Origin of the sequence: Rhodosalinus sp. K401 (genome assembly GCF_041365735.1) — a bacterium.
GTDB lineage: Bacteria > Pseudomonadota > Alphaproteobacteria > Rhodobacterales > Rhodobacteraceae > Rhodosalinus.
The window spans coordinates 167,040-220,833 of record NZ_JBGFSI010000003.1 but is presented as its reverse complement, the minus strand read 5'-3'; the positions used below and the strand labels follow the sequence as shown (position 1 = coordinate 220,833).

Below are 53,794 nucleotides of genomic sequence, written 5' to 3'. Positions count from 1 at the left end.
GCGGGGTCATGACCTCTTCTACTACACGCCCGGAACGCTCGCCTACGAGGAGGGTCGGATCACCGCGCGGGGCCAGACGCTAAAGGTGCGACGGGTCCGCGGCGATCATGCCGTGCTGGGCGAGATGGAGACCGTGACGCTCGATAAGTTCGACGTCGTCTGGCTGCGCCAGGATCCGCCCTTCGACATGCACTACATCACCACGACCCATTTGCTGCAGCGCCTCGCTCCCGGCACGCTGGTCGTGAACGACCCGTTCTGGGTGCGGAACTTTCCCGAGAAACTCCTCGTGCTGGATTTCCCGGACCTCACCCCGCCCACGGCCATCGCACGGGATCTCGCCACCATCCGCGCCTTCAAGGACCGCCATGGCGACGTGATCCTGAAGCCGCTTTACGGCAATGGCGGGGCGGGCGTCTTCCGCCTCGACAGGAACGACCGGAACCTCTCGGCGCTCTACGAGCTTTTCACCGGCTTCTCGCGCGAGCCGCTCATCGTGCAGAAGTTCCTGCCGGCCGTCTCGGAGGGCGACAAGCGGGTGATCCTGGTCGACGGCGAGGCCGCGGGCGCGATCAACCGCGTGCCCGCGGCGGGCGAGACGCGCTCCAACATGCATGTGGGCGGCCGGGCCGAGCCCGCGGAGCTCTCCGACCGCGATCGGGAGATCTGCGCGGCGATCGGCCCGCTCCTGCGCGAGCGCGGCCAGGTCTTCGTCGGCATCGACGTGATCGGCGGGCATCTGACCGAGATCAACGTGACCTCGCCCACCGGCCTGCAGGAGCTGGAGCGTTTCGACGGGGCGAACGTCGCGGCCCGTATCTGGGAGGCGATCGAGGCGCGCCGCGCCGCGGGCCGGTGACGAGCCGGCGGCTCGCCCTTCTTGCGGCGGGGCTTCGCGTGACGGCGAAGCCATGGCTCGCCCGCACCGCGACGCCGGAGCAGGCGGAGCGGGACTTCGAGCGCGCGGCAGCCCTTTTGCGCCAGCCGCCCAACCTGCGCCTGCTGCGCCGCGGCGCGCCGCGGCTCGCGTGGATTTCGGCCGGCCCCTGCGTGCCGCGCCGCGTCGTCCTGTGGTTTCACGGCGGCGCCTATATTGCCGGCAGCGCGCGCACGCACGGAGGAATGCTGGGCCGGCTGTCGGCGCTTTCCGGCGTCGAGATCTGCGCGCCTGAATACCGTCTCGCGCAGGAGGCGCCGTTTCCGGCCGCCTTCGAGGACGCCTGCGCGGCATGGGAAGCCCTGGCGGCGCTGGGCTACGCGCCGGATGACATCCTTCTGGGCGGGGACAGTGCGGGGGGCGGGCTTGCGCTGGCGCTCATGGCGCGGCTTTTGCGCGAAGGCGTGCGCCCGCGCGGCCTCCTCGCCTTTTCGCCCTGGACGGACCTGGCGCTCACGGGCCCGTCGCTGGCCGAGAACGCCCTGGCCGATCCGCTGCTGCCGGTCCAACGGATGGAGGAGGTCGTCGAGATCGTGCGCGCGCAGGCGAATCCGCGCGATCCGCGCCTGTCGCCGCTCTACGCGCGGTTCGAGCGTCCTCCGCCGGCGTTCTTCCAGGTGGGCGACACGGAGATCCTGCGCGACGATACCCTGCGCATGGCCGCGGCCCTGCGCGCGGCGGGCGGGGAGGTGGAGACCGGGATCTGGCCGGGCGTGCCCCATGTCTGGCAGATCTTCGACGGCTGGCTGCCCGAGGCGCGCGCCGCGCTGAAAAAAGCCGCGCGCTTCGTTCAGAGTTCCTTCGCCGCGACGATGCGATAGCTCACCGCTTCGGCGACATGCGGCCCGCGCACGTCTGCCGCGCCCTCCAGGTCCGCCAGCGTGCGCGCCACGCGAAGGACGCGGTGATAGCCGCGCGCCGACAGCCCGAAGCGTTCGGCCACGCGGACGAGAAGCGCGCGGCCCTCGCTGTCGGGCGTGGCGATCTCTTCGAGCGCCGCGCCCTCCGCGTCCGCGTTCTGCCGCAGCGGGGAGCCATCGAAACGCGCCGCCTGGCGCGCGCGCGCCTCGGCCACGCGGGCGGCGACGGGCGCGGTCGGCTCGCCGCGCGCGGGCAGGTCGAGGTCGGCGAAGGCGACCGGCGGGACCTCCACGCGCAGGTCGAACCTGTCCATCAGCGGGCCCGAGATCCGTCCGAGATAGTCCTCTCCGCAATTGGGTGCGCGCGCGCAGGCCCGGGCGGGATCGGTCATGTACCCGCATTTGCAGGGATTTGCCGCCGCGACGAGGAGGAACCGGCAAGGATAGCGCACATGGGCGTTCGCGCGCGACACGGTCACCTCGCCCGTCTCGATCGGCTGCCGGAGCGTCTCCAGCACGGCGCGCGGGAATTCCGGGAACTCGTCCATGAAGAGCACGCCGTTATGCGCGAGGCTGATCTCGCCGGGCTTCGCGCCTTTCCCGCCGCCGACGATGGCGGCCATGGATGCGGTGTGGTGCGGCTCGCGGAAGGGTCGCGTGCGCGAGATGCCGCCTTCCTCCAGAAGTCCCGCCAGCGAGTGGATCATCGAGGTCTCGAGCGCCTCCACCGCCGAGAGCGGCGGCAGCAGGCCGGGCATGCGCGCGGCCAGCATCGACTTCCCCGATCCGGGCGTACCGATCATGATGAGGTGATGCCGTCCCGCGGCGGCGATCTCGAGCGCGCGCTTGGCGCGTTCCTGCCCCTTCACGTCCGCAAGATCGCGGCCCGGCGGCGGGCGGGCGATCTCTCCGGGCTCGGCGGGGCTGATCGGCGCCTGTCCGGTGAAGTGGCGCACGACGTCGCCCAGGCTTGCCGCCCCGATGACCTGGGCGCCGCCGACCCAGGCTGCCTCCGCCCCCGAGGCGCGCGGACAGAGCAGCGCACGGTGATCCTCCGCGGCGGCGAGCGCGGCCGGCAGCGCCCCGGGCACCGCCATGAGCCGCCCGTCGAGCGCCAGTTCGCCGAGCGCGATCGTGCCCTCCGCCGCGTCGGCCGGCACGATCTCGAGCGCGGCGAGCAGCGCCAGGGCTATGGGAAGATCGAAATGCGAGCCCTCCTTGGGCAGGTCGGCGGGGGCGAGATTCACGGTGATGCGTTTGGACGGCAGCGCGATCGCCATCGCCGCGAGCGCGCCGCGCACCCGCTCGCGCGCCTCGCTCACCGCCTTGTCGGGCAGCCCCACCACCGAAAAGGCGGGCAGCCCGGGCGCCACGGCGCACTGCACCTCCACGCGCCGCGCCTCCACCCCTTCGAACGCGACCGTATGGGCCGTGGCCACCATTGCGCCTTCCACGCCGGAAATCCTCGTTAACGAATATGTGAAGACCGGTTTCAAAAGAGTTAACGCGGCCGGGCGCCGGTCGGAAAAGACCCTTGCAACACAAGGCCGCTGCGCCTCCGAGCGGCGGTCAGGGCGCGCGGAGGCGCTGTCCGCCGGCGCGGGGCCCAGACAATTGCATGCAACTCGTGCGTGATCCGGTTCGGAGTGGCGTGCGTAATGCTAAACAAAGACAAGTCAACCAAGGCGTCACTGAAAGGGGAGCGATCATGTCCCTTCACACCGAAACTGACACCAGCCTGTCGCGGAAGGCCATGAAGGCCGAACTGCTCGATGCCGAGACCGAGTTGCAGCTGGCCTATGCATGGCGCGACCACCGCGACGAGAAGGCGCTGCACCGCCTGATCACGGCCTACATGCGCCTCGCGATCTCCATGGCCTCCAAGTTCCGCCGCTACGGCGCCCCGATGAACGACCTGATCCAGGAAGCCGGGCTCGGGCTGATGAAGGCCGCCGACAAGTTCGATCCCGACCGGGGCGTGCGGTTCTCCACCTACGCCGTCTGGTGGATCAAGGCCTCGATCCAGGATTACGTGATGCGCAACTGGTCGATGGTGCGCACCGGCTCCACCTCCTCGCAGAAATCGCTGTTCTTCAACATGCGCCGTGTGCAGGCGCGGCTGGAGCGCGAGGCGGCGCAGAACGGGGTGGAACTCGACCGCCACCAGCTGCATCAGCTCATCTCCACCGAGATCGGCGTCCCGCTTGCCGACGTGGAAATGATGGAAGGGCGCCTGTCCGGAAGCGATTTCTCGCTGAACGCCACGCAGTCCGCCGACGACGAGGGGCGCGAGTGGATCGAGACGATCGAGGACGACAGCGCGCAGGCCTCCGACCTCGTCGAGGACAGCCACGACATCGCCCAGCTTCGCGGCTGGCTCGTGGAGGCCTTGCAGGGTCTGAACGAGCGGGAGCGCTTCATCGTGCGCGAGCGGAAACTGCGCGAGGAGCCGCGCACGCTGGAAAGCCTCGGCAACGAGCTCGGCCTGTCGAAGGAGCGTGTGCGCCAGCTCGAGGCGGCGGCGTTCCAGAAGATGCGCCGCGCGCTGGAGACGCAGTCGCGCGAGGTGCACTCATTCCTCGCCTGACGCTCGCCGCGCTCGCCCTTGCGGCCTGGACGGTCCCGGGCGCCGCCGATGAGGCGACGCCCGGGCAACTTGCCCAGCTCCCCCCGGCAGAGCTGCTCGTTCTGGGCGAGGTGCACGATAACCCGCGCCACCACGAAACGCAGGCCCGGATCGTGGCACAGGTGGCCCCCGCCGCGCTCGTCTTCGAAATGTTGACGCCCGCGCAGGCCGCGCGGGTGACGCCGGAGTTGATGGCCGACGAGACCGCCCTGCGAGACGTTCTGGGCTGGGACCAGTCGGGCTGGCCCGATTTCACGATGTATTATCCGATCTTCGCCGCCGCCCCCGAGGCGGCGTTCTACGGTGCCGCGGTGCCACGGGAGGACCTTCGCGGCATCGTGGCGGGCGACGACCCCCTTCCGGAAGATGCCGCGCGCTTCGGGCTCGACCGCCCGCTGCCCGACGATCAGCAGCGCGTGCGGGAGGCCATGCAAATGGCGGCCCACTGCGACGCGCTGCCCGAAGAACTCCTGCCCGGCATGGTGCGCGCGCAACGCGTGCGCGATGCGGCACTGGCCCGCGCAGCCCTCGCCGCGCTCGAGGACACGGGCGGACCGGTGGTGGTGATCACCGGCAACGGTCATGCCCGCACGGATTGGGGCGTGCCGTCGAAGATCGCGCGGGCGGCGCCGGGGGTCGCGGTGCTGTCGCTCGGCCAGCTCGAGGCCGCGCCGGCGGAGGGCGAGGCGCCCTACGATCTCTGGGTGGTGACTGAGCCCGTCGACCGGCCGGACCCGTGCGAGGCTTTCGCGGAGTAACGGCGCCGGCCTTGCCTCGGCGCGTCCCCCGTCCGGCCGCGCCGATACCGTCGAAGACCAAGCGGCACAGGGGGGCCGCCGCGAGGCCGAGCGGCTTTCGGCGGCTCCCTTGTCTCGGTCTTCCCGGCACCCTAGAACGAAGCTGGCAGCGCGGGGAACGACATGCTGGCGGGCAAGCGCATCCTTCTGATCATCGGCGGCGGCATCGCGGCCTACAAGGCGCTGGAGACGATCCGACGGCTGCGCGAGGCCGGCGCGTCGGTCACGCCCGTGATGACGCGGGCGGCGGGCGAATTCGTCACGCCGCTTTCCGTGGCCTCGCTGGCCGGCGCGAAGGTCTATACCGAGCTCTTCGACCTGACCGACGAAGCCGAGATGGGCCACATCCAGCTGTCGCGGGTGGCCGACCTCGTCCTGGTCGCACCCGCCACCGCGGACCTGATGGCGAAGATGGCGCAGGGCCATGCGGACGACCTGGCCTCGACCCTGCTGCTGGCCACCGACACGCCGGTGATGATCGCCCCGGCGATGAACGTGCGCATGTGGGAGCATCCCGCGACCCGGCGCAATGCAGAGATGCTTGCCGGGGACGGGGTGCGCCTCCTGGGACCCGAGGAGGGCGGCATGGCCTGCGGCGAATGGGGCCCGGGACGGATGGCCGAGCCTGCCGGGATCGTGGAGGCCGTCCGGGCCGCGCTCGCGGCGGGGCCGCTGGCCGGACGGCGGGTCGTCGTGACTTCGGGGCCCACCCACGAGCCCATCGACCCGGTACGCTACATCGCCAACCGCTCGTCCGGCGCGCAGGGCGCCGCGCTCGCCCGCGCGCTGGCCGCGCTGGGCGCGGAGGTGGTCTTCGTCACCGGGCCCGCGACCGCGCCGCGCCCCGCAGGCGTCGAGGTGGTGGAGGTCGAGACCGCACGGGAGATGCTGGCAGGGGTGGAGGCCGCGCTTCCCGCCGATGCCGCGATCTTCGCCGCCGCGGTGGCCGACTGGCGCGCGGCCGATGCCGCGCGACAGAAGATCAAGAAGGCGCCGGGGGGCGACGCGCCGACGCTCGCCTTCGTGGAGAACCCCGACATCCTCGCGGCGGTCGCCCGGCGCGCGGCCGGGCGCCCCCGTCTCGTGGTAGGGTTCGCGGCCGAGACGACGGATGTGGTGGCGAACGCCACGGCCAAGCGCGCGCGCAAGGGCTGCGACTGGATCGTGGCCAACGACGTGTCGCCGGACACGGGCATCATGGGCGGGGCCGAGAATGCGGTCACGCTGATCACGGACGCGGGCGCCGAGAGCTGGCCGCGCATGTCGAAGGACGAAGTCGCGCGGCGTCTCGCGGGACGCATCGCCGAGGCGCTGGGGTGACGGAACGCGCCTGCGGCGCGTGCCTCCGGCGGGAGTGTTTGAGCCAAGAAGAAGGATCGGGAAAGCGATGGTCGTTCTGCGCGTGATGCGCAGCGGGGAAGCCGACCCCGCTGTGCCGCTGCCCGCCTACGCCACGGAAGGCGCCGCGGGCGCGGATCTTCGGGCCAATTTTCCACCCGGAGCGCGCGAGGGCGTGACGCTCGCGCCCGGGGCGCGGGCGCTCGTGCCGACGGGCCTTCGTCTCGAGATCCCGGAGGGCCACGAGGTGCAGATCCGTCCGCGCTCGGGGCTCGCGCTCGGTCACGGCATCACCCTTCCCAACGCGCCGGGCACCATCGACAGCGATTATCGCGGCGATCTGGGCGTAGTTCTCATGAACGCGGGCGAGGCGCCGTTCCACGTCGCGCATGGGGCGCGGATCGCGCAGATGGTCGTGGCGCCGGTGACGCGCGCCCGGTTCGAGCTTGCGACGGCGCTCTCGGCGACAGCGCGCGGCGCGGGGGGCTTCGGCTCCACGGGAGAGCGCTGATGCTTCTGGTTCTCGCGCTCGGCGCCGCGATATGGTGGGCGGGCAAGGCGCTCGGCGTGCCGCGCCAGGCGCGGTTTCTCTTGCTCGGCCTGCTTTATGTCGCGGTGCTCATGGTGCAGGTCGCGCTGCCCCGGGGACATGGGCTGCGCGAGGCGACGGGCGGCTCTCCGGCGCTCTGGCTCATTCTCGGCGGTTTCGTGGCGCTGACGATCGCGTACCGGGCGGTGCTGGCGCGGCTTCGGGCGCGGGCTGGCGGCGGCGTCACGGATGCCGGGACGGCCGCCTCGCCGGCGCGCCCGGGCGAAGGCCCGATGGGCGAGGCCGAGCTGGAGCGCTATGCCCGCCACATCGTGCTTCGCGAGATCGGCGGGCCGGGACAGCAGGCGCTGCGCCAGGCGCGGGTGCTGGTGGTGGGCGCGGGCGGCCTGGGCGCGCCGGCGCTTCAGTATCTGGGCGCGGCCGGGGTGGGCACGCTGGGCGTGATCGACGACGATACGGTGGAAAACGCCAACCTCCAGCGGCAGGTCATCCATCGCGACGCCGATATCGGGATGCCGAAGGTGTTCTCGGCGCAGGCCGCGGTTCAGGCGCAAAACCCCTTCGTCACGGTGCGGCCCTACCGCCGCCGGCTGGACGGGGAGGTCGCGGAGGCGCTTTTCGCAGACTACGACGTGATCCTGGACGGGTCGGACAATTTCGCCACCCGCGAGCTTGTGAACCGCGCCGCCGTGGCGGCGGGAAAGCCGCTCGTCTGGGGCGCTCTCTCGCAGTGGGAGGGGCAGGTTTCGGTCTTCGATCCGGCGGAGGGCGCGCCCTGCTACGCCTGCGTCTTTCCGGAGCGCCCGGCGCCGGGCCTTGCGCCCTCCTGCGCGGAGGCGGGCGTGCTCGGGCCGCTTCCGGGCGTCATAGGCGCGATGATGGCGGTGGAGGGGGTGAAGCTCGTCACCGGCGCGGGGGCGCCGCTGCGCGGGCGGCTCGCGCTTTACGACGCGCTCTGGGGCGAGACGCGGCAGGTGGCGGTCAAGCCGCGCCCGGGCTGCGCCGTCTGCGGGGCTGGCGCCGGCCGCGGACCGGCATAGACCACACTGGACCTGAAGGGAGATTGCGATGACCAATCCGCTGCTCGCGCCGTTCGACACGCCTTACGGCCTGCCGCCCTTCGACCGGATCGAGGATGCGCATTTCGCGCCGGCCCTCGAGGCGGCGCTCGCAGAGGCGCGCGCCGAGATCGAGGCGATCGCGGCGGATCCCGCCCCACCGGATTTCGCCAACACCGTGCAGGCGCTCGAGGGCGCGGGCGGGGCGCTGGACCGGGTGCTCGGCGCCTTCTTCGCGGTGGCGGGCGCGGACGCCACGCCCGCGCGTCAGGCGCTTCAGCGCGACTTCTCGCCGAAGCTCGCCGAATTCGCCTCGGATCTTTACGGCAACCGCGCGCTCTGGGAGCGGGTGCGCGCGGTGTGGGAGGTGCGCGACACGCTCGACCTCGACGGGCAGGACGCGCGTCTGCTCGAACTCACCCATCGCGGTTTCGTCCGCGCCGGCGCGGCGCTCGAGGGCGCGGCGGCCCGGAGGATGCGCGAGATCAAGAGCCGGCTTGCGGTGCTGGGCACGCAGTTCACGCAGAACCTGCTGGCGGAAGAGGCCGGATGGCGGCTCGATCTTTCCGAGGCGGACCTCGAGGGGCTGCCGGCGTTCGTGGTCGCCGCGGCGCGGGCGGCGGGGGCCGAGGCGGGCGCGCCCGGGCCGGTGGTCACGCTGTCGCGCTCGCTGATCGTGCCCTTCCTGCAATTCTCGCCCCGGCGCGACCTGCGCGAGCGGGCGTGGCGGGCGTGGACCTCGCGGGGCGCCAATGGCGGGGAGACCGACAACCGCGCCATCGCCGCCGAGGTGCTGGCGCTGCGGCAGGAGCGCGCGCGGCTGCTGGGCCATGCGAGCTTCGCCCACTGGAAGCTCGAGACGGAGATGGCGGGCAGTCCCGACCGGGTCCGCGATCTGCTGATGGAGGTGTGGGAGCCTGCGCGGGCACAGGCCGAGGCGGACGCCGCGGCGCTGACCGCCATGATGCACGCGGAAGGGGTGAACGGGGATCTGGAGCCATGGGACTGGCGCCATTACGCCGAGAAACGCCGCCAGGCGGAGCATGAGATCGACGAGGCGGCGCTCAAGCCGTATCTGCGGCTGGAACGCATGATCGAGGCCGCCTTCGACACCGCCGGCCGGCTTTTCGGGCTCGAGTTCCGGGAGGTCGACGCGCCGCTCTATCATCCCGATGCCCGGGCCTGGGAGGTGACGCGCGACGGCCGGCACATGGCGCTATTCGTGGCCGATCATTTCGCGCGGGCGACGAAACGCTCCGGCGCCTGGTGCAGCACGATCCACGGCCAGCGCAACTGGCCCGAGGCGCGCCGCGCGGTGGTGGTCAATGTCTGCAACTTCGCGAAGCCGTCGCCCGGCGCGCCCGCGCTGCTGAGCTATGACGACGCGCGCACGCTGTTCCACGAGTTCGGCCACGCGCTGCACCACATCCTCTCGGACGTCCGTTACGGCTCGATGGCGGGCACGTCCGTGGCCCGTGACTTCGTCGAGCTGCCGAGCCAGCTCTTCGAGCACTTGCTCGAGGTGCCCGAGGTTCTGGAGCGTTTCGCCACCCATGCCGAGACCGGCGCGCCGATGCCGCGCGAGATGCTGGAGAAGATGCTCGAGGCGGCGAATTTCGACACGGGCTTCCAGACGGTGGAATACGTCGCCTCGGCGCTCGTCGACCTGGAGTTTCACGCGGGCGACGCGCCAGCAGATCCGATGGCGCGGCAGGCGGACGTGCTGGGCGGGATCGGGATGCCGCGGGCGATCGGGATGCGCCACGCCACGCCCCATTTCGCCCATGTCTTCGCCGGCGACGGCTATTCGGCGGGCTATTACAGCTACATGTGGTCCGAGGTGATGGACGCCGACGCGTTCGAGGCGTTCCGCGAGGCCGGCGGCCCCTTCGACGCGGAGGTCGCGCGGCGGCTCGAGCGCGAGATCCTCTCGGCCGGCGGGGCGGCGGAGGCGGAGGCGCTCTACACCCGGTTTCGCGGTCGGATGCCGGGCGTCGCCGCCCTGCTGCGGGGCCGGGGGCTTGCCGCGTGACGCGGGCCGGCGCCACGAAAGCGGCCCGGGCAAGGCGCCTCGAAGCGCCTTCGCCCGCTCAGAACGGAAGGCGGGCGATGGTGTAGCCCTCGCGCTGCAGAAGGGCCAGAACGCCGGCCTCGCCGAAGAGATGGGCCGCACCGAAGGCGAGGAGGAGCCTGTCGCCCTCGGCCGCCTCGATCACGTCGATCCACGCCCTGTTGCGCTCGTCTAGAAGTCGTGTCTCCATCTCGGCGAAAACGGCGTCGATCTCCTCGGCGGGAAGGTCGAGCGTGCGCCGCGCCACCACCCGCGCCATCTGCCAGCCCTCGGCGTGGGTCTCGTCGAAATAGGCTTCGATGGTGGTGGTGAAGGCGTCCTCGGTCGCCTCCACGGGCATCATGCCGAGCAGCAGCATCTTCACCTGCTCCTCGAGCGGAGCCTGGCCGAAAAGCGCGAAGAGCGTGTCGACCGGTTCGAGCGAGCGCACCGGCACGCCCCCGGCCCGTGCCGCCTCGATCACGCGGTGGTCGAGGCCGCGCGCGCCCGCGACGATTTCGGGCATGGCGCAAGGCGGGATCGCGAGCTGGAGCGAGAGGTACCAGGGCTGCATCCGCGCCGCCATCGCGGGCGGCAATCCGCGCGCCCGGATCGCGTCCGACAGGGTCTGCCAGGTCGCGTCGTCCATGAACCCCGGAAGCGTCTCGGTGCCCGGCAGCAGCAGGCGCCCCGAGTCGGCCGCGATCTCGGACTGGAGCGCGGCCTCGTCCTCGTCCGACAGCTCGACAAGCACGAGATCGGCCGCCGCCACGGCGGGGGCGAGCCGTTCCATCACCGGATCGAGCCGGGGGTCGGACAGGTGGATCGTGCCCACGATGTCGATCACCCGCGCGCCGCGGGTGGCGCGCCACCGGTTGCCTTCGGGGTAGGGGGTGGCCGCGACGGCGCTGGCGAGCGCGGCGCGGTCTTCCGGCGAAAGTGTGCCGCGCAAGTCCTCGCCTGCGCAGCGCGCCGAGGCGGCGCCGGCGCTGAAGAGCACGAGAAGAAGGCTTGCAAGAAGGCGTGTCATGATCGGGCCGGCCGCTGTTGTTGCATCCTGCTCATGTCCCGGATACCCGCCCCGCGGACCGGCGACAACGGCGCCCGGCATCGCGATGACAAATCCGCGAGGAACCCGTGAAGAATCCTGCCGGCCCAGGATTGACAGCGCCGAAGCTTGTGTCTATTTCCCAGCTGCTAGCACTCGGGATAGACGAGTGCTAACGCCCCAAGCGAGGGGTAACCGTAACTTTGAGCCAAGGAGACTCAAGGATGGCATTCAAACCGCTTCATGACCGCGTGCTCGTCCGCCGCGTGGAAAGCGACGAAAAGACGGCCGGTGGCCTGATCATTCCCGACAGCGCCAAGGAAAAGCCGCAGGAAGGCGTCGTTGTCGCCGCCGGTGCCGGCGCGCGGGACGACGATGGCGACCGGATCGCAATGGACGTCAAGGAAGGCGATCACATCCTGTTCGGCAAGTGGTCGGGCACCGAGGTGACGATCGATGGCGAGGAACTGCTCATCATGAAGGAGAGCGACATCCTCGGCATCATCGAGGGCAAGTCCGAAGCGAAGGCCGCCTGAGCCACCATCCCGCCCCTGTCTGACTGACAACCGAATACTGGGAGAAGCACACATGTCTGCAAAAGACGTGAAATTCGACACGAATGCCCGCGACAAGATGCTCAAGGGCGTGAACGTCCTCGCCGACGCCGTGAAGGTGACCCTCGGTCCGAAGGGCCGTAACGTGGTGATCGAAAAGTCCTTCGGCGCCCCGCGCATCACCAAGGACGGCGTCACCGTCGCCAAGGAGATCGAGCTCGAGGACAAGTTCGAGAACATGGGCGCGCAGATGGTCAAGGAAGTGGCCTCGCGCACCAATGACGAAGCCGGCGACGGCACCACCACGGCCACCGTTCTGGCCCAGGCCATCGTCAAGGAAGGCATGAAGGCGGTCGCCGCCGGCATGAACCCGATGGACCTCAAGCGCGGCATCGACCTCGCTGTCGAGAAGGTCGTGGCGCACATCAAGAGCGCCGCCCGCAAGGTCGAGAACTCCGATGAGGTCGCGCAGGTCGGCACCATTTCGGCCAACGGCGAGGCCGAGATCGGCCGCCAGATCGCCGACGCGATGCAGAAGGTCGGCAACGAGGGCGTCATCACCGTCGAGGAGAACAAGGGCCTTGAGACCGAGACGGACGTGGTCGAGGGCATGCAGTTCGATCGCGGCTATCTCTCGCCCTACTTCGTGACGAACTCCGAGAAGATGATCGCGGAGCTCGACGACTGCCTCATCCTGCTGCACGAGAAGAAGCTCTCGTCGCTCCAGCCGATGGTGCCGCTGCTCGAGCAGGTGATCCAGTCGCAGAAGCCGCTCCTCATCATCGCCGAGGACGTGGAAGGCGAGGCGCTGGCCACGCTCGTGGTCAACAAGCTGCGCGGCGGCCTGAAGATCGCGGCCGTCAAGGCGCCCGGCTTCGGCGATCGCCGCAAGGCCATGCTGCAGGACATCGCGATCCTGACCGGCGGCCAGGTGATCTCGGAAGATCTCGGCATGAAGCTCGAGAACGTCACGATGGACATGCTCGGCTCGGCCAAGACGGTCAACATCACCAAGGACGAGACCACCATCGTCGACGGCCACGGCGAGAAGTCCGAGATCGAGGCCCGCGTCACCCAGATCCGTCAGCAGATCGAGGAGACCACCTCGGACTACGACCGCGAGAAGCTGCAGGAGCGGGTGGCCAAGCTCGCCGGCGGCGTGGCGGTCATCCGCGTGGGCGGCATGACCGAGGTCGAGGTGAAGGAGCGCAAGGACCGCGTCGACGACGCGCTGAACGCGACCCGCGCCGCGGTGCAGGAAGGCATCGTCGTGGGCGGGGGCGTGTCCCTCGTTCAGGGCGCCAAGTCGCTCGAGGGCGTCACCGGGGCCAACGCCGACCAGAACGCCGGGGTCGCGATCGTGCGCCGCGCGCTCGAAGCGCCGCTGCGCCAGATCGCGGAGAACGCGGGCGTCGACGGCTCGGTCGTGGCGGGCAAGATCCGAGAGACCGACGACCTCAAGTTCGGCTACAACGCCCAGACCGACGAGTACGGCGACATGTTCAAGTTCGGCGTGATCGACCCCGCGAAGGTCGTCCGCACCGCGCTTCAGGATGCCGGATCCGTGGCAGGTCTGCTGATCACCACCGAGGCGATGGTGGCCGACAAGCCGCAGAAGGAAGGTGCCGGCGCCGGTGGCGGCGGTGGCATGCCCGACATGGGCGGCATGATGTAATCCTTCTTTGTATCATCAGCTACTTGAGGGCCGCGGAAACGCGGCCCTCTTGATTTCTGGTCGAGGCTCACCACTTTCATGCAGCTTTACTCTGCGGAAAGGAAAAGTGATGGGCACCAGTGCGTATGCATCTGCTTTGGCGTTATTTTTTACGTTTTCAGCTTCAACCGTCAGCGCTGGAGCCTGTGATTATAAGCCTTCCAAGCTGCTCGGTAATGCGACGACAGCAGCGGTTGCGGGAGTCGGCGGTGCGACTGCCGCTGCCGGTGCTGGGATGAAGGCGGCAGGTTTCTATACTCTGGTGCACGCGGGCTCTGGGCTTACGATGCTGGGGTCTGCGGCTGCAGGTTCATCCGCAGCAGGAACTGTTGGTATAATTGCCGGCACCGGCGGAGCGTTGGGCACTGCCGCAAGCGTCATAATGGCGCCTGCGACAATTTTCGTCGGAGGCATCGCGATGGCTGGCGCAGGTGCATATGAGGGGGTCTGCTACTTCCAGGTGGAGCGCATCACCGACGCCCAAGATGTCAGGATGATTGTAGAAAGCATCGCTGAAAATCATCCTGCCGTGACCATCCTGGAGACCGCGGACGGCGATGCAATGGTCCTGACTGTGAATAGGGAAAAAAGCGAGTATCTTCTTCGCAAGCTATACGTCGCAGATGGTAACCTCATGCATCGTGATTGGTTCTTCAATACAAGCCTTGGTCCGGTCGTTTTCGAGCAGAATGCGACCGAGAAATGAGAAATTTATTCGAATTATCCCGAATGAGAGGGGCCGCCGTCGCGCGGCCCCTTTTCCGTTGGGCGGGATCGTTGATGCGACGCATTTCCGCCGGCCCGTCTCTGGCCTAGCCTCCGGGCGAATGCCGAATCGGGGAGAGGTCCATGCGCCGCCATCTGATCATTCTGACCCTGTGGCTCTGCGCAGCGGCGGGGGCCGCCCCGGCCGCCGATGTGGGGCTCGACATTGCCGGCGACCGGTTCCGCGCCGCGGCCGTGGCGGTTCACGAAGGCGCGCCGGCCGACGACGTGCTGATGGCGGGCGAGGCGGTGCGCGTTCTGGCCGACGTGGCGGGCGACGCGCTCCTGGCCGCGCGTCGGCTCGACATCGACGCCCCCGTGGCGGGCGATATCTATGCCGCGGCGATGGATCTCGCGGTGCGCGCGGCCGTGGGCGGCGATGCCACGGTCTTCGGCTACGACGTGACGCTCGGCGCGGTCGGGGGCGATCTGCGCGCCTCGGGCGCACGGGTGTCGCTTCTGGGCGATGTCGGCGGCTACGCGCTCGTCGCCGCCGACGACCTGCGCGTGGAGGGCGTGATCTTGGGCCCCGCGCACCTCAGCGCCAAGGATGCGAGTTTCGGGCCGGGCGCGCGCATCGACGGCCCGCTGGTGCTTTACGAGAGCCGCCCGGGGCGGATCCGGGTGCCCGAAAGCGTCGTCCCCGAGGACCGGATCGAGCGCCGCACCCGGTCCGAGTTCGAGGCCGAAACCCGCCCGATCCGGGGCCCCACGCTGGGCGAGGTGGTGGCGGGCTTCCTGATTGGCGTGGCCGCGGTGGCGCTTCTTGCCACGCTGGCCGCCGCGCTCGCGCCCGCGACGATGGCGGCGCTGCGCGCGCGCATCCTCGCCCGGCCCTTCGCATCGCTCTGGCAGGGGTTTCTGGCGCAGTCGGTGCTGATCGGCGGCGGGCTGGTCGTCGCGCTGACGCTGATCGGGCTTCTGGTCACGCCGGTCGCGTTCCTGCTCGCGGTGCTGGGCGGGGTCGCTGGCTATGTCGTCGGCGCCTATGCCCTCGGCGTCGGGCTTCTCGGGGCCGCGGGCCGGTCCGAGCCCGCGACGCTTCTCCAGCGCGCGCTCGCCGCGTCGACGGGGGCGGTGGTGGCCGCGCTCGTCGGGCTAATCCCGTTCGTGGGCTGGCTCTTCGTGCTGGCGCTCGCGCTCACCGGCGCGGGGGCGATCGCCGCGCGGATCGTCGGGCCGCGCTTCTTCGCCGCGCCGGCCGGCTAGCGGCAGATCGTCTCCAGCGGGTCGTAAAGCGCCCGCGCGTCGCCCCAGGCGGCCTCGGGCAGGCTGTCGGGCTTGTAGCGCAGGCCGGCCATCTCCGCGCGCGTGACGAAGCGGCGCTCCGTCACGATCCCCTCGGGATCGCGCCAGTCGGACGCGAGCGTGCCGGACAGAAGCCGGCAGCGGAAGAAGACCTCGACCTGGTGATAGCCGCTTTCGGGGTCGTGGAACTCGTTGACGAGGCAGGGCGGGCCGACCGAGACGGCGAGACCCGTCTCCTCGTGCACCTCCCGGCGCAGCGTGGCGGTGAGCGCCTCGCCGCGCGAGACGCCCCCGCCCGGCGCGGCCCAGAGGTCGGACTGCCCCGAGGGCCAGGCGTTCACGAGCAGAAGTCGGTCCTCGTGCAGCACGATCGCGCGCACGGCAAGGCGGGGCGAGGGATCGGTCATGGCGCGCGCTCTCCGGTACGGTCGGGGCTTTCCTAGCCGCGGGCGGGCGCATATCTCAAGCGACATGCCGTTATCGCACACCCCTTCACGCCAGCCCGGGGGCCGGCCATGAGTCTCGCGCTCACGCTTCACGGGGCGGAGGTGCTGTGGCCGGACGGCGCGGGGCCCGGACCCGTCGGCATCGCGGGCGGGCGGATCGCGCCGCCGGGGCCGGGGCGGCAGGTGGATCTCTCGGGCTATCTCGTCCTGCCGGGCATCGTGGACGCCCACGGCGACGGGTTCGAGCGGCACCTCGCGCCGCGCCGCGGCGCGATGCGCGACCTGGGTGCGGGGCTCGCCGCCGCGGAGGCGGAGCTTGCCGCGAACGGGATCACCACGGCCGTGCTGGCGCAGTTCTACAGCTGGGAGGGCGGGCTGCGCGGCCCGGACTTCGCCGCCCGTGTGCTCGAGGGCTGGTCGGCGCGACGCGGCGGCGGGACGGATCTGCGCATCCAGCTTCGCTTCGAGACGCACATGCTGGACGACTATCCCGCCTTCGAGGCGCTCGTGGCGCGACACGGGGCTGGCTACGTCGTCTTCAACGATCACTTGCCCCACGATCGGCTTTCCCAGGGGCGCAGGCCGTCGCGCCTGACGGGCCAGGCCTTGAAGTCGGGCCGCTCGCCCGAGGCGCATCTCGCCATCATGGAGGCGCTGCACGTCCGGCAGGCGGAGGTGCCCCAGGCGCTTGCCGGCCTTGCGCAAAGGCTTTCGGCACGCGGCGTGCGGCTGGGCAGCCACGACGACCGCACGGCCGCCGACCGGGCCTTCTGGCGCGGGATCGGCGTGCGGATCGCCGAGTTCCCGGAAACGCGGGAAGCGGCCCTCGCCGCCATCGAGGCGGGCGACGGGGTGGTGATGGGCGCGCCCAACGTGATGCGGGGCGGCTCCCACAACGGCAACGTGCCCGCCGGGGCGCTGGTGGACGAAGGTCTCGTGACGGCGCTCGCCTCCGATTACCACTTCCCGTCCCTGCGGGCGGCGGCCCTGGCGCTCGCCGAACCCATGGGGCTCGCTGCGGCCTGGCGCCTCGTCTCCGAAGGGCCGGCAGGGCTTCTGGGGCTTGCAGACCGGGGCCGCATCGCACTTGGCCTGCGCGCCGACCTCGTCGTGCTGGAGCGCGAGACGGGCCGCGTGGCCGCAACCTTCGCCGGCGGCGCGCTGACCTTCATGGGCGGCCCCGTGGCGGCGCGTTTCCTCGACTGAGCCGCGCCCGTCAGCGCCCCTGCGCCGGGCCGGTGACGCGGTTGACATGGCCCATCTTGCGCCCGGGCCGCGCCTCGGCCTTGCCGTAGAGGTTGAGGCTCGCCGCCGGGTCCTGCGCGATCTCGGGCACGCGGGCCACATCGTCGCCGATCAGGTTCTCCATGTCCACGTCGGAATGGCGCGAGCCGTCGCCCAGGGGCCAGCCGGCCACGGCGCGGATGTGTTGTTCGAACTGGTCCACCGCGCAGCCCGCCTGCGTCCAGTGGCCGGAGTTGTGCACCCGGGGCGCGATCTCGTTCACGAGGAACCCGTCGGGCGTGACGAAAAGTTCCACGCCCATCACGCCCACGTAGCGGAGCTTGTTCAGGATCCTGCCCGCCAGAAGCGCGGCGTCGGCGCGCTGGGCGGCGCTCAGCCGCGCGGGGACGCGCGTGGTGCGCAGGATGCCTTCGCGGTGGACGTTCTCGCCGGGATCATAGGCCACGACCTCGCCCGAAAGCCCACGCGCGGCGATCACCGAGACCTCGTGCGAGAACGTGACGAAGCCTTCGAGGATCGCCGGCGCGCCCCGCATCGCGGCGAGCGCCGCCTCCGCGTCCTCGGGCCGGTCGATCCGGGCCTGGCCCTTGCCGTCGTAGCCCAGGCGCCGCGTCTTGAGGATCGCGGGCAGCCCGATCTCCGCCATCGCCTCGGCGAGGTCCTCGGCGTCGTCCACCGCCGCGAAGGGCGCCGTGGCAAGGCCGAGATCCGACAGGAACGCCTTTTCCACCAGCCGGTCCTGGCTGACCCTCAGCGCGCGCCGGTCGGGCCGCACCGGGCGAAGCGGGTCCAGCACGTCGAGCGCCGCGGCGGGCACGTTCTCGAACTCCAGCGTGATGGCATCCACCGTCTCGGCAAAGGCGGAAAGGGCGCCCGTATCCTCCCACGCGGCCGTGGTCACGGCATGGGCGACGTCGCCCGCGGGCGGGGCGGGCGCGGGATCGTAGATGTGGCAACGATAGCCGAGCCGCGCGGCGGCCACCGAGAGCATCCGGCCAAGCTGCCCGCCGCCAAGGATGCCGATCACGGATCCGGGGGCGAGCGGCTCAGTCATCCTGCGGCTCCTCGGGGATGGAGGCGGTCAGATCGGCGCGCCAGCGCGCCACGCGTTCGGCCAGCGCCGGGTCGGAAAGGGCCAGGATCTGTGCGGCGAGAAGCCCGGCATTGGCCGCGCCCGCCGCGCCGATCGCCATCGTGGCCACCGGATAGCCGCGGGGCATCTGCACGATGGAATAGAGGCTATCCACGCCCGCGAGCGCCCGGGTCTGCACCGGCACGCCGATCACCGGAAGCTCCGTCTTGGAGGCCATCATGCCCGGCAGATGCGCCGCGCCGCCCGCGCCGGCCACGATCACCTTCAGCCCGCGGCCCGCGGCCTCGCGCCCGTAGGCCCAGAGCCGGTCGGGCGTACGGTGGGCGGAGACGATGCGCGTCTCGTGGCCCACGCCGAGCGCGTCGAGGATGTCCGCCGCCTCGCGCATGGTCGGCCAGTCGGACTGGCTGCCCATGATGATACCCACCTGCGTCTCGGCCATGCGCCGCCTCCTCGGCTTCGGGAAGCGGCACTATAACTTCGGGCGCGGCCTACGCAATGATGTCCGGGAGCAGTCTGTCCGCGATGTAGGAGATCCGGTCCTTGAGCTGGAGCTTCTTGCGCTTGAGCCGCTGCAGGGTGAGCTGGTCACCGGTCCCCTTCTCGGAAAGCGCGGAGATCGCGTCGTCGAGGTCGCGGTGCTCGCGGCGGAGAACCTCGAGCTCGACGCGCAGAACCTCCTCGGTCTGCATGGACAGGTCACTGGGCGCGTTCATCGGGCACCTCGTTCTTCTTGACAGGGAAGCAACATACCAAACCCGGGGCGATGCCGCAAAGGTCTTGCCGCCCGTGGGTGGCACCCCCATATTTCGCTGAGACGGTCGCCGCCACGGGGCCGTTCCACATGACTGTCGCTTTCGTGAAGGACGTGTCGATGACGAAGATGAGTTTGGGGACCTATCCCCACATGCTGGGGTTCGAGCAGCTGGAGCGCCTGCTGGAGCGCACGGCGAAGACCGGCAATGACGGTTATCCCCCCTACAACATCGAGCAGACCTCCGAGCACTCCTACCGGATCACGCTCGCGGTTGCCGGGTTCACACCGGATCAGCTTTCGATCACGGTGGAGGACAACCAGCTCGTGATCCGCGGGCGGCAGGAGGAAGACGCGGAGCCGCGGGTCTTCCTGCATCGCGGGATCGCCACCCGCCAGTTCACGCGAAGTTTCGTTCTCGCGGACGGTGTCGAGGTGGGCGAAGCGGTGATGGAAAACGGGCTTTTGCACGTGGACCTGGCGCGCGCCCGGCCGGAAACCGTGGTGCAGACCATCGAGATCAAGACAGGGGGAAGCAGATGAATACCAAGTTCGATTTCGCAGAGGCCGGCGAACGGCCGATCGTCTATGTGCGCTCGGTCAAGGTGGCCGAGCTGCCGGAGGAGCTGCGCGAGCAGGCCGAGGGGCTCGAGACGCTCTACGCCGTGTGCAACATGGAAGGTGAGCGCCTCGCGCTGGTGCAGGACCGCGACATGGCCTTCGTGCTGGCCCGGCAGAACGACCTCGCCCCGGTGACGGTGCACTGACACGGCGCCGCCCGCGTCAGCGGGGCGGCCAGATCCCGTAACGGCGATGGATGAGCCGCGCGCAGGCGGCCCGCGCGGCGGGGCGCGACCGAACGGCGAGACCCGCGCGGGCGTAATGGCCCGAAAGCCATATGTCGTCGACCGGCCAGGCCGCGTCGGGAATGTCGAAGGCGTCCCCGTGCAGCATTTCCGGCCGGATCGCCACGCCGGCGAAGCCCTGCGCGATGTCGGTTTCGCCCGCGGCGGGGCGATCCGCACGCCGGCGCAGCGCGGTCACGGAGAACCCCGCGCCGGCCAGCACGGCCTCTTCCGGCCCCTCGGCGAGCGCGGCAAGCCATCCCGGCCCGTAGATCCAGTCGTCGTCGCAGTAGACGAGCCGCGCGCCTTGCCCTTCGAGGGCCCGCGCCGCCGCGAGCGCCTTGGTGGCGGGGCCGAAATCCTCGTCCGACCAGACGAGGTCGACCCCGTCGGGCAGCGGGGGCAGGGCCACCGGCCCCGGAAAGCGCCGGTAGCGTCGCGGCAGGCACAGCAGCACCCGGTCGGGCCGCGGGGATTGTCCCTGGATCGAGGCGAGGGTCGGCCCGATCCGCGGCAGGCGCGGCGGGATCGACGTGAGCGAGACGGCGAGCATGCGCGCCGGTCAGCCCGCGATCAGACCCATGGATTCGAGCTTGAGCAGCACCTGGTGGGCGCAGTTGTCCACTTCGACGCCTTCGGTGTTCACGCGCAGCTCGGGCGCTTCGGGCTCGTCATAGGGGTCCGAGATGCCGGTGAACTCCTTGATCTTGCCCTCGCGGGCCAGCCTGTAGAGACCCTTGCGGTCGCGCCGTTCGCATTCCTCGAGGCTGGTGGCGACATGCACCTCGACGAAGGCACCGTACTGCTCGATCTCCTCGCGCACGGCGCGCCGGGTGGCGGCGTAGGGCGCGATGGGCGCGCAGATCGCGATGCCGCCGTTCTTGGTGATCTCGGAGGCGACGAAGCCGATCCGGCGGATGTTGAGGTCGCGGTGCTCCTTCGAGAAGCCGAGCTCGGACGACAGGTTCTTGCGCACCACGTCACCGTCGAGAAGCGTGACGGGCCGGTCGCCCATCTCCATCAGCTTGATCATCAGCGCGTTGGCGATGGTGGACTTGCCCGAGCCCGAGAGGCCGGTTAAGAATACGGTGAAACCCTGCTGGCTGCGCGGCGGGTAGCGACGGCGAAGTTCGCCGACCACCTCGGGGAAGGAGAACCAGTCGGGGATCTCCAGCCCCTCCCGCAGACGCCGGCGCAATTCCGTGCCCGAGATGTTGAGGACCGTCGCGCCCTCCTCGATCTCGTCGGCGGCTTCGTACTGCGCGCGGTCCTGCACATAGACCATCTGCTTGAAGTCGACCATTTCGAGACCGATCTCCGCCTGGTGCTCGCGGAAGAGGTCCTGCGCGTCGTAGGGGCCGTAGAAGTCGTCTCCGGCGCTGTTCTTGCCCGGCCCCGCGTGATCGCGGCCGACGATCATGTGGGTGCAGCCATGGTTGCGTCGGATGATCCCGTGCCAGACCGCCTCGCGCGGGCCCGCCATGCGCATGGCGAGGTTCAGAAGGCTCATCGTGGTGGTGGCGGCCGGGTACTTGTCGAGCACGGCCTCGTAGCAGCGCACGCGCGTGAAATGATCCACGTCGCCGGGTTTCGTCATGCCGACGACCGGGTGGATGAGCAGGTTCGCCTGCGCCTCGCGCGCGGCGCGGAAGGTCAGTTCCTGGTGCGCCCGGTGCAGCGGGTTGCGCGTCTGGAAGGCGACGACGCGGCGCCAGCCCAGCTTGCGGAAGAGCGCGCGCAGTTCGTTCGGCGTGTCGCGGCGCGCCTTGAAGTCGTAGTGCACCGGCGGCTGGATGCCGGTCACGGGCCCGCCAAGGTAGACCGTGCCGGCGCTGTTGTGCAGGTAGTTGACGGCCGGATGCGCGATGTCGTCGGCGCCGAACACGCGTGCCGCCTCGCGGGCCTTGTCGGGCGTCCACTTGTCGGTGACGGTCATGGTGGCGAGGATCACGCCCTCCTGGTCGCGGAGCGCGATGTCCTGCCCGGGCTCGACGCCCTCGGCGAAGCCGGACGAGACGTCGAGCGTGATCGGCATCGGCCAGAGCGTTCCGTCGGCCAGCCGCATCCGCTCCACCACGCTGTCGTAATCCGCCTGCGACAGGAACCCCTTGAGCGGCGAGAAGCCGCCGTTCATCAGCAGCTCCAGGTCGCAGACCTGCCGCGGGGTGAGGTCCCAGCTCGGCAGTTCGCCCGCCTCGATCTTCAGCTTCTGGGCCGACTCGTGGGAGACGAAGAGTTCTGGGATCGGGGCGAGGTTGGGACTCATCATGGCTGTCTCACGAAATGGCTGAAGGTGGCGAATGGAAACGGGCGCCCGGCGCGCGGGCTCGCGCCGTCGCTAGACCGTTCGCCCCGCCGGGCGCAACCCGAGGGAACACAGCGGCCGTGCGGAAGCGGCGGAAAGATGCCATTTTGCCGAGGAAGAGGGTCAGCCGGCCTGTTCGAGGATCCGCTCCTCCGCGTCGAGCGTGGCGATATACTTCTCGGCATCGAGCGCGGCCATGCAGCCCATGCCCGCGCTCGTTACCGCCTGGCGGTAGATGTGGTCGGTGATGTCGCCCGCGGCGAAGACGCCGGGAATCGATGTCCGGGTGGAGCCGGGCTCGACCTTGACGTAGCCGCCATGGTGGGTTTCCAGCACGTCCTTGACGAGTTCGTTGGAGGGCGCGTGGCCGATGGCGATGAAGACGCCCTTGCACGGGATCTCGGTGATCTCTCCGGTCTGGACGTGTTTCACCCGCACGCCCTCGACGCCGAGCGGATCCTCGCTGCCCACGACCTCGTCCAGCGTGTGGAACCAAAGCGTCTCGATCTTGGGATTCCGGAACAGACGGTCCTGCAGGATCTTCTCCGCCCTCAACTCGTCGCGGCGGTGGATCAGCGTGACCTTGGAGGCGAAATTGGTGAGAAAGAGCGCCTCCTCCACGGCCGTGTTGCCCCCGCCGACCACGACGATCTCCTGCCCGCGGTAGAAGAAGCCGTCGCAGGTCGCGCAGGCGGAGACGCCGAAACCCTTGAACTTGTCCTCGGACGGCAGGCCAAGCCATTTCGCGCGCGCGCCCGTGGCGAGGATCACCGCATCGCAGGTCCAGATCGCGCCGCTGTCGCAAGCCGCGGTGAAGGGGCGCGTGGACAGGTCGAGGTCCGCGACGATGTCCGACACGATCTCGCAGCCCATTTCCCTGGCGTGGGCTTCCATTCGCACCATCAGATCCGGGCCCTGCACCTCGGTGTCGCCGGGCCAGTTCTCGACCTCGGTCGTGGTGGTGAGCTGCCCGCCGGGCTCGATCCCCTGGATCAGCACGGGTTCCAGCATGGCCCGTGCGGCATAGACGGCGGCGGTGTATCCGGCGGGGCCGGATCCGATGATCAGAACCTTGACGTGGCGTGTTTTGGACATTCGGGGATCCTCGCGCAATATGACCGCGGTGTTTCCCCGGGTATATCGCCGCGGCGCCGGGTCGGAAACCCCCGCGCGGTGCGGCCAACGGCCCGGCACATGCCGTCAGGACCGGCCGGGCCGTTTTAACAATCTTGCGCCTGATTGAAACAATATTGCGCACGAACGGCGGGCTGTTATAACAACCGCGAATACGAGGGAGGCAGCGATGCCCGGGACGCGGCTCGACCCGATCGACAGGAAGATTCTCGCCGAATTGCAGGCCGACGGCCGGATGACGAACGTGGAACTCGCGCGCCGCGTGGGCATCTCGGCGCCGCCCTGCCTGCGCAGGGTCCGCACGCTGGAAGAGCAGGGCTATATCCGTGGCTACCATGCCCGGGTCGATGCGCGCGAACTGGGATTCGAGGTGCAGGTCTTCGCGATGGTCGGGCTGCAAAGCCAGGCCGAGGCCGATCTCGTCGCCTTCGAGGACCAGTGCCGGTCCTGGCCCCTCGTGCGGCAGTGCCACATGCTGAACGGCGAGGTGGATTTCATCCTGAAATGCGTGGCGCCCGATCTCTCCACCTTTCAGAGCTTCCTCACCGGTGAGCTGACGGCGGCCCCCAACGTGGCGAGCGTGCGCACCTCGCTGGTGATCCGCGTGTCGAAGGACGACCCCGGTGTGCCCTTCGACGTGCTGGAGGAGCGGCTGGGCCGCAGCGCCTGAGCGGCAGGCTCAGGCTTCCTTCAGGTGCTCCATCGTCTCGCGCGACAGGCGCGGGCAGGCCAGCGGTCCGAAATCGTCGAACGTCTCGACATGGCCGAAGAGCGACAGGAAAAGCGCCTGCATGTTCGGCCCCAGCCCCTGCTGCGCCTGCGTGCCGGGGTGAAAACTCTCCACCTCCAGCCCGCCGGCATAGATGACCGCATGGCGGGCGAGCGCGATGTGATAGAGCCGCACGGGGCTGGGCGGCGCGATCTCGATCACGCTGGCCCCGTCGACGAACTCGTTCACCCGGCTGAGCACCCGCAGGGCGCCGCCGGGCGCCGCGCCGAGGCGGGGTTGCGTGTGCAGCAGCCGCGCCCCGGGGCCCGCGAGCACGTCGGGTGACGGCCGCCCCAGGCCGAAGGCGTCGGCGGTCACGCGGCTGAGCGCGCCCGCGCCGGGGGCGAGCAGGGTGGACCCGATCCAGACGAGCGTTTCCGTGCCCCCGCCGGCGCATGGCAGCCGGTCGCCGGGGATCAGGTCCTCCACCGCGACCGGCCCCGCCTCGGTCCGGATCAGCGTGCCGCGCGCGAAGGCGCCGGCCGCGTCCAGGAAAAGGGGCGTGTCGGGCACGGCATGCTGCGTCTCGCGCACGCTGCCGTCGGGAAGACGGCAGGCGACTTGTATCCGGCGCGTCCGGGAAGGCGCAGGCTGGTCTCGCCCGTGCGTCTCGGCAAGGCGGCCGTGCAGGGCCGGCAGCTTTGTGGTCGTCGCGGCCGCGCGGTCCGCGCGGCCCAGGGGGCTTTTCATGCGATCACCCGAAAGGTTGGTCACATCCGCGCCGGCCCCCACCGGCGACGACAGAAGGACTGATCCAAGATTTAATATTACGTTCACGAAAGTGCGGGCCGCGCGGGTCACTTGTCAACGCGACCGGACCGAATGGCGCGTCGCCAGAGCCAATGCGGCGCGCGGTCGGGTCATTGTTCGGCCGGCGTCGACCGACCGGCGCGTCGGGCCCCGCGGCTCGGGGCCCTTGGCGAATCGGCCGCCGCGATCAGGCGCGCGCCCGAAGAGGCTGGCGCCGCGCGATGAAGGCGGCGCGGCGCGCGCCACGCTGCCACGGCGGCGCGATGGAGTCCGCCCGCGCGATGCGGATCGCCGAGCGGAGAAAGCGGATGCGATCGGTCATGGTGTCTCCTTCGTCCGTTGCTGGCCGGGGCGCACCGTCGATCACGACACGCAAGACCAAGGCTGGACCCGCAATCCGGCGCTTCCGCGGCCACAAGCGGGAAACAACCGGACGCGTCCGCCATACTCGCGGCAGAGGTGGCCGGAACCGGGCGCTGTCGCCCAAGAGACTGTATGTAAACAATAATCAAGGGCTTCACTGCGACAACGACGGGCAGCGCTGAGCATTGTTTCCGTGAATTGCGGCGAGATTGCGGCGCGATTAGAGACGGATCGCCGACAACAGCCGGCCGTAATCCGCCTCTGCCGCATGGGTGCTGCGGCGGTAGGAATAGAACCGTGCGGGGTCGCTGTAGGTGCAGTGGCGCGTCCAGTCCGCCTGACCGACACCCGCCTCGCGAAGCCGCATGAGCCCGTATCCCACGAGGTCGAAATGGGACCGCCCGTTCGTGCCGCCGGCGAAGAAGCGCGCGTTCGCCGGATCGTCGTCGAGAAAGCTTTCGAGGAATTCCGGCCCGACCTCGTAGGCCGCCTGGCTGATCGCGGGGCCGATCGCCGCCGCGATGCGCCTGCGCTGCGCGCCGAGCGCCTCCATCGCGTCGATGGTCGCCTCCAGAACGCCCGCCCGCGCGCCGCGCCAGCCGGCATGGGCGGCGCCGATCACGCGGGCCTCGGCGTCCGCCATCAGAACCGGCATGCAGTCGGCGGTCAGCACGCCGAGCGCGAGTCCCGGCGTCGCGGTGACCAGCCCGTCGATGCGCGGCTTCTGCCGGAACGGCCCTGTGACATGGGCCACCTCGGCGGAATGGACCTGGTGCGCCGTCAATAGCCGGTCCGCGTCGACCTCCAGCGCATCGGCCGCGCGGATCCGGTTCACCTGGACCGCCTGCGACTGGTCAGAAGACCCGGGCCCGCAGTTCAGCCCCTCGAACACGCCGGAGGAGGCGCCGCCCCGCCGCGTGAAGAACCCGTGGCGGCAGGCGGACAGCGACCGGGCGGTGATGATCTCCAGCGTCATGGGTCCACTCCCGGGGGCGGCGGCGTCCCCTCCGGATGGAAGGCGAGGCATTGGAACAGCGTTCCCATTTCGTCGGGGTGCGTCAACCGACGATGGGCGGTGACATGGCTCTCGAGCGCCGGACCCGACAGTCCGCGGGCGAGCGTCTGCGCGCGCGCCGTGATGCCCAGACGTTCGAGAAAAACGCCCTGCGGCGTTAGCCGCGACCGGGCCGAGGGCGTCGCCCGCGCCAGTTCCGCGAAATCCACATGGGCGGTGAGGTCGGCCTCTCCCGGCGCCTCCAGCGGATCGGCGTAGCCATGTCCGCGCACGGCCTGAAGGGTGTCGCCGCTGCCGCCCCAGCCGCCGTAGTCGAGGAGGAGCGCGGCGCCCCCGAAGGTCTGGATCCGCCGGCCGATCGCGGCCGCGATCGCGGGAGCGGCAGGGCGGATCTCGACGAGGTCGCCGTCCGCGGTATCGGCCAGGCGGCCGGCGAGCGCAGGCTGGGGCGCAGGCCCCGCGAGGCCCATCGCCAGCCGTCCGTCCCGCGCGCCGACGCGCCTTTCGCGCCAGAGATCGCCCGCGCGCTGGAATTGCCGGATCGGCAGGGTATCGAAGAACTCGTTCGCCACCAGGAAAAGCGGCGCGTCGGGCAGGGCGTCGGCGGTGTCGTGCCAGCTGACGGCGTGGCCTTCCAGCGCGTCGCGCTGGCGCGCGCGCAGCGCCGGGGAGGCTTCGACGAGGTGCACCCGCGCCGCGTCGAGACATCCGGGCACCGCGCGCAGCGCCCGGATCGCGTCGGCCATCAGCGTGCCGCGGCCGGGCCCCAGCTCGGCCAGGGTGAAGGGCGCCGGGCGTCCCTGCTCCAGCCAGGCCTGGCCCAGGGCGAGGCCCAGGAGTTCGCCGAACATCTGGCTGATCTCGGGGGCGGTGGTGAAGTCGCCCGCCCGGCCCAACGGGTCGCGGGTGGCGTAATAGCCGTGTTCGGGGTCGAGCAGGCACTCCGCCATGTAGTCGGCGACCGAGATCGGCCCGTCGGCGGCGATCCGTGCGAGCAGCCGGGCCTCGAGCGCGCTCATGTGGGGGCCGCCCGTCCCCGCCTGAGCGCCCAGGCTACCAGCGCCAGCCCCACCGCGATCATCGGCAGCGATAGAAGCTGGCCCATGGTGAGGCCGTAGCCCGACAGATGCAGCGCGAGCCCGCTCGGGTTGCCCTCCGAGATGAATTGCGGGTCGGGCTGGCGCACGAACTCGACGAGGCCGCGACCGATGCCGTAGCCGGCGAGAAAGGTTCCGGTGACGAGCCATGGCGTGCGCAGCGCGCCGCGCCGCCAGACCATCCAGATCAGCAGGGCCAGCAGCACGAGCCCTTCGAGCGCGGCCTCGTAAAGCTGCGAGGGGTGGCGGTAGCACAGCTCGCCCAGCGGCTGGCCGCAGGACTGCGCGACGGCGCCGGGAAAGGCCACGCCCCAGGGCAGTTCGGTCGGCCGGCCCCAGAGCTCGGCGTTGATGAAGTTGGCGATGCGCCCCAGGAGAAGGCCGGGCGGCGTGGCGAGCGCCATCATGTCTGCGACGCTCGCGATCGGCACGCCGTTGCGGCGGCACCAGATCAGGCCGGCCACGGCGACGCCGAGGAACCCGCCGTGAAAGGCCATGCCGCCCTGCCACAGCATCGGGATTTCCCAAGGGTTCTGAAGATAGTAGTCCGGCCGGTAGAACAGAACGAAGCCGAGCCGCCCGCCGACGATCACGCCGAGGATCACCCAGGTCAGCAGGTCGTCCACCTGTTCCGCGCGCATCGGCGCCGTGCCGCCGGGCCAGAGGCGCGGGCGGTTCACGGCCATCACGGCGAGGCGCCAGCCGATCACGATCCCGGCGATGTAGGCGAGCGCGTACCAGCGCAGCGCGAACTCCATGCCGAAGAGCGTGACGGAGAAAAGCTCCGGGGAAATGTCCGGAAAACGGATCGAGGCCTGCATCATCGTCTCTCTGCCCGGTTTTTCGAGGGCCGGTCAAGCTTGAGCCGGCGGCGTGTGCGCTCCATATAGGAGGGAAGTGTAACGGGGGAGAGACCCATGCAGAGCCGCAACAAGGTGCTGGACGACATCTCGCAGCTCATGACGAACGCCATGGGCGTCGCTCAGGGCGCGCGGGAAGAGGCGCAGACCGCGATGAACTCGATGGTGGATCGCTGGCTCGCCGAGCGCGATTTCGTCACCCGCGAGGAATTCGACGCGGTGCGCGCCATGGCCCAGAAGGCGCGCGAGGAGAACGAGGCGCTGCGCGCGCGCATTGAGGCGCTGGAAGCGCGCGCCGGCCGCGCGGAGTGAGGCCTCAGTCGTCGGGGCGCGCCAGCGCGAAGACCTCCTCGACGCGCGCGTAATCGCGGTATCCCAGCCGCGCGAGCGGCCGGTAGGTCGTGACGTCGAAGATCCCGTCGACGAGGCATGCGTCGCGCAGGTGAATGCCTGTCACCTCGCCGAAGACGACGAAGTTCGCCTTTCCTTCCAGCTGGACGATTTGCGTCAAGCGGCATTCTAGCGCGGCGGGCGCGGCGGCCACGCGGGCGCAGGCGATGGTGCGGCATTCCTCCCGCTCGAGCCCGGCATGGGCGAATTCGTCCTCGTCGCGGGGCAGCGCCTTCGAGCTGGCGTTCATCGCGTCGCGCAGCGCGTCCGAGACGATGTTCACGCAGAAGACGCCGGTCTCGCGGATGTTGGCCACGCTGTCCTTGGTGTCGCCCTGGTCGGCCTTGGCGGAGGTGGAGGCGAACATCACCTGCGGCGGCACATAGGCCACGGCGTTGAAGAACGAGTAGGGCGCGAGGTTGTCGCGGCCCTCCGCGTCGCGGCTCGAGATCCAGCCGATGGGACGGGGCGAGACGATCGCGCCGAACGGGTTGTGGGGCAGGCCGTGGCCCTCCTCGGGGCGGTAGAACATGGCGGGATCCTCCTGTTTGCCCCGGTGCTACCCGCGTGCTACCCGCAGCGCCACCGTGAATTCTGTGCGCGGGGGCAGGGGTGTATCGGCTCGAGTGCGAGAAGCCCGGGGACTGGTGGGAGGTCGAGGCGCTCTACGACCTCGCCTTCGGTCCGGGGCGCGAGGGGCTTTCCTCCTACCGGCTGCGCGAGGGCGTGGCGCCGGTGGCCGAGCTCTGCCGCGTGGCGCGCGACGAGGACGGCACGATTGGCGGCGCGATCCGGTACTGGCCGGTGCGCGTGGGCGGGCGGCCCGCGCTGCTTCTGGGCCCGGTGGCGGTGCATCCCACCCACCAGGGCGAGGGGATCGGCGGCGCGCTGATCGCCGACAGCCTGGCCGCGGCGCGCGCGGCGGGCTGGGAACGGGTGATCCTCGTGGGCGACGTGCCCTATTACGGACGCTTCGGCTTCGCCCGGCTCGACGGCGTGGAGATGCCGCCGCCCACCAATCCCGAGCGGGTGCTCGGGGTCGCGCTCGTCTCCGGGGCCTGGGACGGCGTCAGGGGGCGCGTGGGCCGGGACGCTTGAAAGACCGGCCCGCCGCCCCGATCTCTTGCAGGCCATGACCGGAAGCCGAGCCATGACCGACACGACCATCGTTCCCGTCGAGACGGGTGCGCGCCTCGATGCGCTCGCGCAGCGCTACGCCCGTGCCGACGGGCCCGCGCTGCGCCTTCTGAACCTTCTGGGCGCGCAGGCCGAGAACCTGCTCGAGCGCCTGCCCGATCGCGTGAAGGAGGAGCTCGAGGGCGCCACCGTCCACGCGCTCGCCGCCGCGCTCGAGGCCGCGCAGCGGTCGCGCCGCGCGATGCCGGACCAGGCCCCGTGGATGAACACCTCGATCACGACGGCGATGGGCGCCGCGGGCGGCTTCGGCGGGTTGCCCACCGCGCTCGCGGAGCTTCCCTTCACCACCACGGTGCTCTTTCGCGCGATCCTCGCCGAGGCGCATCGGCAGGGCTTCGACCCGGCCGCCGAGAATGTGCGTCGCGAGGCGCTGGAGGTGTTCTCGGCCGCGGGGCCGCTGTCGCATGACGATGGGTCGGAGACCGGATTCCTCGCCGCGCGGGTGACGCTGACCGGCGCCACCGTTCGGGGCATGATCGCGCGCATCGCCCCGCGCCTGTCCACGGTTCTGGGCCAGAAGCTCGCGGCGCAGACGGTTCCGGTTCTCGGGGCCGCCGCCGGCGCGGCCACGAACTACGCCTATACCCGCTACTACCAGGAGATCGCGGTGGTGCGGTTCGGGCTGATGCGGCTTTCGGAAGAGACGGGTGCCGATCCTGCCCTCCTGACCGAGGAGCTCCGCGTCCGCATGCCCCGGCGCTAGTCCGCCGCCTCCTCCTTCAGCGAGAACCGTATCGGGCCGCGGGCGGTCGCCGGATCCACGGCACGCCCCTTCTGCGTGGCCTTCAGCGGCAAGGACGCCGCGACGCGCCGCACCTCCGGCATGAGCGGCCGCCAGTCCGGGCCGAGCGCGCGGGCAGCCTCGGACGGGCAGAAGCTGTTGCACGGACCGCGCGCCCGTGCAAGGCGCATGAGCGCCGCGGCGATCTCGGCGTCGCTCACGCGCACGGCGCCGCGCCGACGCCCCTCGCAGGGATCGCGGGGCCCGGTCCGGGCATGAACGAGGCGACCGGAGATCCGCGACACGCCTGGCGCCGTGCCCCGAACGCTCGGGAGTGCCGCAGACCGTGCATTTCCGAACGTCCGCCGTCCTAGCCGAGGGCTGCGTCACAGCGCGCGCAGACGCCCGGATGCGCGTGGCTGCCCACGTCCGGCAGGATCTTCCAGCAGCGTTCGCACTTCTCTCCCTCGGCGCGCTCGAACACGACGCCGATGCCCGGCGCGTCCGGAAGCCGGAACGCTTCCTGCGGCATCGCGTCGGCGGTGAGTTGCACATCCGAGGTGATGCAGATGTCGTCGAAGGCGACCTCGCGAAGCGCGGCCAGCATCTCCGCGTCCTCGACATGCACCACCGGCGCGGCCTCGAGGCTGGCACCGATTGCCTTCTCGGTGCGCTTGACCTCCAGCGCCGCTGTCACCACGCGGCGGGCGCGGCGCACCTTCGCCCATTTCGCGGCGAGCGCCTCGTCGCGCCACGCCGCGGGCGTTTCGGGCATGTCCTCGAGGTGGACGGAGGAGCGCTCGCCCGGGAATCGCTCCAGCCAGACCTCCTCCATCGTGAAGACGAGCACCGGCGCGAGCCAGGTGGTCAGCCGGTGGAACAGCAGGTCGAGCACCGTGCGCGCGGCGCGGCGGCGGGGCGTGTCCCCGTCGCAATAGAGCGCGTCCTTGCGGATGTCGAAGTAGAAGGCCGAGAGCTCCACCGTGCAGAAGTTGAAGACCGCCTGGAACACGCCCTGGAAGTCGTAGGCGGCATAGCCCTCGCGCACGGTGGCGTCGAGCTCCGCCAGCCGGTGAAGCACCCAGCGCTCCAGCTCGGGCATGTCGGCGGGGTCGGTGCGGTCGGCCTCGGTGAAATGCGCCACGTTGCCCAGCAGAAAGCGCATCGTGTTGCGCAGCCGGCGATAGCTGTCGGCCACGCCCTTCAGGATCTCGGGGCCGATGCGCAGGTCGCCCGTGTAGTCGGATTGCGCCACCCAGAGCCGCAGGATGTCGGCGCCATACTGCTTCGTCACGTCCTCTGGCGCCACGGTGTTGCCGAGCGACTTGGACATCTTGTTGCCCTTCTCGTCGAGCGTGAACCCGTGGGTCAGAACGCCGCGATAGGGGGCGCGGCCGATGGTGCCGCAGGCCTGGAGCATGGAGGAGTGGAACCAGCCGCGGTGCTGGTCCGTGCCCTCGAGGTAGAGGTCGGCCAGCCCGTCCGCGCTGCCGTCCTCGCGGTCGCGCAGGACGAAGGCGTGGGTGGAGCCGGAATCGAACCAGACGTCGAGGATGTCGTCCACCTTCTCCCACTCGGCGGGGTCATGGTCGTCGCCGAGGAAGCGCTCCTTGGCGCCGGGCTTGTACCACGCGTCCGCGCCCTCGGCCTCGAAGGCCGCGAGGATGCGGGCGTTGACGCGCTCGTCCTTCAAAAGGAAGTCCGGGTCGGTGGGCAGTGCGCCCTTTTTCGTGAAGGCCGTGAGCGGCACGCCCCAGGCGCGCTGGCGCGAGAGCACCCAGTCGGGGCGGTTCTCGATCATGGAGTGGAGCCGGTTGCGCCCGGTCTTCGGCGTCCACTGCACCAGCCGATCGATCGAGGTGAGCGCGCGGGCCCGGATCGTCTCGCCGTAATCGTCCTGCCCGTCGCCCACGGGGCGGTCGATGGCGGCGAACCACTGCGGCGTGTTGCGGAAGATAACCGGCGCCTTGGAGCGCCAGGAATGGGGGTAGGAATGCGCCTGCCGGCCGCGGGCAATCAGCCCGCCGGCCTCCACCAGCTTCTCGATGACGGCCGCGTTGGCCTTGCCCTCGCGGCCCTTCTCGTCGAAGACGCGCAGCCCCGCGAAGAAGGGGACGTGCTCGCGGAATTCACTCGCCTCGCCCACGTTGTGGGTCATGCGGTCGAGCCAGCCGCGCCGCGCGAAGGCGTCGTAGTCGTCCGCGCCGTGGCTGGGCGCGGTGTGCACGAAGCCGGTGCCCTGATCGTCGGTGACGTAATCCTCGGCGATCATCGGCACGTCGTAGTCCCAGAAGCCCTCCGCGCCGTCGAGACCGGCGAAGGGGTGGGTCATGTTGTTGATCTGACGAGGATTCACATCGCCAATCCTCTGCCACGCCGTCACGCGGCTTCTCCTCAGCGTGTCGTCGGCCAAATTGTCGGCGATTATCAGGCGGTCACCTACGGAGGCCCAGCATTCCTCTTGAGTGCCCGTGACTTCGTATAGCCCGTAGGAAATCTCAGGGTTATAGGCGACGGCTCGGTTAGAGGGGATCGTCCACGGTGTGGTCGTCCAGATTATGACATCCGAACCAAGCAAAGGCTCGATGCTTTCGCTGCTGCCAATCGCCTCGGCCTGAGTCACCTTGAAGCGAACCCAGATCGTGTGGCTCTTGTGGTCGTGATACTCGATCTCCGCCTCTGCGAGCGCCGTCTTCTCCACCGGCGACCACATGACCGGCTTCGAGCCCTGGTAGAGCACGCCCGACATCAGGAACTTCATGAACTCCCCGGCGATCACGCGCTCGGCGTGGAAGTCCATGGTGAGGTAGGGGGCCGCCCAGTTGCCGGTCACGCCGAGGCGCTTGAACTCGTCCCTCTGCACGTCGATCCAGCCCTCGGCGAAGCGGCGGCACTCCTGCCGGAAGTCCACGACATCGACCTGGTCCTTGTCCTGGCCCTTGGCGCGGTAGCGTTCCTCGATCTTCCACTCGATGGGCAGGCCGTGGCAGTCCCAGCCGGGGATGTAGCGCGCGTCGCGCCCCATCATCTGCTGTGAGCGGACCACGAAATCCTTCAGGATCTTGTTGAGCGCGTGGCCGATGTGCAGGTGCCCGTTAGCGTAGGGCGGGCCGTCATGCAGCGTGAAGGGCGCGCGGCCCTCGGCCTTGTCACGCAGCCGGTCGTAGATGCCGATCTCCTCCCAGCGGGCGAGCCAGCCGGGTTCGCGCTTGGGCAGCCCCGCGCGCATTGGGAATTCGGTTTCGGGCAGGTTCAGCGTGTCTTTGTAGTCGAGCGTCTCGGTGGACATCGCAGCGTCCTCATCTCGGATGTGTTCGGGAACGGGGCGGCGCGGGCGCGCCCATGCGCCTTTGTCCCGACGCCCTCGACCGCCAAGGGTCAGGACGCCGGGCCGGTAATTCGACGGTTATGCGGAACCGGGCGCTGCATCGCGGCGGGTTATAGGGCGCATGGGGCGGGCGGTCCAGAGCGGAGGCCGCCGCGCGCCTCAGCCGCGCGTGCCCGCGAAACGCTGCGCCCAGTCCTCGCGCTGGGCGTCGTCGATCTTGGCGAAGAGGTTTTCCGGCACGCGGAACGCGTGGCCCGCGGGCAGCGCCTCGAGCGCCGCGCGGAGATCCGTCGGCCAGTCCGCGTCCTCGGCGCCGAGCGCGTCGCGCAGGGTCCGGGCGGCGTCGGGGATGAAGGGCTCCGACAGCACCGCGTAAAGCCGCGCGAGGTTGAGGGAGAGGCGCACGATGACGGCGGCGCGGGCCGGATCCTCCTTGAAGGCGGCCCAGGGCGCCGCGGCCTGGAGGTATTCGTTGCCGGCCACCCAGATCGCGCGCAGCTCGGCCGCGGCCTTGCGGATCTCCATCGCTTCCATGTGCCGCTCGTAGGCGGCGAGCCTTGCGGACAGCTCCTCGACCAGCGTCTGCTCCTGCGGGCCCCATGCGCCGCCCTCGGGCACCGCCTCGCCGAACTTCGAGCGGCAGAACTTCGTCACGCGGGAGACGAAGTTGCCCAGAACGTCCGCGAGGTCCTTGTTCACCGAGAGCTGGAAGTTTTCCCAGGTGAACTCGGCGTCGGAGGTCTCGGGAACGTGCGACAGCAGCCACCAGCGCCAGTAATCCGCCGGCAGAAGGTCGAGCGCGTCGTCCATGAACACGCCCCGGCCCTGGCTGGTGGAGAACTGGCCGCCGTCGTAGTTCAGGTAGTTGAAGCTCTTGATGTAATCGACGAGCTTCCACGGCTCGCCCGAGCCGATCAGCGTGGCGGGAAAGCTCAGCGTGTGGAAGGGCACGTTGTCCTTGCCCATGAACTGGGTGTAGCGCACGTCCTGCGCGCCCTTGTCGGTGCGCCACCAGCGTTCCCAGTCGGCATCCGCCCGGCCGGTCGCCTCGGCCCATTCGGCCGCGCAGGCGATGTATTCGATGGGCGCGTCGAACCAGACGTAGAAGACCTTGCCCTCCATGCCCGTCCAGGGCGCGCCCTCGAACTGCGCGGGGATCCCCCAGTCGAGGTCGCGGGTGATGCCGCGGTCCTGCAGCCCGTCGCCGTCGAAGAGCCACTTCTTCGCGATCGAGGTGGTCAGCACCGGCCAGTCGCGCTTGCCGTCGATCCACTGGGCCAGCCGGTCGCGGAGCGTCGATTGCAGCAGGTAGAGGTGCTTGGTCTCGCGCACCTCGAGCTCGGTCGCTCCCGAGATCGCCGATCGGGGCTCGATCAGGTCGGTGGGGTCGAGCTGCTTGGTGCAGTTCTCGCACTGGTCGCCCCGGGCCTTCTCGTAGCCGCAGTTGGGGCAGGTCCCCTCGATGTAGCGGTCGGGCAGGAAGCGGCCGTCGGCCACGGAATAGACCTGCCGTTCGGCCCGTTCCTCGATCAGCCCGGCCTCGAAGAGCTTCACGGCGAGGTGCTGCGTCAGCCGCCGGTTGTGATCCGACGAGGAGCGCCCGAAATGGTCGAAGGACAGGCGGAAACCGGCGGCCAGGTCGGCCTGGACACGGTGCATCTCGGAGCAATATTCGGCAACCGCCTTGCCAGCCTTCGCGGCGGCGAGCTCGGCGGGGGTGCCGTGCTCGTCCGTGGCGCAGAGAAACAGCACCTCGTGGCCCCGCGCGCGCAGGTAGCGCGCGTAGAGATCGGCGGGCAGCTGGGAGCCGACGAGGTTGCCCAGGTGCTTCACGCCGTTGATGTAGGGGATCGCTGAGGTAATCAGGTGCCGTGCCATCTGCCGCCTTCGAGTGCCGTTGTGCCGCGCCCCCATAACGCAAGCTCGGTCAGGGTGCTAGCGCCTCTCGTCCGGCGCCTCGCCGCCGCGCCGCCCGTTCCCGGCGCCTTCGCGGATCGCCGCCATCAGCCGGCCCACCGTGAAGGAGGTGCGCGGCGCCCAGACATAGGGCGTGCGGCGCAGGGCCACGGGGCGCGCGCGCATCCGCACGAGGCCGAAGACGACGAGGATCGCGTGCGCCGCGGCGATCATCGCGAAAAGCGCGCCGGGCCCGAAACCCTCGATGAGCGCAGCGGAGAGCCAGGGCGCGGCGATGCCGCCCACGGCGAACCAGAACATGAGCGCGGCCGAAAGCTCCACGCGCTGGTCGCTCGCGGCGAAGTCGTGCGCGTGGGAGGCGGCGACCGAGTAGATCGGAAACGTCGTGAGGCCGAAGAAGCCGGCCGTGAGCAGGATGCCCAGGGTGCCTGTCCCCTGCGTCATCCCGGTGACGCCGCAACTGACGATCGCCGCTACCGAAAGCCAGATCAGCACCCAGCGCCGGTCGATCTTGTCGGCCATCCAGCCCACGGGATACTGCGCGAGCGCGCCGCCGGCCACGAAGGCTGCGAGGAAATAGGCGATCTGGTCGGTCTCGAGCCCGACCTGGCGGCCGTAGACCGGCCCCACCATCCGGAACGCCGCGCTCGAGACCGCGGCCACCAGGACGCCCGCCACCGCGAGCGGCGATATCGCGACGGCGAGCCCCGGCCGCAGCCGGGGCGTCGAGGGCGTCTCGGGCGGGCTGGCGGTGGTCAGCGTGAGCGGCAGAAGCGCCGCGCAGCACATCAGCGCGAGGATGTTGTAGGAGACGTAGGACGCCGGCTCCAGCACGCCGATCATCAGCTGCGCGGCGAGCGAGGCGCCCATGTCCGCCACGCGGTAGGCGCCCATGGTGCGCCCGCGGGTGGCGTTGGTGACCTTGGCTTGGATCCACGCCTCGATCACCGTGTAGCAGCCTGCGACGCACATGCCCTGCGCCACGCGCATCAGCGCCCAGGCGGTCGCGTCGATCACCATCATGTGCAGCAGGATGCCGATGGCGCCCGCGGCGGTGAAGGCGGCGAAGGCGCGGGAATGGCCGACGCTGCCCATGAGGCGCGGCGCCCACCAGCAGCCGATGAAGAAACCCGCGAAATGCGCCGAGCCCAGAAGGCCGATCTGCTCTGTCGTGAAGTCGAGCGATAGGCCCGACAGCGCGTCGAGCGGCGCCACCGCCCCCGAGGAAAGCTGCAGCAGGATGACCGACAGGTAGAGGGCGGCGAAGGACAGGAGCATGCGCATGACGCGTCCTACCCTGACAGCCCCGGCCCTGCCCGCAAGCCGGTTCCCGACGCGGGCAGGGCGTTATTCGCCCCTCGGGCTCAGGGCGCGGTGTAGCCGCCGTCCACGAGGTGGTAGCTGCCGGTGATGAAACCCGCCCGGTCGGAGAGCAGGAAGGCGGTGAGCGCGGCGACCTCCTCGGGTTGGCCGAGGCGCCCGATGGGATGCAGGCCGGTCAGGCCCGCGCGCATCTCCTCGTCGAGGTTCTGCAGAAGCGGCGTGTCGATGAAACCGGGCCCGACGGCGTTCACGCGCACGCCCTTGGCCGAGTATTCCAGCGCGGCGTTGCGGGTAAGTCCCACGAGCGCGTGTTTCGTGGCGACGTAGGCCGGCGATTCGGCCAGACCCACGCTGCCCAGGATCGAGGACATGTTCACGATGGCGCCGCCGCCCGCCTCGAGCATCTTCGGGATCGCGTATTTCATCCCGTAGAAGACGCCGTGCAGGTTCACGCCGATCACCTCGTGCCAGGCCTCGAGCGTGTAGTCGGCGGTCGGGGCGCGCGGGCCGCCGATGCCCGCGTTGTTGACGAGAAGGTGCAGCGCGCCGGTCTCCTTCACGGCGAAGTCGATCATGGCCTCCACCTGTTCCGCCTGCGCGACGTCCACCGCCGTGGCAAGCGCCGTGCCGCCCGCCGCGCGGATGTCGTCGGCGACCGCGCCCGCCTGGTCCTCGTCGAGATCGGCCAGCACCACGGTGGCGCCGCCCTTGCCGAGTTCTTGCGCGATGGCGGCGCCGATGCCCTGGCCGGCGCCGGTGACGATGGCGGTGCGCCCGTCGAATCGAAGGTCCATGTCCGTCTCCCGGTTTTGCGTTCGTCAGGACGATGGCGGCGCAGGCGGGGCGGCGCATTGATCCGGCGCAAAGACCGCTCAGGCCGGGGCGCCGTCCACGGGCGCGGGATGGGCGGAAAGGCCCGCCGCGCCGTCCTCCACCCGCCAGGCCCGCGGCGGGTCCTGCCGGGCGCGCAGGCGCTCCAGCCGCCAGGCGGTGCGCCCCGGCGCGTGGTCGGGCTCCATCCGCCAGCGCGTCTCCACCCCGCGCGCGCCGCCCGCCCCGGGCGTGAGCAGCAGCCCCGCGGGCATCGGCCCCGCCTCCGCCGCGCCGGCCTCGGCGGCGAGCTGGAGCCGGCGCACGGGGGTGAGGCCCGGCAGGGCGGGCAACTCCGCCACCACGAGGCCCACGCAGCCCGCGCGCAACGCCTCCTCTGCGCACCAGAGCACGTCCTCGGCGCGGCGGGGCGCGGCGAAGAGGAACCGCTCGGGCGCGGCGAAGCGCAGCAGGCCCTCGGGGTTCAGATCCTCCGCCGCCCAGCCCGGCGCGATCCAGAGCACGGGCCCCTCGCAGCGCCCGGCGAGCCAGGCAGCGAAGCTGCGCCGTGCCCGGCCGCAGGCTTCGTGCACGCGGCCGAGGGTGAGCGCGATGCCGGGCAGAAGCGCCGCTTCGGGGCGCGGGCGCTCGGGCGCGCGGGAGAGCAGGGCGGAGGCGGGCGTCATGGACGGCACCATATAATGTTCTTCTTTTGTTCTCAACCTTGCGATGGCGGCGCGCGGCGCGCCATGCTATGCGCGAAACGCCATGACGAAACCGCTGATCCGCCCGATCCGCCCCGCGGACGAACCCGAATGGCGCCGCCTCTGGCGGTCCTACCTGGAGTTCTACGAGACGACCGTCCCCGAGGCGGTCTACCGCGAAAGCTTCGCGCGGCTGCTCTCGGACGCGCCCGAAACCTTCCACGGCCGCATCGCCGAGATGGATGGCCGGCCATGCGGGCTCGTCCATTACCTCTTTCACGCGCACATGTGGCGGATCGAGCCGGTCTGCTACCTTCAGGATCTCTACGTGGATTCCGAGGCGCGGGGCACGGGCCTCGGCCGTGCGCTGATCGAGGCGGTCTACGCAGAGGCCGACGCGGCGGGCGCGCCCGCGGTCTACTGGCTCACGCAGGACTTCAACCACACGGCGCGCCGGCTCTACGACCGGATCGGCGTGCTGACCCCCTTCATCCGCTACAACCGCCCGTCCTGATACGCGGGCTTGGCGCGCGGCGGCAGAGCCGCTAGAGCGCGGCCCATGAGCCAGAGGCATTTCCGATGATCGAGCCGCAGATCCCGCTCACCCGCGACATCGTGCTCGTGGGCGGCGGCCACACCCATGCCCTCGTGCTGCGCCGCTGGGGGATGCGGCCGCTGCCCGGTGCGCGTCTCACCCTAGTCAATCCCGGCCCCACGGCGCCCTATTCCGGCATGTTGCCCGGCCATGTCGCGGGACACTACGACCGCGCGGCGCTCGACATCGACCTCGTGCGCCTTGCCCGGTTCGCCGGCGCGCGGCTGGTGCTCGGCCGCGCCACGGCGCTCGACCCCGACGCACGGGTGATCGAGGTGGGCGCGCGGCGCATCGCCTACGACATCGCCTCGCTCGACATCGGCGTGACGGCGGAAATGCCGGGCCTTCCGGGCTTTGCCGAGCACGCGGTGCCCGCCAAGCCGCTCGACACCTATGCCACCCGCTGGCGCGCCTTCCTCGCCGAGGTGGCGGCGGGCCGCGCCGCGCCCCGCGTCGCCGTCATCGGCGGGGGCGTGGCAGGCGCGGAGCTTGCCATGGCCATGGCCCATGCGCTGCGCGCGGCGGGCCCGGCGCCCGAGGTCACGGTGCTGGAGGCGGGCGAAAACCTCACCGGCCTCGGCCCGCGCGGCGGCGCGGCGCTGCGCGCGGCGCTTTCCGACAACGGCGTGACCGTGCGGCTGGGCGCGCCCGCGGCCTCGGTCGGCCCGGAGGGCGTGACGCTGGAAAGCGGCGAGACGGTGCCCGCCGCCTTCGTGACCGGCGCGGCCGGCGCGCGCGCGCAGGACTGGCTTGCCGGGACCGGCCTGCCGCTCGAGAATGGCTTCGTCCGGGTGCGCCCGGACCTGCGGGTCGAGGGGCGGGACGACCTCTTCGCGGTGGGCGACTGCGCGCACCTGTCGCACGCGCCGCGCGCCAAGGCCGGCGTCTACGCCGTGCGCGCCGCGCCGGTTCTGCACGACAACCTGCGCGCGCTGGCGCGCGGCCAGTCGCTCCGCCCGTTCCATCCGCAGCGCGACTACCTGAAGCTGATCTCGCTCGGCGGGCAGCGCGCCCTGGCCGAGAGGGCGGGCATTGCGCTTGCCGGCGGCTGGCTCTGGCGGTGGAAGAACCGAATCGACCAGGGCTTCATGGAGAAATTCCGCGACCTGCCGAAGATGCGGGTCGAGGCTCCGCGCGAGGTCGCGGCGGGGGCGCGCGAGACGACGCCGCTTTGCGCCGGCTGCGGCTCCAAGCTCGCCCCGGGCGCGCTGTCGGGCGCGCTCGCCCGGCTGCCCGCGCGCGCCCGCGAGGACATCCTATCCGCGCCGGGGGACGACGCGGCGGTGCTGGAGGTGGGCGGCACGCGGCAGGTTCTCACCACCGATCACCTGCGCGCCTTCACCGAGGATCCGTGGATGCTGGCGCGCATCGCGGCGGTGCACGCGATGGGCGACATCTGGGCGATGGGCGCGCGCCCGCAGGCCGCGCTCGCCACGGTAATCCTGCCGCGCATGAGCGAGGCGCTCCAGTCCCGCACGCTGGCCGAGGTGCTGGAGGCGGCGTCGGCCGCCTTCGCGGAGGCCGGCGCGGAGATCGCCGGCGGGCATTCGACCATGGGCGCGGAGGCGACGATCGGTTTCACGGTCACCGGGATCCTGAATGGCCCGCCCGTCACGCTGGCGGGCGCCCGGCCGGGCGATGCGCTGATCCTGACGAAGCCCATCGGCTCGGGCACGATCCTCGCCGCCGAGATGGCCGGGGCGGCCGAGGGCGCCGAGGTCGCCGCGCTGCTCGACGCAATGATCCGGCCGCAGGGGGCCGCCGCGGAGCGCCTTTCCCGCGCGCACGCCATGACCGACGTGACGGGCTTCGGGCTCGCCGGGCACCTGATGGCGATCTGCCGCGCCTCGGGCGTCGCCGCGGAGATCGACCCGGAGGCGGTGCCGCTTTACGGCGGCGCCGAACGGCTGGCGGCGGCGGGCTATCGGTCCACCCTCCACGAGGCCAACGCCGCCGCCGCGCCGGTCGCCGGGGCGCAAGGGCCGCGCGGCGCTCTCCTCCACGACCCGCAGACGGCGGGCGGGCTGCTTGCAGCCCTCGCGCCGGAGGAGGCGGGCGCGCTGCTGGATCACCTTGCGACAGAGGGCATCCCCGCGGTGCGGATCGGGCGGATCGTGGACGGCGCGCCCGCGGTTTCCTGCGTGGCGGGGGCGGCCGGCTAGCCCCGCGCCGCCGCGCCGCGCCTCAGGCGATCGCGGCGAGGATCCGCCGCGCCCCCTCGGCGAGGCGCGCCTCGTCGAGCCGCTCCATCGGGATGACCGCCCGCGGCGCGCCCCGATGCGCGGCCGATTTCGCGTAGCGCGGATCGTAGTGCCGGGTGACGAGCTCGGCGGCGAGGTCCCGGAAGGCGCCCGCGCGGGCCATCTCCTGCCAGCGCGCGCAGGTCTCGCGCCCGTGATAGGGCACGAGCTTTCCGATCACCTCCTCGAGCGCCTCGGCGTCCTCCAGCAGATCGGCATAGGCCGTTGTCAGGTAATCCGACCGCGCCGCGAGCGGGGCTTCCAGGCGGACATGGGGCGCGGCTTTCATCGCCGCCCAGAGGGCGGGCGGCACGATGCGTTCGCCCACCTTGGCGCTTTCGGCCTCGACGAAAACCGGCCGCGCGGGGTCGAGCGCCGCGACCTCTGCGGCCAGGCGCGATTCGAACATCTTCTGGGAGGGCTGACCGCCGGGCCGCGCGCCGAAGACGGAGCCGCGATGCTTGGCCAGCCCCTCGAGGTCGATCACCTGCGCGCCCGCCTTGGCGAGATGGGCGAGCATCCAGGTCTTGGCGGTGCCGGTCATCCCGTCCACCAGCACCACCGGGGCGGGGAAGGGGGCGTCGTAGAGCGCCCGCACCACCAGCCGGCGATAGCTTCGGTAGCCGCCCTTCAGAAGCGACACCCGCCAGCCCACCTGCTCGAGGATCGAGGCGAAGCTTCCCGAACGCTGCCCGCCCCGCCAGCAATAGACGAGCGGCCGCCAGCCGCCATCCTTGCCGGCGAGCGGGCCCTCGAGATGATGCGCGGCGTTCCGCGCGACCAGTGCCGCGCCGACCTTGCGGGCGAGAAAGCGGTCCTGCTGCACGTAGATGGTGCCGACGCGCGCGCGCTCCTCGTCCGACAGCACCGGCAGGTTGACCGCGCCCGGCAGGTGATCCTCGGCGTATTCCGAGGGCGAGCGGACGTCGATGATCTCGTCCACGTCGAGGGCCGCCAGCGCGGCAAGGGATGTCAGCTCCAGCGCCACGCTCAGTAGGGCATCGGGTGGTCGCGGTGCGCCTCGTCGATCGCCTCCAGCAGCGCGTCGGACAGCGTCACCTCCGCCGCGCCGAGCGCGTGCTCGAGCTGGGCGAGCGTCGTCGCGCCGAAGATCGCCGAGGCCACGAAGGGCCGCCTGGCTGCCCAGGCGAGCGCCATCTGCACCGGGTCGAGCCCGAAGCGGCTGGCGATCTCGAGATAGGCGGCGACCGCCTCGAAGACGCGCGGGCTCTTCCGCCCGCCCATCCCGGCGTTGAGCGACATGCGCGATCCCTCGGGCACCGCGCCGCCCTGGTACTTGCCGGTGAGGAACCCGGCACCCAGCGGCGAGAAGGGCAGGAGATGCACGTCCTCGTTGGCGGAGAGCTCCGCGAGGTCGGTGTCGTAAAGCCGGCAGAGCAGCGAATACTCGTTCTGGATGGTCTGCACCCGGGGCCGCCCGCGCTCTTCGGCGAGGCGGAGCCACTGGCAGGTGCCCCAGGCACTTTCGTTCGAGAGGCCGAAGAAGCGGATGTTGCCCTTCTCCACCTGCCGCTCCAGCGCCTCGAGCGCGTCCTCCATGTGGGCGATCGTCTCGGCGCGGTCCTGGTCCGAGGGGTCGTAGCGCCAGTTCTGGCGGAACATGTAGGAGCCGCGGTTGGGCCAGTGGAACTGGTAGAGGTCGATCACGTCGGTGCGCAGCCGCCGCAGCGAGCCCTCCACCGTCTCCGGGATGGTCTTCGAGGAAATCGGCGCGCCGTCGCGCACGGCCTTCAGCCCCTCGCCGGAATGCTTGGTGGCCAGGACCCACTCGTCGCGCCGGCCGGTCTTCGCGAACCAGTTTCCGATGATCTCCTCGCTCCGGCCCACGGTCTCGGCGCGGACCGGGTTCACCGGGTACATCTCGGCGGTGTCGAGGAAGTTGACGCCGGCCTCGCGGGCGCGCTCCATCTGGGCGTGGGCGTCCTCGGGCGGGGTCTGCGTGCCGAAGGTCATGGTGCCGAGGCACAGCTCGCTCACCTCGAGGCCGGTGCGGCCGAGCGGTCTCATCCTCATGGGGCGGTCTCCTTGTCAGGCTGGCGCGCACCCTAGCGGCGGGGCGCGCGGGCGCAAGGGCGCCGGCCGCGACAGGCTCAGGACAGCCCGAGGAGGCGCGCGGCGTTCCCCTTGAGGATGTCGGGCCGGATCTCGTCCTTGATGGCGATCTTCTCGAAATCGGCGAGCCAGCGCTCGGGCGTGATCATCGGCCAGTCCGACCCGAAGAGCACCTTCTTCTTCAGGATCGAGTTGCAGTAGCGCACGAGGATGTCCGGGAAATACCTCGGCGACCAACCGGAAAGGTCGATGTAGACGTTGGGCTTGTGCTGCGCCACGGCGAGCGCCTCCTCCTGCCAGGGGAAGGAGGGATGCGCGGCGATGATCGTCATCTCGGGGAAATCCACCGCCACGTCGTCGAGATGCATCGGGTTCGAATACTTGAGCCGCATCCCGTTGCCCCCGCGCATGCCGGAGCCCACGCCCGTCTGGCCGGTGTGGAAGAGCGCGATGGCCCCCGCCTCGGCGATCGCCTCGTAGAGCGGAAAGGCCATGCGGTCGTTGGGGTAGAAGCCCTGCATCGTGGGATGGAACTTGAAGCCCCGGATGCCGAAGTTCTCGATCAGCCGCCGCGCCTCGCGCAGCCCGGCCTTGCCCTTCCAGGGGTCGATCGAGGCGAAGGGGATCAGGACATCGTCGTACTCCGCTGCGATCTCGGCCACTTCCTCGTTCGCGTAGCGGCGGTAGCCGGTCTCCCGCTCGGCATCCACGGGGAAGATCACGGCGGCGATTCCCTGCGCGCGGTAGTGCTCGGCGGTCTCGGGCACGGTGGGCGGATGGGACCAGGGCGCGCGGAAATACTGCGCCATGGTCGCCTGCAGCGCGTCGTAGCCGTCGTCAGGATGGCTCCCGCAGGGCTCCTCGGCGTGGGTATGGATGTCGATGGCGCGGATCTTGTCGAGGTCGATCACGGCATGTCCCTTCCGATCAGGATGCAGGCCGGGTCGGCGTCGTCGTAAAGCCGGTCGAGCATCTCCGCCCGCACGGCCTGCACGGCGCGGGTGTTCAGGTTGCCCTTGGCGGTGATCTCGCCCGCGCCCATGTCGGGCGGGGCGGAAAGAACGACGGCACGCGCGATCCGGTTGGCCGAGCCGGTGGCGGACAGGGCGGCGAGGCGCGTGGCCACGGCCTGCGAGAGCGCGGGCGCGACGAGGGCGCCGCCGGTCTCCTCGGCGTCGAGCCCCGCGCGCGCGAGCGCGCCCCGGTCGGGGAAGATCATCAGCCCCAGCTCGTGGCGGCCCTCGCCGCAGAGCACCACGTCCGCGGCCAGCGGCGCGAGCGCGCCGAGCGCGGCGAGGCGGAGCTCGGCGCTGCGCACCCATGTCCCGGTGTCGAGCTTGAACTCCTCGGACATCCGCCCGTCGAAGGCGAGGCCCACGGAGGGGGCTTCCTCCTCCGCGAAGCGCACCGCGTCTCCGGTGCGGAAGAAGCCCTCCGTGTCGAAGGCATCCGCCGTCTTGTCGGGGTCGTCGAGATACCCCGCGAAGACGTTCGGCCCGCGCACGCGGATCTCGTGGCGTCCGTTCCCGGCCGGCACGAGCTTCGCCTCGAGCCCCGGCACGGGCACGCCGACGACCCCCGGCTGCCCGGGCGGCTCGTGGCGGATGAGTGCCGCGGGGGCCGTCTCTGTCAGTCCCCAGCTCGTCGTGATGAGCGGCGCCGCGCGCTCGGCGGCCGCCATCTCCTCCAGCGCGCGCCAGACCTCGGGCGGCAGGGCTGCGCCCGCGTAGAAAATCATGTCGAGCCCGTCGAAGAAGCGCCGCCGCAGCCCGGCGTCCGCCCGCAGCGCCTCGGCCAGCATCGCGTAGCCCACGGGCACGTTGAAGGCCATCGTGCCGGTCACCAGCGCCATGTTCTCGAGCGTGCGGGGGAAGTGCCCCGGAAGCGGCTTGCCGTCGTCGATGTAGAGGCTGCCGCCGTTGGCGAGCATCATGTTGAAGTTGTGCGAGCCGCCGAAGACGTGGTTCCAGGGCAGCCAGTCCAGGATCACCGGCGGGCGCGCCGCGAGGAAGGGCAGGACGGCGGCGATCTGCGCCTGGTTCACGCACATCATCCGCTGGGTGGTGGGCACGCCCTTGGGCGCGGAAGAGGAGCCCGAGGTCATCAGGATCTTCGCCACCGTCTCCGGCCCCACCCTGGCCAGCGCCGCCTCGGCATCCGCGCCGGCGTCGCCCGAGAGCAGCGCGTCGAAGGGCGTGGCGCCAGTGTCGCCGGGACGCGACGCCACGATCTCGAGGCCCGCGAAGGCGTCGAGCGCCAGCGCCTCGGCCACCGCGTCGGCGTCCTCCGTGAAGGCGAGGGCGGGCCGCGTGAGCTCGACGACGTGGCGGAGGCGGCGGTGCGCGCCCGGGATCAGGGCGTATTGCTCGGCCACCGGAACCGTGGGGATGCCCGCGTATTGCGCGCCAAGCGTCAGAAGCGCGTGGTCCACCCCGTTGCCCGACAGAATGAGGATCGGCGTCTCGGTCGATAGCCCCCGCCCGATGAGCGCCGCGGCGATGGCGCGCGCCTTCTCGAGCGCGGCGGCGTAGCGTTCCGCGCGCCACCCCGCGCCCGAGCGTTCGGCCACGAAAACGCGGCCCGGCGCCTCGGCGGCCCAGTGCATCAGCCAGTCCGGACTGCGACGCGCCACCAGGCCGAGCGGCACCTGCGAGCGCAGGATCACGCCGTCGTCGGACCGCGCCTCCCGCGCGATGGCGTGTGGGCGGTAGCGGTCAGCCGCGTCCATCGGAGTTTTCCACCCTGTTCAGAAACCCGATCAGCCGCGTGCGGGTGGTCTCGTCGAGGCCCGCGCTCATTCGCGCGTCGTGCTGGGCGACGGCCGCGCGCGCCCGGGCGCAAAGCGCGGCGCCGCGCGCCGTGGCGCTCAGGGCGTGGGCGCGGCGGTCGCCCGCGACCGGCTGACGGACCACGAGCCCCTCGCGCGCCAGCCCGTCGATCAGCGAGACGAGGTTGGACCGCTCGATGGCGAGCGCCTCGGCGATCTGGGAGGGCCGGAGACCGGGGTTGTCCACGATCAGGACGAGCACCGAGAACGGGATCATCCGCAGCCCGAAGGGCGCCAGCGTGTCGGCAAGGTCGGCCTGGAGCGCGGCCATGGCCCGGCGCATGTGATAGCCGATGAAGACGCGCAGGCCCGCATCCGAGACCCGTGTCTCGGCGGGGGGCGGGATCGTGTCGGCGCGGCGCGGCATCGGGGCGGGCCTCAGCGGAAGCGCGGGGCGCGCTTATCGAGGAAGGCGGCGAGGCCCTCCCGCGCGTCGGGGCTGGTCTGGGCGATCGCGGTGGCGAGGCTTTCCGTGAACAGCCCGTCGCCCCGCGACATGTCGCCGATGCGCGCGAGCGCCTGGATCACGATGTAGTTCGAGAGTTGCGCGTTCCCGGCGATCCGGTGCGCGAGCTCCTGCGCGTGGGCGAGCGCCGCGCCCTCCTCCACGACATAGTGCGCCAGCCCGAGGGAGAGCCCCTCTTCGGCGCCGTAGCTCCGCCCGGTCAGCATCATCTCGGTCATGCGGTCGGGGCCGAGGATCCGGCCCACCCTTACGCTCGCGCCGCCGCCCACGAAGATGCCGCGCCGCCCTTCGGGCAGCTGGAACCGCGCCGTGGCGTCGGCAACCCGCACATGGGTTGCCGTGGCGAGTTCCAGCCCGCCGCCGATCACCGCGCCGGCCATGGCCGAGACCACGGGCAGCCCGCCGAACTGAACGCGGTCGAGAGCCGCGTGCCATCCGCGCGAGTGCAGGAGCGTCGCCTCGGCGTCACGCTCTGCGTGCTCGGATAGATCGAGGCCCGCGCAGTAATGCCCGCCGCGCCCGGACAGCACCGCGACCCGCACGCCCGGCGGCGGGGCCGAGAAGAAGGCGTCGAGCGCGTCGAGCAGCGCGTCGTTCATCGCATTGCGCTTTTCGGGCCGGTTCATGGTGAGGGTGGCGACGGGGCCGTCGGTCTCGACTGTGAGGATCGGCTCGGACATGGGCGGTTCGGCTCCCGTGTTTTGTGACTGTTATGACCGATAACTACCTTGGCGCAAAGAGGCGCAGCCCGGGTAGGGCCACGCGGGTGGCCCCGTCAGGCGGGGATGAGGAAGAGCGTGATCGCCGGGAACGCCACGAGGATCGCCACCCGCACCACGTCGGACGCGATGAAGTAGAGAACGCTGCGGTAGGTCGCTGCCATCGGAGTCTCGCGGTCCATGTTGTTGATGATGAAAAGGTTCATGCCTACGGGTGGCGTGATCAGCCCGACCTCGACCACGATCAGCACGAGGATGCCGAACCAGATCGCCACCTGCTCGGGGGTGAGCCCGAAATCGAGCGCGGTGATGACGGGGAAGAAGATCGGCACGGTCAGCAGGATCATCGACAGCGAGTCCATCACGCAGCCGAACAGCAGATAGAAGAACAGGATCACGATGAGCACCGTCAGCGGCGCGAAGCCCTGTTCGAGCACCATCGCGGACAGCTCCTGCGGCACCTGCGTGAGCGCCAGGAACGAGTTGTAGAACCCGGCGCCGAGCACGATGAAGAAGATCATCGCGGTGGAGGTCGCGGTGGCGATGATGCTCTCGCGGAAGAGCGCCCAGCTCATGTTGCCCGACAGCAGCGCGATGACCCCGGTTCCGGCGGCGCCCACCGCGGCGCCCTCGGTGGGGGTGAACCAGCCAAGGTAGATGCCGCCCACCACCAGCAGGAAGACGATCAGCACCGGCCAGACATCGACCAGCGCGCGCATCCGCTCGTCCCACGGCACGGGTTCGCGCGCGCCGACCGAATCGGGATGGAGCCGGGCGTAGATCGAGATGGCGATCATGTAGCCTGCGGCAGCGAGGACGCCCGGGATGAAGGCGGCGAGGAAAAGCTTGGCGATGTTCTGCTCGGTCAGGATCGCGTAGATCACGAGGATGACCGAGGGCGGGATCAGGATGCCGAGCGTGCCGCCGGCCGCGAGCGTGGCGGTGGAGAAGCCGCCCGAGTAGCCGTAGCGCTTGAGTTCGGGCAGGGCGACGCGGCTCATGGTGGCCGCGGTGGCGAGCGAGGAGCCGCAGATCGCGCCGAAGCCCGCGCAGGCGCCCACCGCGGCCATCGCGACGCCGCCCTTCCTGTGGCCGAGGAACGCCTCGGCCGCCTTGAAAAGCGCCTTCGACATCCCCGAAACGGTGGCGAACTGCCCCATCAGCAGGAACATCGGGATGATCGTGAGCGAGTAGTTCGAGAAGGTGCTGTAGGTCTCGCTCTTCAGTTTCGACAGGAACATGTTCGGCGCGCCGAGCGCGAGCCAGAGCCCCCCGATGCCGCAGAGCAGCATGGCGAGCCCGATCGGCGCCCGCAGGAAGATCATCAGAAGCAGGATCGGGAAGGACAGGAAGCCCAGTTCGAGCATGCTCATTCGACCGTCCCTCCGGCCGGCAGGATGCGGCGCCCGGTCAGGCTTTCGCCCACCCGCGCCGCGGCGCAATAGAGGCCGACCGCGGCAGCCACCGCCGAGGCGATCCAGCTTGCGAGGTAGGACCACCACATCGGGAACTGGAGCAGCCAGGAGGTCTGGCCGTTCTCGTACCGGTCGAGGAACCCCTCGAAGAGGCGCCAGCTGATGAGAATGATGGCCCCGGTCAGCACCAACTCCCAGAAGGCGGCGATGATGCGGTTCGCCCGATCCGACAGGAACGACGTGAAGACGTCCACGGTCGCATGCGCCCCGTAAAGCTGGCAGATCGGCAGGAACGAGAAGATCGCGAAGGCGACGCCCGCCTCGAGGATCTCGAAATCGCCGTTCACGGGCCCCACGCCCGCGTCGATGAGCCAGCGCGCCGCGCCGCCCGCGACGGCCTCCACCCAGTCGGCGTGCAGCACGCCGTTCGTCACGCGCCCCGCGATCGACACGCAGGTCATGATCACGAGCGCCATCAGCATCACGCCGCCTGTCAGCGCCATGATGCGCGCAAGCCTGTTCACCATACCGTACATGGTGGTCTCGTCTCGCTTTTCCGGGGTTCCGAGGGCGAAGGGCGGCGCCCGCGCGGGGCGCCGCCGGGGACGTCAGCCGGTCAGTTCGTCCCGGTTTCGTAGAGGGGCGTGTACTCCTCGATCTTGGAGCGTGCCTCGTCGAGCAGTGCCTGGCCGTCGATGCCCTTGCTCTCCATGTCGGCGACCCAGGCCTCGTAGATCGGGTCCGCGAGGGCCCGCCACTCCTCGGTCCCCTCTTCGGACACGGTGATAATGGTGTTGCCGCGATCGACGGCGACCTGGCGGGCCGGCCCGTCGGCATCGGCCTGCGTGCCACCGGCGAAGATCGAGAACTCGAGCCCCGAATTCTCGTCGATCACCTGCTTGAGGTCGTCGGGCAGGCCTTCGTAGCGGTCCTTGTTCATCGCCAGTACGAAGGTGAGCGTGTAAAGCGCATTGCCCTCGAACTCGGTGTGATACTCCACGAGTTCCGGCACCTTGAGCGCGGTGGTCACCTCCCACGGGATGGTCGTGCCGTCGATCACGCCCTTGGAGAGGCCCTCGGGGATCGCGGGCACGGGCATGCCGATCGGGGTCGCGCCCATCCGCTCCAGCAGGTCGTTGACCGTGCGCGACCCGCCACGGATCTTCAGGCCCTGCATGTCCTCGGGCGTGCGCACCTCCTTGTTGACGTGCAGCATGCCGGGGCCGTGCACCCAGGTGCCGAGGATGTGGACGTTCCGGAACTCGGTGTCCTTCATGTGCTCCTCGAACATCTCCCAGTAGGCGCGGCTGGCCGCGCGGGCGTTCGTCATCATGAAGGGCAGTTCGAACACCTCGGTGCGCGGGAAGCGGCCGGGCGTGTAGCCCACCACCGTCCAGACCACGTCGGCGACGCCGTCGATGGCCTGGTCGATCAGCTCCGGCGGGCTGCCGCCAAGCTGCATGGACGGGTAGCGCTCCACCTTGATGCGGCCGTCGGAGTCTTCCTCGACGCTGTCGGCCCAGACATCGAGCACGAGCTTGGGCACGTTGGCCTGTGGCGGCAGGAACTGGTGCAGGCGCAGCGTTACCTCCTGCGCGGCGGCCGCGCCGGCCACCCCGAGCGCAAGCGCCGCGGCCCCGGCGGCGCCGAACAGGGTTCTGCGTGTCATGGTCATGTGTGGTCTCCTCCCCATCATGCGTGACCTCGGCGGATTTCTAGCAGGTCGCTCCGGTCTTGCACCCCCTTTTCTGGCACCGCGCTCGAAAAAGTTATGCGGGATAACCGTTGCCGCCCGAGACGGTGGTGCACGCAAGGCTTGGTGCGCGGGGCATGTGCTGCAACCAACGCGTGCAGAAACCTGTGAGTGGTGTGAGGATTTCACATCAAGCGGCGGAATTCGCGTGGTTTTCGCGCCGGCGGCTTTCTCGCGGCCGGGTCTCCTGCTAGTTTCCGCGTAAAGGCAAAACGGGCAGGGCAGGCAGACAGGCATGAGGTCCGATCTTCACGGAACCTTCTTGATTTCCTGGGCGCAGACGGAGGTCGACGGGCTCGACGCCGCGCCGGTCGCGGCGCTCGAGGTGGGCGCGGTCTGGAGATGGCACGGCGATCCCGTCTGCGTGGAAAGCCCCGATGGGCTTCTGCCGCCGGGCGGCGACGGGTGTCCCGAGGCGGCGCGCCGCCGGGCCGCGCGCCTGGTCCGCGGGCTCGTCGCCGCGGCGATCGACGGCGCGCCCGCGGGCGCGGCACGATCCGGCAGCCTTCCCGACCAGAGCTTTCTTCCCGACCAGAGCTTCGTCGTGACCGACGGCGCGCGGCGCTTCACCGTCACGCTGATCGAACCGGGCGAGGGCGCGCGACCGCTTCTGATGTTCGCGGGCGCGACACCGCCCCGGGGGACCGACCTCTGGGTCGTGGACCATTGCCTCGCCCGGCCGGCCATGCCCGAGGGGCTGATGGCGGGAACGAACGTCATCTGCTTCACTCCGGGCACCGTCATCGCCACGCCCGACGGCCCGCGCCGGGTCGAGACGTTGCATCCCGGCGACCGGGTCCAGACCAAGGACGACGGCGGGCAGGAGGTGCTGTGGGTGGGCAGCCGCCGGATGAGCGGCGCGCGTCTCTTCGCCATGCCGGATCTTCGTCCCGTCCGGATCGGGCCGGGCGCGCTGGGCGAGGATCGTCCGGACGGCGCGCTGCTGGTCTCGCCGGGGCATCGCGTGGTTCTGCGCGGGCCGGTGGCACGGGCGCTCTACGACGAGCCGGAGGTCCTGGTCGCGGCGCGCGACCTCGTCGGCGGGCGCGGCGTGCGCGTGGATCTGGACGTGCCGGAGGTGACCTACATCCACCTGCTTCTGCCGCGCCACGAAGTGCTCTGGGCCAACGGCGTCGAGACCGAGAGCTTCCATCCCGCCGGCGCGTCGCTCGAAACGCTCGACGCCGGGGACCGGGCGCGGCTTCTGGCGGCGATGCCCGAGATCGCGGAGGATCCGGCGCTGTACGGCCCGCATGCGCGGCGCGCGCTCTCTGGGCCGGAGGCGCGGATCATGCTGCGCGAGGCGGCCTAGCCGTCCTCCCGGCGTTCGTCGGGCGCGGGCGCGAGGCCGTAGCGCGCGGCAAGCCGCCAGACATGGCCGGGGACCATGTTCTTCACCTTCGCGGGATGGGCGCGGCGCAGGTGCAGCACCGTCTCGATGGCCTTCATCTCGATGCGTGCGCGCGCGAACTCCAGCCCGCGTGGGCCGATGCGCGGCTGGAGCCACGCCACGATGGGCCGCACCCAGTTCGGCATCCGGCGCAGCGGCAGCCCGCCCGCCGCGCGCTCCGTGTTGGCCAGGAAACCCTTCACCGCCGCCTCGCGCTTGCCCTTGTCGGTCAGCGGGCGCGTGGCGAGACGCCCGCCCAGGGCGGCCAGCATCTCCTCGCCGCGCGCGTTCCGGGCGATCACCCACTGGTCGCCGTCGCCGCCCATGTAGCCTACCGTCACGTCGGCCAGCCGGTTGGTGTAGTCGACGCAGGTCTTGCAGGTCATCGGGAAGAAATCCGCCGGCAGGTCCGAGAGCGGCAGTTTCAGGAACGGGATGAAGCGCGGCTTCCGCCCGTCGTCGAAGCGCAGCTCCACCCGGTAATCCGCGCGGAATTCCAGGTAGCTGATTGTCTCGGGCCGGTCGTCGAGGCGCGCCAGGAAGCCGTGGAAATTCTCGGTCGTCGTGTTGTCGGAGCAGGGCGTGCCGATGACGTAAAGCCGCTCGAGCCCGAGTTCGACCTCGAGCGCGCGAAGCGCGTAAACCTGGCACGGGATCCCGATCATCGCGATGCGCCGGTGCCCCGCGGCGCGCGCGGGCTCCAGCAGGGCCAGCGTGGGCGCGTAGCCCATGCGCATGCCGCGGCAGTTCGCGAGGGCCTCGGGCTCGGTCACGATCACCGGCAGCGGCGTCCAGCGGTCGTCCGGATGCGGCGCCACGGTCAGCACCGCGTCCACGGCGCCCGCGCGCAGCAGCTCCGCGGCGATCGCGGTGGTCAGCCCCGTCCATTGCGCGCCATCCGCGGGCGGGTCGAGGCGCGCGCGCAGCATGCGCCGGGAGACGCCGAAGAAGGCTTCCTCGCCCCGGTCGGGATCCGCGGCGCGGCCGTGTGCCGCGCGTTCGAGGGAGGGGTAGTCCGGGCGGATGAACTGGCATGCCCGGCCGCAGGCCCGCCCGTCGCCCATGCGCGAGACGCCGCAGTCGGTGCAGAGGCCGGGCCGGGGCGCGCCGCCGATCTCTGGCGCGTCCAGCCCCTTTGCTGGGGCGACATCGGGAGAGTGAAGGGTCATGCGCGGCTCCGGCTGTCCCGGGCAGGGTCGCCGCTGACGCCCGATGTGTCAAGTTCATGTGACACATCGGCGCCGCGCGGTTTTCCGCATTGCGCCGACCCGGGACGGCTTCGGGATATCCGGCCGCCTCCAGCGGCCGCGCGCCGCTTGGCCGCGCCGGCGTTGCCGCGGCGCGGCAACGCCATGGCATGCCGGGATATTCCGGATTTCATTGACCTTGATCAAGGCGGCGCGCGCGGTGTCGTCGAGAATAAGCGGGAAACGTGCGACTCTCAGAAGGAGGCTTCCATGAGATCCCTGACCGCCCTGCTGGCTGGAACCGCCGCCCTTGCCGTGGCGAGCCCCGCGCTGGCCCAGAACGAGCTCCGTGATTGGGCGCTCGAGATGTTCAGCCCGGTGCCGGCGACGATTCCCGCGCTCGAGGACAACATCGTCACGCCGGAGAAGATCGAGCTCGGCAAGGCGCTGTTCTTCGATCCGCGGATGTCGGCCTCAGGCGTGTTTTCATGCAACTCCTGCCACAACCTCGCAACGGG

The 53,794-nt window shown here is 70.6% G+C and carries 54 protein-coding genes (2 of these 54 only partly in view); 23 read left to right on the top strand and 31 right to left on the bottom strand.

Going from position 1 to position 53,794, the window contains the following annotated elements:
• Both gshB and AB6A66_RS05340 read left to right on the top strand, forming a co-directional pair.
• On the top strand, window positions 1-859 hold the 3' portion of the coding sequence (gene gshB / locus AB6A66_RS05345; protein WP_371055068.1) for a glutathione synthase. It extends 86 nt beyond the left edge of the window; the window shows 859 of its 945 coding nt (coding positions 87-945); the start codon falls outside the window, past its left edge; it ends in the stop codon at window positions 857-859.
• A 38-nt stretch (window positions 860-897) separates the two neighbouring features.
• Entirely contained in the window at window positions 898-1,758 is an 861-nt protein-coding gene (locus AB6A66_RS05340) for an alpha/beta hydrolase fold domain-containing protein (RefSeq protein ID WP_371055067.1), read from the top strand.
• On the opposite strand, the gene AB6A66_RS05335 is transcribed toward AB6A66_RS05340, so the two are convergent.
• Window positions 1,728-3,239, bottom strand: a complete 1,512-nt coding sequence (locus AB6A66_RS05335; RefSeq protein ID WP_371055158.1) for a YifB family Mg chelatase-like AAA ATPase — start codon at window positions 3,237-3,239, stop codon at window positions 1,728-1,730. The two genes, AB6A66_RS05340 and AB6A66_RS05335, sit on opposite strands and share 31 nt — an antisense overlap.
• A gap of 266 nt (window positions 3,240-3,505) precedes the next feature.
• Here AB6A66_RS05335 and AB6A66_RS05330 point away from each other — a divergent pair, with 266 nt between their 5' ends.
• The 6 genes from AB6A66_RS05330 (at window position 3,506) to AB6A66_RS05305 (ending at window position 10,198) form a co-directional block, all read left to right on the top strand.
• Window positions 3,506-4,384 (top strand): RNA polymerase factor sigma-32, encoded by an 879-nt coding sequence (locus AB6A66_RS05330; RefSeq protein ID WP_371055066.1) that lies wholly within the window; start codon window positions 3,506-3,508, stop codon window positions 4,382-4,384.
• Window positions 4,372-5,181 (top strand): ChaN family lipoprotein, encoded by an 810-nt coding sequence (locus AB6A66_RS05325; protein ID WP_371055157.1) that lies wholly within the window; start codon window positions 4,372-4,374, stop codon window positions 5,179-5,181. Before AB6A66_RS05330 ends, AB6A66_RS05325 begins: the two co-directional genes overlap by 13 nt.
• A 162-nt stretch (window positions 5,182-5,343) precedes the next feature.
• A complete protein-coding gene (coaBC, locus tag AB6A66_RS05320; protein WP_371055065.1) occupies window positions 5,344-6,540 on the top strand; it encodes a bifunctional phosphopantothenoylcysteine decarboxylase/phosphopantothenate--cysteine ligase CoaBC in 1,197 nt (398 codons plus the stop codon).
• Between the two features lie 67 nt (window positions 6,541-6,607).
• Entirely contained in the window at window positions 6,608-7,069 is a 462-nt protein-coding gene (dut, locus tag AB6A66_RS05315) for a dUTP diphosphatase (protein ID WP_371037458.1), read from the top strand.
• Window positions 7,069-8,148 (top strand): ThiF family adenylyltransferase, encoded by a 1,080-nt coding sequence (locus AB6A66_RS05310; protein WP_371055064.1) that lies wholly within the window; start codon window positions 7,069-7,071, stop codon window positions 8,146-8,148. The genes dut and AB6A66_RS05310 overlap by 1 nt, the downstream gene beginning before the upstream one ends.
• 28 nt (window positions 8,149-8,176) lie before the next feature.
• Window positions 8,177-10,198, top strand: coding sequence for a M3 family metallopeptidase (locus tag AB6A66_RS05305; protein WP_371055063.1), 2,022 nt, complete (start codon window positions 8,177-8,179; stop codon window positions 10,196-10,198).
• A gap of 58 nt (window positions 10,199-10,256) precedes the next feature.
• Here the strand turns inward: AB6A66_RS05305 and AB6A66_RS05300 are convergent, their stop codons facing one another.
• Window positions 10,257-11,246: a TraB/GumN family protein gene (locus tag AB6A66_RS05300; RefSeq protein WP_371055062.1), complete on the bottom strand. Its 990-nt coding sequence runs from the start codon at window positions 11,244-11,246 to the stop codon at window positions 10,257-10,259.
• Window positions 11,247-11,488: 242 nt separating this feature from the next.
• Between AB6A66_RS05300 and groES the strand changes: the two genes are divergently transcribed.
• From groES to AB6A66_RS05280, 4 genes are all read left to right on the top strand, one after another.
• Window positions 11,489-11,800 carry a co-chaperone GroES gene (gene groES, locus AB6A66_RS05295; RefSeq protein ID WP_371037454.1) on the top strand — a complete coding sequence of 104 codons (312 nt, stop codon included), beginning with the start codon at window positions 11,489-11,491 and terminating at the stop codon, window positions 11,798-11,800.
• A gap of 52 nt (window positions 11,801-11,852) precedes the next feature.
• Window positions 11,853-13,493, top strand: a complete 1,641-nt coding sequence (groL, locus tag AB6A66_RS05290) for a chaperonin GroEL (RefSeq protein ID WP_371055061.1) — start codon at window positions 11,853-11,855, stop codon at window positions 13,491-13,493.
• Between the two features lie 109 nt (window positions 13,494-13,602).
• On the top strand, window positions 13,603-14,238 hold the full coding sequence (locus tag AB6A66_RS05285) for a hypothetical protein (protein ID WP_371055060.1): 636 nt from the start codon (window positions 13,603-13,605) through the stop codon (window positions 14,236-14,238).
• Between the two features lie 143 nt (window positions 14,239-14,381).
• Window positions 14,382-15,506, top strand: a complete 1,125-nt coding sequence (locus tag AB6A66_RS05280) for a hypothetical protein (RefSeq protein ID WP_371055059.1) — start codon at window positions 14,382-14,384, stop codon at window positions 15,504-15,506.
• On the opposite strand, the gene AB6A66_RS05275 is transcribed toward AB6A66_RS05280, so the two are convergent.
• A complete protein-coding gene (locus tag AB6A66_RS05275; protein ID WP_371037451.1) occupies window positions 15,503-15,952 on the bottom strand; it encodes an NUDIX domain-containing protein in 450 nt (149 codons plus the stop codon). The genes AB6A66_RS05280 and AB6A66_RS05275 overlap by 4 nt on opposite strands.
• A 108-nt stretch (window positions 15,953-16,060) precedes the next feature.
• Here AB6A66_RS05275 and AB6A66_RS05270 point away from each other — a divergent pair, with 108 nt between their 5' ends.
• A complete protein-coding gene (locus tag AB6A66_RS05270; protein WP_371055058.1) occupies window positions 16,061-17,197 on the top strand; it encodes an alpha-D-ribose 1-methylphosphonate 5-triphosphate diphosphatase in 1,137 nt (378 codons plus the stop codon).
• 10 nt (window positions 17,198-17,207) lie between these two features.
• On the opposite strand, the gene AB6A66_RS05265 is transcribed toward AB6A66_RS05270, so the two are convergent.
• The 3 genes from AB6A66_RS05265 to AB6A66_RS05255 are packed head-to-tail and all read right to left on the bottom strand — an operon-like array spanning window position 17,208 to window position 19,045.
• The gene (locus AB6A66_RS05265; protein ID WP_371055057.1) at window positions 17,208-18,290 is read right to left on the bottom strand and encodes a 5-(carboxyamino)imidazole ribonucleotide synthase; all 1,083 of its coding nucleotides are present in this window, start codon (window positions 18,288-18,290) and stop codon (window positions 17,208-17,210) included.
• On the bottom strand, window positions 18,283-18,771 hold the full coding sequence (gene purE / locus AB6A66_RS05260) for a 5-(carboxyamino)imidazole ribonucleotide mutase (RefSeq protein WP_371055056.1): 489 nt from the start codon (window positions 18,769-18,771) through the stop codon (window positions 18,283-18,285). The genes AB6A66_RS05265 and purE overlap by 8 nt, the downstream gene beginning before the upstream one ends.
• A gap of 49 nt (window positions 18,772-18,820) precedes the next feature.
• Window positions 18,821-19,045 carry a YdcH family protein gene (locus AB6A66_RS05255; RefSeq protein ID WP_371037447.1) on the bottom strand — a complete coding sequence of 75 codons (225 nt, stop codon included), beginning with the start codon at window positions 19,043-19,045 and terminating at the stop codon, window positions 18,821-18,823.
• 158 nt (window positions 19,046-19,203) lie between these two features.
• On the opposite strand from AB6A66_RS05255, the gene AB6A66_RS05250 reads away from it, so the two are divergent.
• Both AB6A66_RS05250 and AB6A66_RS05245 read left to right on the top strand, forming a co-directional pair.
• Complete coding sequence (locus tag AB6A66_RS05250) at window positions 19,204-19,626, top strand: Hsp20 family protein (RefSeq protein WP_371037647.1); 423 nt, start codon at window positions 19,204-19,206, stop codon at window positions 19,624-19,626.
• Complete coding sequence (locus AB6A66_RS05245) at window positions 19,623-19,850, top strand: DUF1150 family protein (RefSeq protein WP_371037446.1); 228 nt, start codon at window positions 19,623-19,625, stop codon at window positions 19,848-19,850. Before AB6A66_RS05250 ends, AB6A66_RS05245 begins: the two co-directional genes overlap by 4 nt.
• A 16-nt stretch (window positions 19,851-19,866) precedes the next feature.
• Here the strand turns inward: AB6A66_RS05245 and AB6A66_RS05240 are convergent, their stop codons facing one another.
• The 3 genes from AB6A66_RS05240 to trxB all read right to left on the bottom strand — a co-directional run bounded on the left by AB6A66_RS05240 (window position 19,867) and on the right by trxB (window position 23,328).
• Entirely contained in the window at window positions 19,867-20,481 is a 615-nt protein-coding gene (locus tag AB6A66_RS05240; protein WP_371055055.1) for a hypothetical protein, read from the bottom strand.
• 9 nt (window positions 20,482-20,490) lie between these two features.
• On the bottom strand, window positions 20,491-22,197 hold the full coding sequence (locus tag AB6A66_RS05235; RefSeq protein WP_371055054.1) for a bifunctional sulfate adenylyltransferase/adenylylsulfate kinase: 1,707 nt from the start codon (window positions 22,195-22,197) through the stop codon (window positions 20,491-20,493).
• 159 nt (window positions 22,198-22,356) lie between these two features.
• Entirely contained in the window at window positions 22,357-23,328 is a 972-nt protein-coding gene (gene trxB / locus AB6A66_RS05230; RefSeq protein ID WP_371055053.1) for a thioredoxin-disulfide reductase, read from the bottom strand.
• A gap of 208 nt (window positions 23,329-23,536) precedes the next feature.
• On the opposite strand from trxB, the gene AB6A66_RS05225 reads away from it, so the two are divergent.
• Window positions 23,537-24,037, top strand: a complete 501-nt coding sequence (locus tag AB6A66_RS05225; RefSeq protein ID WP_371055052.1) for an Lrp/AsnC family transcriptional regulator — start codon at window positions 23,537-23,539, stop codon at window positions 24,035-24,037.
• A 9-nt stretch (window positions 24,038-24,046) separates the two neighbouring features.
• Here the strand turns inward: AB6A66_RS05225 and AB6A66_RS05220 are convergent, their stop codons facing one another.
• From AB6A66_RS05220 to lgt, 5 genes are all read right to left on the bottom strand, one after another.
• Window positions 24,047-24,826: a Hint domain-containing protein gene (locus tag AB6A66_RS05220; RefSeq protein ID WP_371055051.1), complete on the bottom strand. Its 780-nt coding sequence runs from the start codon at window positions 24,824-24,826 to the stop codon at window positions 24,047-24,049.
• Window positions 24,827-25,073: 247 nt separating this feature from the next.
• A complete protein-coding gene (locus tag AB6A66_RS05215; protein ID WP_371055050.1) occupies window positions 25,074-25,208 on the bottom strand; it encodes a hypothetical protein in 135 nt (44 codons plus the stop codon).
• 261 nt (window positions 25,209-25,469) lie between these two features.
• Window positions 25,470-26,225, bottom strand: coding sequence for a peptidoglycan editing factor PgeF (gene pgeF, locus AB6A66_RS05210; RefSeq protein ID WP_371055049.1), 756 nt, complete (start codon window positions 26,223-26,225; stop codon window positions 25,470-25,472).
• On the bottom strand, window positions 26,222-27,283 hold the full coding sequence (locus AB6A66_RS05205) for a class I SAM-dependent methyltransferase (protein ID WP_371055048.1): 1,062 nt from the start codon (window positions 27,281-27,283) through the stop codon (window positions 26,222-26,224). Before AB6A66_RS05205 ends, pgeF begins: the two co-directional genes overlap by 4 nt.
• The gene (gene lgt / locus AB6A66_RS05200; RefSeq protein WP_371055047.1) at window positions 27,280-28,182 is read right to left on the bottom strand and encodes a prolipoprotein diacylglyceryl transferase; all 903 of its coding nucleotides are present in this window, start codon (window positions 28,180-28,182) and stop codon (window positions 27,280-27,282) included. The genes AB6A66_RS05205 and lgt overlap by 4 nt, the downstream gene beginning before the upstream one ends.
• 96 nt (window positions 28,183-28,278) lie before the next feature.
• On the opposite strand from lgt, the gene AB6A66_RS05195 reads away from it, so the two are divergent.
• Complete coding sequence (locus AB6A66_RS05195; RefSeq protein WP_371037436.1) at window positions 28,279-28,533, top strand: accessory factor UbiK family protein; 255 nt, start codon at window positions 28,279-28,281, stop codon at window positions 28,531-28,533.
• A gap of 4 nt (window positions 28,534-28,537) precedes the next feature.
• Here the strand turns inward: AB6A66_RS05195 and AB6A66_RS05190 are convergent, their stop codons facing one another.
• Window positions 28,538-29,143 carry a flavin reductase family protein gene (locus AB6A66_RS05190; protein WP_371055046.1) on the bottom strand — a complete coding sequence of 202 codons (606 nt, stop codon included), beginning with the start codon at window positions 29,141-29,143 and terminating at the stop codon, window positions 28,538-28,540.
• Window positions 29,144-29,223: 80 nt separating this feature from the next.
• Between AB6A66_RS05190 and AB6A66_RS05185 the strand changes: the two genes are divergently transcribed.
• Complete coding sequence (locus AB6A66_RS05185; protein ID WP_371037434.1) at window positions 29,224-29,709, top strand: GNAT family N-acetyltransferase; 486 nt, start codon at window positions 29,224-29,226, stop codon at window positions 29,707-29,709.
• A gap of 52 nt (window positions 29,710-29,761) precedes the next feature.
• Complete coding sequence (locus tag AB6A66_RS05180; protein ID WP_371055045.1) at window positions 29,762-30,511, top strand: EcsC family protein; 750 nt, start codon at window positions 29,762-29,764, stop codon at window positions 30,509-30,511.
• Here the strand turns inward: AB6A66_RS05180 and AB6A66_RS05175 are convergent.
• The 6 genes from AB6A66_RS05175 to AB6A66_RS05150 form a co-directional block, all read right to left on the bottom strand.
• Complete coding sequence (locus AB6A66_RS05175) at window positions 30,508-30,756, bottom strand: DUF3253 domain-containing protein (protein WP_371055044.1); 249 nt, start codon at window positions 30,754-30,756, stop codon at window positions 30,508-30,510. The two genes, AB6A66_RS05180 and AB6A66_RS05175, sit on opposite strands and share 4 nt — an antisense overlap.
• Before the next feature lie 143 nt (window positions 30,757-30,899).
• Window positions 30,900-33,818 carry an isoleucine--tRNA ligase gene (gene ileS, locus AB6A66_RS05170; RefSeq protein ID WP_371055043.1) on the bottom strand — a complete coding sequence of 973 codons (2,919 nt, stop codon included), beginning with the start codon at window positions 33,816-33,818 and terminating at the stop codon, window positions 30,900-30,902.
• Window positions 33,819-34,016: 198 nt separating this feature from the next.
• Window positions 34,017-35,735 carry a methionine--tRNA ligase gene (metG, locus tag AB6A66_RS05165; RefSeq protein WP_371055042.1) on the bottom strand — a complete coding sequence of 573 codons (1,719 nt, stop codon included), beginning with the start codon at window positions 35,733-35,735 and terminating at the stop codon, window positions 34,017-34,019.
• Between the two features lie 57 nt (window positions 35,736-35,792).
• Window positions 35,793-37,058: an MFS transporter gene (locus AB6A66_RS05160; RefSeq protein ID WP_371055041.1), complete on the bottom strand. Its 1,266-nt coding sequence runs from the start codon at window positions 37,056-37,058 to the stop codon at window positions 35,793-35,795.
• 80 nt (window positions 37,059-37,138) lie between these two features.
• Window positions 37,139-37,891, bottom strand: a complete 753-nt coding sequence (locus tag AB6A66_RS05155) for an SDR family NAD(P)-dependent oxidoreductase (RefSeq protein ID WP_371055040.1) — start codon at window positions 37,889-37,891, stop codon at window positions 37,139-37,141.
• Window positions 37,892-37,969: 78 nt separating this feature from the next.
• Entirely contained in the window at window positions 37,970-38,593 is a 624-nt protein-coding gene (locus tag AB6A66_RS05150) for an ImuA family protein (protein WP_371037427.1), read from the bottom strand.
• Window positions 38,594-38,675: 82 nt separating this feature from the next.
• On the opposite strand from AB6A66_RS05150, the gene AB6A66_RS05145 reads away from it, so the two are divergent.
• Together AB6A66_RS05145 and selD are read left to right on the top strand one after the other, a co-directional pair.
• Window positions 38,676-39,125, top strand: coding sequence for an N-acetyltransferase family protein (locus tag AB6A66_RS05145; protein ID WP_371055039.1), 450 nt, complete (start codon window positions 38,676-38,678; stop codon window positions 39,123-39,125).
• A gap of 65 nt (window positions 39,126-39,190) precedes the next feature.
• Window positions 39,191-41,368, top strand: coding sequence for a selenide, water dikinase SelD (gene selD, locus AB6A66_RS05140; protein ID WP_371055038.1), 2,178 nt, complete (start codon window positions 39,191-39,193; stop codon window positions 41,366-41,368).
• A 22-nt stretch (window positions 41,369-41,390) separates the two neighbouring features.
• On the opposite strand, the gene mnmH is transcribed toward selD, so the two are convergent.
• The 9 genes from mnmH to AB6A66_RS05095 form a co-directional block, all read right to left on the bottom strand.
• Window positions 41,391-42,434, bottom strand: a complete 1,044-nt coding sequence (gene mnmH, locus AB6A66_RS05135) for a tRNA 2-selenouridine(34) synthase MnmH (protein ID WP_371055037.1) — start codon at window positions 42,432-42,434, stop codon at window positions 41,391-41,393.
• Window positions 42,435-42,436: 2 nt separating this feature from the next.
• On the bottom strand, window positions 42,437-43,480 hold the full coding sequence (locus AB6A66_RS05130; protein ID WP_371055036.1) for an aldo/keto reductase: 1,044 nt from the start codon (window positions 43,478-43,480) through the stop codon (window positions 42,437-42,439).
• Between the two features lie 77 nt (window positions 43,481-43,557).
• Complete coding sequence (locus AB6A66_RS05125; protein WP_371055035.1) at window positions 43,558-44,430, bottom strand: amidohydrolase family protein; 873 nt, start codon at window positions 44,428-44,430, stop codon at window positions 43,558-43,560.
• Window positions 44,427-46,247 (bottom strand): AMP-binding protein, encoded by a 1,821-nt coding sequence (locus tag AB6A66_RS05120; protein ID WP_371055034.1) that lies wholly within the window; start codon window positions 46,245-46,247, stop codon window positions 44,427-44,429. Before AB6A66_RS05120 ends, AB6A66_RS05125 begins: the two co-directional genes overlap by 4 nt.
• Entirely contained in the window at window positions 46,234-46,713 is a 480-nt protein-coding gene (locus tag AB6A66_RS05115) for a MarR family winged helix-turn-helix transcriptional regulator (protein ID WP_371037421.1), read from the bottom strand. Before AB6A66_RS05115 ends, AB6A66_RS05120 begins: the two co-directional genes overlap by 14 nt.
• 11 nt (window positions 46,714-46,724) lie before the next feature.
• Window positions 46,725-47,492, bottom strand: coding sequence for a crotonase/enoyl-CoA hydratase family protein (locus AB6A66_RS05110; protein WP_371055033.1), 768 nt, complete (start codon window positions 47,490-47,492; stop codon window positions 46,725-46,727).
• A gap of 95 nt (window positions 47,493-47,587) precedes the next feature.
• Window positions 47,588-48,904 carry a TRAP transporter large permease gene (locus AB6A66_RS05105; protein WP_371055032.1) on the bottom strand — a complete coding sequence of 439 codons (1,317 nt, stop codon included), beginning with the start codon at window positions 48,902-48,904 and terminating at the stop codon, window positions 47,588-47,590.
• Entirely contained in the window at window positions 48,901-49,482 is a 582-nt protein-coding gene (locus AB6A66_RS05100; protein WP_371055031.1) for a TRAP transporter small permease, read from the bottom strand. The genes AB6A66_RS05105 and AB6A66_RS05100 overlap by 4 nt, the downstream gene beginning before the upstream one ends.
• Window positions 49,483-49,562: 80 nt before the next feature.
• Entirely contained in the window at window positions 49,563-50,615 is a 1,053-nt protein-coding gene (locus AB6A66_RS05095; protein ID WP_371037417.1) for a TRAP transporter substrate-binding protein, read from the bottom strand.
• A gap of 319 nt (window positions 50,616-50,934) precedes the next feature.
• Between AB6A66_RS05095 and AB6A66_RS05090 the strand changes: the two genes are divergently transcribed.
• Window positions 50,935-52,011 carry a Hint domain-containing protein gene (locus AB6A66_RS05090; protein WP_371055030.1) on the top strand — a complete coding sequence of 359 codons (1,077 nt, stop codon included), beginning with the start codon at window positions 50,935-50,937 and terminating at the stop codon, window positions 52,009-52,011.
• On the opposite strand, the gene AB6A66_RS05085 is transcribed toward AB6A66_RS05090, so the two are convergent.
• Window positions 52,008-53,258: a Coenzyme F420 hydrogenase/dehydrogenase, beta subunit C-terminal domain gene (locus AB6A66_RS05085; RefSeq protein ID WP_371055029.1), complete on the bottom strand. Its 1,251-nt coding sequence runs from the start codon at window positions 53,256-53,258 to the stop codon at window positions 52,008-52,010. The two genes, AB6A66_RS05090 and AB6A66_RS05085, sit on opposite strands and share 4 nt — an antisense overlap.
• Before the next feature lie 288 nt (window positions 53,259-53,546).
• On the opposite strand from AB6A66_RS05085, the gene AB6A66_RS05080 reads away from it, so the two are divergent.
• On the top strand, window positions 53,547-53,794 hold the 5' end (the start) of the coding sequence (locus tag AB6A66_RS05080; protein ID WP_371055028.1) for a cytochrome-c peroxidase. It continues 805 nt past the right edge of the window; only the first 248 of its 1,053 coding nucleotides appear in the window; the start codon lies at window positions 53,547-53,549; its stop codon lies off the right edge, out of view.

Excerpts from the sequence above, each read along its gene's own strand:
- AB6A66_RS05335 (WP_371055158.1), bottom strand. The coding sequence starts at position 3,239 with ATGGTGGCCACGGCCCATACGGTCGCGTTCGAAGGGGTGGAGGCGCGG.
- AB6A66_RS05330 (WP_371055066.1), top strand. The coding sequence starts at position 3,506 with ATGTCCCTTCACACCGAAACTGACACCAGCCTGTCGCGGAAGGCCATG.
- coaBC (WP_371055065.1), top strand. The coding sequence starts at position 5,344 with ATGCTGGCGGGCAAGCGCATCCTTCTGATCATCGGCGGCGGCATCGCG.
- dut (WP_371037458.1), top strand. The coding sequence starts at position 6,608 with ATGGTCGTTCTGCGCGTGATGCGCAGCGGGGAAGCCGACCCCGCTGTG.
- AB6A66_RS05310 (WP_371055064.1), top strand. The coding sequence starts at position 7,069 with ATGCTTCTGGTTCTCGCGCTCGGCGCCGCGATATGGTGGGCGGGCAAG.
- AB6A66_RS05305 (WP_371055063.1), top strand. The coding sequence starts at position 8,177 with ATGACCAATCCGCTGCTCGCGCCGTTCGACACGCCTTACGGCCTGCCG.
- AB6A66_RS05300 (WP_371055062.1), bottom strand. The coding sequence starts at position 11,246 with ATGACACGCCTTCTTGCAAGCCTTCTTCTCGTGCTCTTCAGCGCCGGC.
- groES (WP_371037454.1), top strand. The coding sequence starts at position 11,489 with ATGGCATTCAAACCGCTTCATGACCGCGTGCTCGTCCGCCGCGTGGAA.
- groL (WP_371055061.1), top strand. The coding sequence starts at position 11,853 with ATGTCTGCAAAAGACGTGAAATTCGACACGAATGCCCGCGACAAGATG.
- AB6A66_RS05285 (WP_371055060.1), top strand. The coding sequence starts at position 13,603 with ATGGGCACCAGTGCGTATGCATCTGCTTTGGCGTTATTTTTTACGTTT.
- AB6A66_RS05280 (WP_371055059.1), top strand. The coding sequence starts at position 14,382 with ATGCGCCGCCATCTGATCATTCTGACCCTGTGGCTCTGCGCAGCGGCG.
- AB6A66_RS05275 (WP_371037451.1), bottom strand. The coding sequence starts at position 15,952 with ATGACCGATCCCTCGCCCCGCCTTGCCGTGCGCGCGATCGTGCTGCAC.
- AB6A66_RS05270 (WP_371055058.1), top strand. The coding sequence starts at position 16,061 with ATGAGTCTCGCGCTCACGCTTCACGGGGCGGAGGTGCTGTGGCCGGAC.
- AB6A66_RS05265 (WP_371055057.1), bottom strand. The coding sequence starts at position 18,290 with ATGACTGAGCCGCTCGCCCCCGGATCCGTGATCGGCATCCTTGGCGGC.
- purE (WP_371055056.1), bottom strand. The coding sequence starts at position 18,771 with ATGGCCGAGACGCAGGTGGGTATCATCATGGGCAGCCAGTCCGACTGG.
- AB6A66_RS05255 (WP_371037447.1), bottom strand. The coding sequence starts at position 19,045 with ATGAACGCGCCCAGTGACCTGTCCATGCAGACCGAGGAGGTTCTGCGC.
- AB6A66_RS05250 (WP_371037647.1), top strand. The coding sequence starts at position 19,204 with ATGACGAAGATGAGTTTGGGGACCTATCCCCACATGCTGGGGTTCGAG.
- AB6A66_RS05245 (WP_371037446.1), top strand. The coding sequence starts at position 19,623 with ATGAATACCAAGTTCGATTTCGCAGAGGCCGGCGAACGGCCGATCGTC.
- AB6A66_RS05240 (WP_371055055.1), bottom strand. The coding sequence starts at position 20,481 with ATGCTCGCCGTCTCGCTCACGTCGATCCCGCCGCGCCTGCCGCGGATC.
- AB6A66_RS05235 (WP_371055054.1), bottom strand. The coding sequence starts at position 22,197 with ATGATGAGTCCCAACCTCGCCCCGATCCCAGAACTCTTCGTCTCCCAC.
- trxB (WP_371055053.1), bottom strand. The coding sequence starts at position 23,328 with ATGTCCAAAACACGCCACGTCAAGGTTCTGATCATCGGATCCGGCCCC.
- AB6A66_RS05225 (WP_371055052.1), top strand. The coding sequence starts at position 23,537 with ATGCCCGGGACGCGGCTCGACCCGATCGACAGGAAGATTCTCGCCGAA.
- AB6A66_RS05220 (WP_371055051.1), bottom strand. The coding sequence starts at position 24,826 with ATGAAAAGCCCCCTGGGCCGCGCGGACCGCGCGGCCGCGACGACCACA.
- AB6A66_RS05215 (WP_371055050.1), bottom strand. The coding sequence starts at position 25,208 with ATGACCGATCGCATCCGCTTTCTCCGCTCGGCGATCCGCATCGCGCGG.
- pgeF (WP_371055049.1), bottom strand. The coding sequence starts at position 26,225 with ATGACGCTGGAGATCATCACCGCCCGGTCGCTGTCCGCCTGCCGCCAC.
- AB6A66_RS05205 (WP_371055048.1), bottom strand. The coding sequence starts at position 27,283 with ATGAGCGCGCTCGAGGCCCGGCTGCTCGCACGGATCGCCGCCGACGGG.
- lgt (WP_371055047.1), bottom strand. The coding sequence starts at position 28,182 with ATGCAGGCCTCGATCCGTTTTCCGGACATTTCCCCGGAGCTTTTCTCC.
- AB6A66_RS05195 (WP_371037436.1), top strand. The coding sequence starts at position 28,279 with ATGCAGAGCCGCAACAAGGTGCTGGACGACATCTCGCAGCTCATGACG.
- AB6A66_RS05190 (WP_371055046.1), bottom strand. The coding sequence starts at position 29,143 with ATGTTCTACCGCCCCGAGGAGGGCCACGGCCTGCCCCACAACCCGTTC.
- AB6A66_RS05180 (WP_371055045.1), top strand. The coding sequence starts at position 29,762 with ATGACCGACACGACCATCGTTCCCGTCGAGACGGGTGCGCGCCTCGAT.
- ileS (WP_371055043.1), bottom strand. The coding sequence starts at position 33,818 with ATGTCCACCGAGACGCTCGACTACAAAGACACGCTGAACCTGCCCGAA.
- metG (WP_371055042.1), bottom strand. The coding sequence starts at position 35,735 with ATGGCACGGCACCTGATTACCTCAGCGATCCCCTACATCAACGGCGTG.
- AB6A66_RS05160 (WP_371055041.1), bottom strand. The coding sequence starts at position 37,058 with ATGCGCATGCTCCTGTCCTTCGCCGCCCTCTACCTGTCGGTCATCCTG.
- AB6A66_RS05155 (WP_371055040.1), bottom strand. The coding sequence starts at position 37,891 with ATGGACCTTCGATTCGACGGGCGCACCGCCATCGTCACCGGCGCCGGC.
- AB6A66_RS05150 (WP_371037427.1), bottom strand. The coding sequence starts at position 38,593 with ATGACGCCCGCCTCCGCCCTGCTCTCCCGCGCGCCCGAGCGCCCGCGC.
- AB6A66_RS05145 (WP_371055039.1), top strand. The coding sequence starts at position 38,676 with ATGACGAAACCGCTGATCCGCCCGATCCGCCCCGCGGACGAACCCGAA.
- selD (WP_371055038.1), top strand. The coding sequence starts at position 39,191 with ATGATCGAGCCGCAGATCCCGCTCACCCGCGACATCGTGCTCGTGGGC.
- AB6A66_RS05130 (WP_371055036.1), bottom strand. The coding sequence starts at position 43,480 with ATGAGGATGAGACCGCTCGGCCGCACCGGCCTCGAGGTGAGCGAGCTG.
- AB6A66_RS05120 (WP_371055034.1), bottom strand. The coding sequence starts at position 46,247 with ATGGACGCGGCTGACCGCTACCGCCCACACGCCATCGCGCGGGAGGCG.
- AB6A66_RS05115 (WP_371037421.1), bottom strand. The coding sequence starts at position 46,713 with ATGCCGCGCCGCGCCGACACGATCCCGCCCCCCGCCGAGACACGGGTC.
- AB6A66_RS05110 (WP_371055033.1), bottom strand. The coding sequence starts at position 47,492 with ATGTCCGAGCCGATCCTCACAGTCGAGACCGACGGCCCCGTCGCCACC.
- AB6A66_RS05105 (WP_371055032.1), bottom strand. The coding sequence starts at position 48,904 with ATGAGCATGCTCGAACTGGGCTTCCTGTCCTTCCCGATCCTGCTTCTG.
- AB6A66_RS05100 (WP_371055031.1), bottom strand. The coding sequence starts at position 49,482 with ATGTACGGTATGGTGAACAGGCTTGCGCGCATCATGGCGCTGACAGGC.
- AB6A66_RS05095 (WP_371037417.1), bottom strand. The coding sequence starts at position 50,615 with ATGACACGCAGAACCCTGTTCGGCGCCGCCGGGGCCGCGGCGCTTGCG.
- AB6A66_RS05090 (WP_371055030.1), top strand. The coding sequence starts at position 50,935 with ATGAGGTCCGATCTTCACGGAACCTTCTTGATTTCCTGGGCGCAGACG.
- AB6A66_RS05085 (WP_371055029.1), bottom strand. The coding sequence starts at position 53,258 with ATGACCCTTCACTCTCCCGATGTCGCCCCAGCAAAGGGGCTGGACGCG.